Source organism: Paraburkholderia acidicola, from assembly GCF_002362315.1.
Lineage (GTDB): Bacteria > Pseudomonadota > Gammaproteobacteria > Burkholderiales > Burkholderiaceae > Paraburkholderia > Paraburkholderia acidicola.
This window is the reverse complement of sequence record NZ_MTZV01000004.1, coordinates 631,175-687,684: the sequence shown is the minus strand read 5'-3', so window position 1 is coordinate 687,684 and position 56,510 is coordinate 631,175. Positions and strand designations below refer to the sequence as shown.

General features: G+C 62.3%; 55 protein-coding genes (2 of these 55 running past the window's edge). 22 read left to right on the top strand and 33 right to left on the bottom strand.

The window, feature by feature from the left end:
- Positions 1-1,085, top strand: partial view of an HAL/PAL/TAL family ammonia-lyase gene (locus BWP39_RS13315; protein ID WP_096720841.1) — the 3' portion only. The gene continues 577 nt to the left of window position 1, outside the view; only the last 1,085 of its 1,662 coding nucleotides appear in the window; the start codon falls outside the window, past its left edge; its stop codon occupies positions 1,083-1,085.
- Positions 1,086-1,106: 21 nt separating this feature from the next.
- Here the strand turns inward: BWP39_RS13315 and BWP39_RS13310 are convergent, their stop codons facing one another.
- The 5 genes from BWP39_RS13310 to BWP39_RS13295 all read right to left on the bottom strand — a co-directional run bounded on the left by BWP39_RS13310 (position 1,107) and on the right by BWP39_RS13295 (position 4,602).
- Complete coding sequence (locus tag BWP39_RS13310; protein WP_096720839.1) at positions 1,107-1,886, bottom strand: response regulator; 780 nt, start codon at positions 1,884-1,886, stop codon at positions 1,107-1,109.
- Between the two features lie 38 nt (positions 1,887-1,924).
- Complete coding sequence (locus tag BWP39_RS13305) at positions 1,925-2,431, bottom strand: hypothetical protein (RefSeq protein ID WP_133116869.1); 507 nt, start codon at positions 2,429-2,431, stop codon at positions 1,925-1,927.
- 8 nt (positions 2,432-2,439) lie between these two features.
- Positions 2,440-2,595, bottom strand: a complete 156-nt coding sequence (locus BWP39_RS31965; protein ID WP_170043855.1) for a hypothetical protein — start codon at positions 2,593-2,595, stop codon at positions 2,440-2,442.
- 164 nt (positions 2,596-2,759) lie between these two features.
- Complete coding sequence (locus BWP39_RS13300; protein ID WP_207556796.1) at positions 2,760-3,113, bottom strand: hypothetical protein; 354 nt, start codon at positions 3,111-3,113, stop codon at positions 2,760-2,762.
- Positions 3,114-3,465: 352 nt separating this feature from the next.
- Positions 3,466-4,602, bottom strand: coding sequence for an NHL repeat-containing protein (locus BWP39_RS13295; RefSeq protein WP_096720835.1), 1,137 nt, complete (start codon positions 4,600-4,602; stop codon positions 3,466-3,468).
- A 463-nt stretch (positions 4,603-5,065) separates the two neighbouring features.
- On the opposite strand from BWP39_RS13295, the gene BWP39_RS13290 reads away from it, so the two are divergent.
- Together BWP39_RS13290 and BWP39_RS13285 are read left to right on the top strand one after the other, a co-directional pair.
- Positions 5,066-5,578: a DUF2844 domain-containing protein gene (locus BWP39_RS13290; RefSeq protein WP_096720833.1), complete on the top strand. Its 513-nt coding sequence runs from the start codon at positions 5,066-5,068 to the stop codon at positions 5,576-5,578.
- 11 nt (positions 5,579-5,589) lie between these two features.
- Positions 5,590-6,816, top strand: a complete 1,227-nt coding sequence (locus tag BWP39_RS13285) for a DUF3443 family protein (RefSeq protein WP_207556795.1) — start codon at positions 5,590-5,592, stop codon at positions 6,814-6,816.
- Between the two features lie 153 nt (positions 6,817-6,969).
- On the opposite strand, the gene BWP39_RS13280 is transcribed toward BWP39_RS13285, so the two are convergent.
- Complete coding sequence (locus BWP39_RS13280; RefSeq protein WP_235851445.1) at positions 6,970-7,506, bottom strand: YbhB/YbcL family Raf kinase inhibitor-like protein; 537 nt, start codon at positions 7,504-7,506, stop codon at positions 6,970-6,972.
- Positions 7,507-7,747: 241 nt separating this feature from the next.
- On the opposite strand from BWP39_RS13280, the gene BWP39_RS13275 reads away from it, so the two are divergent.
- Positions 7,748-8,530 carry a class I SAM-dependent methyltransferase gene (locus BWP39_RS13275; protein WP_096720829.1) on the top strand — a complete coding sequence of 261 codons (783 nt, stop codon included), beginning with the start codon at positions 7,748-7,750 and terminating at the stop codon, positions 8,528-8,530.
- A gap of 43 nt (positions 8,531-8,573) precedes the next feature.
- On the opposite strand, the gene BWP39_RS13270 is transcribed toward BWP39_RS13275, so the two are convergent.
- Together BWP39_RS13270 and BWP39_RS13265 are read right to left on the bottom strand one after the other, a co-directional pair.
- Complete coding sequence (locus tag BWP39_RS13270) at positions 8,574-9,212, bottom strand: LysE family translocator (protein ID WP_096720827.1); 639 nt, start codon at positions 9,210-9,212, stop codon at positions 8,574-8,576.
- A 105-nt stretch (positions 9,213-9,317) separates the two neighbouring features.
- Positions 9,318-11,222 (bottom strand): AI-2E family transporter, encoded by a 1,905-nt coding sequence (locus BWP39_RS13265; protein WP_096720825.1) that lies wholly within the window; start codon positions 11,220-11,222, stop codon positions 9,318-9,320.
- A 293-nt stretch (positions 11,223-11,515) separates the two neighbouring features.
- On the opposite strand from BWP39_RS13265, the gene BWP39_RS13260 reads away from it, so the two are divergent.
- From BWP39_RS13260 to BWP39_RS13210, 11 genes are all read left to right on the top strand, one after another.
- Entirely contained in the window at positions 11,516-12,556 is a 1,041-nt protein-coding gene (locus BWP39_RS13260; RefSeq protein WP_096720823.1) for a methyl-accepting chemotaxis protein, read from the top strand.
- A 237-nt stretch (positions 12,557-12,793) separates the two neighbouring features.
- Positions 12,794-14,209 carry a GH1 family beta-glucosidase gene (locus BWP39_RS13255; RefSeq protein ID WP_407944792.1) on the top strand — a complete coding sequence of 472 codons (1,416 nt, stop codon included), beginning with the start codon at positions 12,794-12,796 and terminating at the stop codon, positions 14,207-14,209.
- Positions 14,210-14,271: 62 nt separating this feature from the next.
- Positions 14,272-15,528 carry an ABC transporter substrate-binding protein gene (locus BWP39_RS13250; RefSeq protein WP_096720821.1) on the top strand — a complete coding sequence of 419 codons (1,257 nt, stop codon included), beginning with the start codon at positions 14,272-14,274 and terminating at the stop codon, positions 15,526-15,528.
- A 7-nt stretch (positions 15,529-15,535) separates the two neighbouring features.
- Positions 15,536-16,450, top strand: a complete 915-nt coding sequence (locus BWP39_RS13245) for a carbohydrate ABC transporter permease (RefSeq protein ID WP_096720819.1) — start codon at positions 15,536-15,538, stop codon at positions 16,448-16,450.
- The gene (locus BWP39_RS13240; protein WP_096720817.1) at positions 16,450-17,355 is read left to right on the top strand and encodes a carbohydrate ABC transporter permease; all 906 of its coding nucleotides are present in this window, start codon (positions 16,450-16,452) and stop codon (positions 17,353-17,355) included. Before BWP39_RS13245 ends, BWP39_RS13240 begins: the two co-directional genes overlap by 1 nt.
- Before the next feature lie 3 nt (positions 17,356-17,358).
- Positions 17,359-18,462, top strand: a complete 1,104-nt coding sequence (locus tag BWP39_RS13235) for an ABC transporter ATP-binding protein (protein WP_096720815.1) — start codon at positions 17,359-17,361, stop codon at positions 18,460-18,462.
- A gap of 62 nt (positions 18,463-18,524) precedes the next feature.
- The gene (locus BWP39_RS13230) at positions 18,525-19,565 is read left to right on the top strand and encodes a LacI family DNA-binding transcriptional regulator (protein WP_096720813.1); all 1,041 of its coding nucleotides are present in this window, start codon (positions 18,525-18,527) and stop codon (positions 19,563-19,565) included.
- A gap of 160 nt (positions 19,566-19,725) precedes the next feature.
- Positions 19,726-20,739: an ABC transporter substrate-binding protein gene (locus BWP39_RS13225; protein WP_096720811.1), complete on the top strand. Its 1,014-nt coding sequence runs from the start codon at positions 19,726-19,728 to the stop codon at positions 20,737-20,739.
- Between the two features lie 16 nt (positions 20,740-20,755).
- Positions 20,756-21,838, top strand: coding sequence for an ABC transporter permease (locus BWP39_RS13220; RefSeq protein ID WP_096720809.1), 1,083 nt, complete (start codon positions 20,756-20,758; stop codon positions 21,836-21,838).
- Complete coding sequence (locus BWP39_RS13215; RefSeq protein WP_096720807.1) at positions 21,832-22,677, top strand: ABC transporter ATP-binding protein; 846 nt, start codon at positions 21,832-21,834, stop codon at positions 22,675-22,677. Before BWP39_RS13220 ends, BWP39_RS13215 begins: the two co-directional genes overlap by 7 nt.
- 99 nt (positions 22,678-22,776) lie before the next feature.
- Positions 22,777-23,811 (top strand): ABC transporter substrate-binding protein, encoded by a 1,035-nt coding sequence (locus BWP39_RS13210; protein ID WP_096720805.1) that lies wholly within the window; start codon positions 22,777-22,779, stop codon positions 23,809-23,811.
- Positions 23,812-23,823: 12 nt separating this feature from the next.
- Here BWP39_RS13210 and BWP39_RS13205 read toward each other — a convergent pair whose 3' ends face one another.
- The 4 genes from BWP39_RS13205 to BWP39_RS13190 all read right to left on the bottom strand — a co-directional run bounded on the left by BWP39_RS13205 (position 23,824) and on the right by BWP39_RS13190 (position 28,384).
- The gene (locus BWP39_RS13205) at positions 23,824-24,876 is read right to left on the bottom strand and encodes a hybrid sensor histidine kinase/response regulator (protein ID WP_235851422.1); all 1,053 of its coding nucleotides are present in this window, start codon (positions 24,874-24,876) and stop codon (positions 23,824-23,826) included.
- Positions 24,877-25,017: 141 nt separating this feature from the next.
- The gene (locus tag BWP39_RS13200; protein WP_096720801.1) at positions 25,018-26,139 is read right to left on the bottom strand and encodes an LLM class flavin-dependent oxidoreductase; all 1,122 of its coding nucleotides are present in this window, start codon (positions 26,137-26,139) and stop codon (positions 25,018-25,020) included.
- Positions 26,140-26,182: 43 nt separating this feature from the next.
- The gene (locus BWP39_RS13195) at positions 26,183-27,388 is read right to left on the bottom strand and encodes an acyl-CoA dehydrogenase family protein (RefSeq protein ID WP_096720799.1); all 1,206 of its coding nucleotides are present in this window, start codon (positions 27,386-27,388) and stop codon (positions 26,183-26,185) included.
- Positions 27,389-27,442: 54 nt separating this feature from the next.
- Positions 27,443-28,384: an ABC transporter substrate-binding protein gene (locus BWP39_RS13190; protein ID WP_096720797.1), complete on the bottom strand. Its 942-nt coding sequence runs from the start codon at positions 28,382-28,384 to the stop codon at positions 27,443-27,445.
- 211 nt (positions 28,385-28,595) lie between these two features.
- Here BWP39_RS13190 and BWP39_RS13185 point away from each other — a divergent pair, with 211 nt between their 5' ends.
- Positions 28,596-29,507, top strand: a complete 912-nt coding sequence (locus BWP39_RS13185) for a LysR family transcriptional regulator (protein ID WP_096720794.1) — start codon at positions 28,596-28,598, stop codon at positions 29,505-29,507.
- 21 nt (positions 29,508-29,528) lie between these two features.
- Here the strand turns inward: BWP39_RS13185 and BWP39_RS13180 are convergent, their stop codons facing one another.
- The 7 genes from BWP39_RS13180 to BWP39_RS31480 form a co-directional block, all read right to left on the bottom strand.
- Positions 29,529-31,136: a rhodanese-related sulfurtransferase gene (locus BWP39_RS13180; protein ID WP_096720792.1), complete on the bottom strand. Its 1,608-nt coding sequence runs from the start codon at positions 31,134-31,136 to the stop codon at positions 29,529-29,531.
- Positions 31,133-31,732 (bottom strand): cysteine dioxygenase family protein, encoded by a 600-nt coding sequence (locus BWP39_RS13175; protein ID WP_096720790.1) that lies wholly within the window; start codon positions 31,730-31,732, stop codon positions 31,133-31,135. Before BWP39_RS13175 ends, BWP39_RS13180 begins: the two co-directional genes overlap by 4 nt.
- Positions 31,732-32,556, bottom strand: coding sequence for a class II aldolase/adducin family protein (locus BWP39_RS13170; RefSeq protein WP_096720788.1), 825 nt, complete (start codon positions 32,554-32,556; stop codon positions 31,732-31,734). The genes BWP39_RS13175 and BWP39_RS13170 overlap by 1 nt, the downstream gene beginning before the upstream one ends.
- Positions 32,557-32,574: 18 nt before the next feature.
- Positions 32,575-33,651: an LLM class flavin-dependent oxidoreductase gene (locus tag BWP39_RS13165; RefSeq protein WP_096722536.1), complete on the bottom strand. Its 1,077-nt coding sequence runs from the start codon at positions 33,649-33,651 to the stop codon at positions 32,575-32,577.
- Positions 33,652-33,855: 204 nt separating this feature from the next.
- Positions 33,856-35,271 carry an MFS transporter gene (locus tag BWP39_RS13160; protein ID WP_096720786.1) on the bottom strand — a complete coding sequence of 472 codons (1,416 nt, stop codon included), beginning with the start codon at positions 35,269-35,271 and terminating at the stop codon, positions 33,856-33,858.
- Positions 35,272-35,346: 75 nt separating this feature from the next.
- Positions 35,347-36,837, bottom strand: coding sequence for an FAD-dependent monooxygenase (locus BWP39_RS13155; protein WP_235851421.1), 1,491 nt, complete (start codon positions 36,835-36,837; stop codon positions 35,347-35,349).
- A 10-nt stretch (positions 36,838-36,847) separates the two neighbouring features.
- A complete protein-coding gene (locus BWP39_RS31480) occupies positions 36,848-37,798 on the bottom strand; it encodes a LysR family transcriptional regulator (RefSeq protein ID WP_133116868.1) in 951 nt (316 codons plus the stop codon).
- A 100-nt stretch (positions 37,799-37,898) separates the two neighbouring features.
- Between BWP39_RS31480 and BWP39_RS13140 the strand changes: the two genes are divergently transcribed.
- Positions 37,899-38,558, top strand: a complete 660-nt coding sequence (locus BWP39_RS13140) for an NAD(P)-dependent oxidoreductase (RefSeq protein WP_096720780.1) — start codon at positions 37,899-37,901, stop codon at positions 38,556-38,558.
- Between the two features lie 508 nt (positions 38,559-39,066).
- On the opposite strand, the gene BWP39_RS13135 is transcribed toward BWP39_RS13140, so the two are convergent.
- Positions 39,067-40,230 carry a hypothetical protein gene (locus tag BWP39_RS13135; RefSeq protein ID WP_096720778.1) on the bottom strand — a complete coding sequence of 388 codons (1,164 nt, stop codon included), beginning with the start codon at positions 40,228-40,230 and terminating at the stop codon, positions 39,067-39,069.
- A 345-nt stretch (positions 40,231-40,575) separates the two neighbouring features.
- On the opposite strand from BWP39_RS13135, the gene BWP39_RS13130 reads away from it, so the two are divergent.
- Positions 40,576-41,304 (top strand): class II aldolase/adducin family protein, encoded by a 729-nt coding sequence (locus BWP39_RS13130; RefSeq protein ID WP_096720776.1) that lies wholly within the window; start codon positions 40,576-40,578, stop codon positions 41,302-41,304.
- A gap of 14 nt (positions 41,305-41,318) precedes the next feature.
- Here the strand turns inward: BWP39_RS13130 and BWP39_RS13125 are convergent, their stop codons facing one another.
- The 6 genes from BWP39_RS13125 to BWP39_RS13095 all read right to left on the bottom strand — a co-directional run bounded on the left by BWP39_RS13125 (position 41,319) and on the right by BWP39_RS13095 (position 47,250).
- Positions 41,319-42,671, bottom strand: a complete 1,353-nt coding sequence (locus tag BWP39_RS13125; RefSeq protein ID WP_096720774.1) for a purine-cytosine permease family protein — start codon at positions 42,669-42,671, stop codon at positions 41,319-41,321.
- Between the two features lie 220 nt (positions 42,672-42,891).
- A complete protein-coding gene (locus tag BWP39_RS13115) occupies positions 42,892-43,887 on the bottom strand; it encodes a 5-oxoprolinase subunit C family protein (protein WP_096720770.1) in 996 nt (331 codons plus the stop codon).
- Positions 43,877-44,755: a 5-oxoprolinase subunit B family protein gene (locus BWP39_RS13110; protein WP_096720768.1), complete on the bottom strand. Its 879-nt coding sequence runs from the start codon at positions 44,753-44,755 to the stop codon at positions 43,877-43,879. Before BWP39_RS13110 ends, BWP39_RS13115 begins: the two co-directional genes overlap by 11 nt.
- On the bottom strand, positions 44,752-46,188 hold the full coding sequence (locus BWP39_RS13105) for an acetyl-CoA carboxylase biotin carboxylase subunit (RefSeq protein WP_096722534.1): 1,437 nt from the start codon (positions 46,186-46,188) through the stop codon (positions 44,752-44,754). The genes BWP39_RS13110 and BWP39_RS13105 overlap by 4 nt, the downstream gene beginning before the upstream one ends.
- Positions 46,189-46,193: 5 nt before the next feature.
- Entirely contained in the window at positions 46,194-46,436 is a 243-nt protein-coding gene (locus tag BWP39_RS13100) for an acetyl-CoA carboxylase (protein ID WP_096720766.1), read from the bottom strand.
- Between the two features lie 34 nt (positions 46,437-46,470).
- Positions 46,471-47,250, bottom strand: a complete 780-nt coding sequence (locus BWP39_RS13095; protein WP_096720764.1) for a 5-oxoprolinase subunit PxpA — start codon at positions 47,248-47,250, stop codon at positions 46,471-46,473.
- 271 nt (positions 47,251-47,521) lie between these two features.
- Between BWP39_RS13095 and BWP39_RS13090 the strand changes: the two genes are divergently transcribed.
- A complete protein-coding gene (locus tag BWP39_RS13090; RefSeq protein WP_096720762.1) occupies positions 47,522-48,439 on the top strand; it encodes a LysR family transcriptional regulator in 918 nt (305 codons plus the stop codon).
- Positions 48,440-48,487: 48 nt separating this feature from the next.
- Here BWP39_RS13090 and BWP39_RS13085 read toward each other — a convergent pair whose 3' ends face one another.
- Complete coding sequence (locus BWP39_RS13085) at positions 48,488-49,141, bottom strand: TetR/AcrR family transcriptional regulator (protein ID WP_207556793.1); 654 nt, start codon at positions 49,139-49,141, stop codon at positions 48,488-48,490.
- Between the two features lie 92 nt (positions 49,142-49,233).
- On the opposite strand from BWP39_RS13085, the gene BWP39_RS13080 reads away from it, so the two are divergent.
- Together BWP39_RS13080 and BWP39_RS13075 are read left to right on the top strand one after the other, a co-directional pair.
- Entirely contained in the window at positions 49,234-50,157 is a 924-nt protein-coding gene (locus BWP39_RS13080; protein WP_096722532.1) for an NAD-dependent epimerase/dehydratase family protein, read from the top strand.
- Between the two features lie 2 nt (positions 50,158-50,159).
- Entirely contained in the window at positions 50,160-50,504 is a 345-nt protein-coding gene (locus BWP39_RS13075; RefSeq protein WP_096720758.1) for a DoxX family protein, read from the top strand.
- A gap of 30 nt (positions 50,505-50,534) precedes the next feature.
- Here the strand turns inward: BWP39_RS13075 and BWP39_RS13070 are convergent, their stop codons facing one another.
- From BWP39_RS13070 to BWP39_RS13060, 3 genes are all read right to left on the bottom strand, one after another.
- Complete coding sequence (locus BWP39_RS13070) at positions 50,535-51,131, bottom strand: flavin reductase family protein (RefSeq protein WP_157915144.1); 597 nt, start codon at positions 51,129-51,131, stop codon at positions 50,535-50,537.
- Positions 51,132-51,255: 124 nt separating this feature from the next.
- Complete coding sequence (locus tag BWP39_RS13065) at positions 51,256-52,236, bottom strand: alpha/beta hydrolase family protein (protein WP_096720754.1); 981 nt, start codon at positions 52,234-52,236, stop codon at positions 51,256-51,258.
- A 34-nt stretch (positions 52,237-52,270) separates the two neighbouring features.
- Positions 52,271-53,056 (bottom strand): TetR/AcrR family transcriptional regulator, encoded by a 786-nt coding sequence (locus BWP39_RS13060; protein WP_207556792.1) that lies wholly within the window; start codon positions 53,054-53,056, stop codon positions 52,271-52,273.
- Positions 53,057-53,076: 20 nt separating this feature from the next.
- Here BWP39_RS13060 and BWP39_RS13055 point away from each other — a divergent pair, with 20 nt between their 5' ends.
- On the top strand, positions 53,077-54,075 hold the full coding sequence (locus BWP39_RS13055) for an NAD-dependent epimerase/dehydratase family protein (protein ID WP_096720750.1): 999 nt from the start codon (positions 53,077-53,079) through the stop codon (positions 54,073-54,075).
- Positions 54,076-54,131: 56 nt separating this feature from the next.
- Here BWP39_RS13055 and BWP39_RS13050 read toward each other — a convergent pair whose 3' ends face one another.
- The 3 genes from BWP39_RS13050 to BWP39_RS13040 all read right to left on the bottom strand — a co-directional run.
- Complete coding sequence (locus BWP39_RS13050; RefSeq protein ID WP_096722530.1) at positions 54,132-54,713, bottom strand: flagellar basal body-associated protein FliL; 582 nt, start codon at positions 54,711-54,713, stop codon at positions 54,132-54,134.
- A 203-nt stretch (positions 54,714-54,916) separates the two neighbouring features.
- Positions 54,917-56,077 (bottom strand): lysozyme inhibitor LprI family protein, encoded by a 1,161-nt coding sequence (locus tag BWP39_RS13045; protein ID WP_133116867.1) that lies wholly within the window; start codon positions 56,075-56,077, stop codon positions 54,917-54,919.
- Between the two features lie 14 nt (positions 56,078-56,091).
- Positions 56,092-56,510: the 3' portion of a nucleoside hydrolase gene (locus tag BWP39_RS13040; RefSeq protein WP_096720746.1), read on the bottom strand. Its footprint extends 694 nt past the window's final position; 419 of the gene's 1,113 nt are visible here — the last part of the coding sequence; its start codon lies off the right edge, out of view — the gene reads right to left on this strand; its stop codon occupies positions 56,092-56,094.

Genomic DNA, 56,510 nt, shown 5'->3' with positions numbered 1-56,510 from the left:
CCTTCGATGTGCTCGCCAAAGATGCGTCCGCGCTGATCAACGGGTCGACTGCTTCGCTGGCTTACGCGGTACTCGCCGCACACGATGCGCGTGCGCTGCTCGACGACGCGACGGTTTCGCTGGCGTTGTCACTTGAAGCATTGCGCGGCGAACTGTCGTGCTTCGACGAGCGCGTGATGCTGGCGCGTCCGCACAAGGGCCAGCTCCGCGTTGCGCTGGCGCTGCGTCGCGTAGTAGACGGTAGCCTGCGCTGCACCGAATCGTCTCGCCAGGTGCAGTTGTGGGGCACCCCGGGCCTCGACCCCGCCGACGCGGGCACACCGCACATGCCACCGCTCGCACCGCGCATCCAGGACGTGTACTCGCTGCGTTGCGCGCCGCAAGTGCATGGCCCGGTGCTCGATGCGCTCGATTACGTCGATGGCATTCTGCAAACGGAGATCAACAGCGCTACCGATAACCCGCTGATTTTCTCCGAATCCGACAGCAGCTATCACGTCATCTCAGGCGGCCACTTTCATGGCCAATACGTTGCGCAAGCGATGGATCTGCTCGCGCTGGCGGTGACCGATCTCGGCGCGATCTGCGACCGGCGCAGTGCGCGGCTCGTCGACCCCGCATGCAACTTCGGCATTCCGGCGGGGTTGATCGCGACGCAGCCCGGTGTGAACTCCGGCTACTCGGTTGTGCAAAGCATGGGCACGGGGCTGGTGCTCGAGAACATGGGACTCTGTTCTCCTTCGAGTGCGACGAGCCTGCCAGCCAAAGGCAACACCGAAGATCACATCAGCAACTCGTGTTACGCAGCGCGACGTACGCGCACGGTCGTCGAGAACACGCAGACCATCGTCGCCGCGGAGATGATGCTTGCCTGCCAGGCACTCGATCTCATCGAGCGCGATCTCACGGGTTATCCGGTGGGGCAGGGCACACGGGCCGCGTGGGATGCCGTGCGCGCGCATGTGCCTGCGGCGCTCGAAAGCGACCGCTGGGTGCATGGCGATATCGATACGCTGCGTGGGGCGGTGGTGCGCGGCGAGATCTCGCGTGCGGTTGTGCGGGTGTGCGGTTCGCTGCTCGGTTGATCGATTGATACTGTGCGTGCGTTATGGTGCGCGTTGCTCTTCGACCACCCCAGCGATCACTCCAGCGACGACCTCACGCGGCCTCGGGGCAAACTGCTCGCCGCCCGGCACGAAGATGTACCCGTGGCCGCGAACCGTCTGGATCAGCTTGGGCGTGGAAGGGCGCACTTCGATCATCTGACGCAGCCGCCACACCAGAACATCCAGCCCTCTCGCCATGCGCTCGTCGTTCGGCCCGAACAGCAACGCGGCGAGCTGTTCACGTTTGAACAGACGCATCGGCTGGTTGACGAAAATTCTCAGCAACTCGAACTCCCGGTCGGACAGCATGATCGGCTGTTCGTCGTGATGAACCATACGTGAACGGATATCGAGCGTGAAGGGGCCGAACGCCACGCGCCACGATTCGTGCAAGGCACTCACGGGCCGCGCCGCACTCGCTCGCCGTAGCACGGCCCGGATGCGCGCGAGCAGTTCGCGCAGATTGAGCGGCTTGCCGATGTAGTCGTCGGCGCCCATCTCGAGACCGATGATGCGATCGACATCGTCGGCCGATGCGGCCAGCATGATCACAGGAATCTCGTTGCCCGACGCTCTCAGATTGCCCAGTGCCGTCAGTCCGTCGCCACCGGGTTGCATGTGATCGAGCAGCACGAGATCGGGCGTGCTGTGTTCCAGGCAGCGCTCGAGCAAGCCCGCACTCGGTAGCGTGCTGACCTCGATGTCGTGGCGTTCCAGAAAATCGCCCAGCGATTTGCATAGTTCGACATCTCTATCGACAACAAGTATCCGGGTTGCCATTTTAGAAGCGCTCTCTCTCACAGGGAGTGGGCTACGGGTTAAGGCTGCACTTCGTTTCCATCCGGCGTGGTCCAGTAACCAGGATGCCAGTAGCCGTCATCGTCGATGTAAGCGGGCGACCAGAGGGCGTTGGGTGCCTTCGGTGCGGTCCGCTTCACGGTCGGACCGACAGTCCGGACCGCGGGCTTTCGATGGTGACTGACAACGTGTTGAGCGTGCCGTTGTACGGGCGTCCGGCTCACGGGTTTGGTACGCACAGGCGGAGACGAAGATGAACTCAAGGTCGCAGTCGAAGTGACGGATGCAGGCACCGATGCGGATGCAGGCAGCGGTGGCATGTTCGTCAGATCGGGTGCCGCACCGGACATCGTTGCCGATGCGGGCGCAGGCGCCTGCGACGAAGCGGAGTGCGTAAGCATCCCAGGTAGAACCAGCAACGTGTACGTACCGGCCAGACACAGCACGATCACCGACGCCGCTGCGGCCCCGATCAACCAGACAAGGGCGCGCGGCAGACGATTCGTCACGTTCGATTCAGGGGGCATGATGTTGTTTACCAGTGTCCGGGATGGTAGTAACCGTACACGTCATAGTGCGCCGGGTGCCAGTAGGGCGCATATCCAGGCTGCGCGGGAACGACCACGCAGCCGCTCAGGCTCGCGATCGCAACCGCAGCGGTCAGCGCGGCAAGCAGGGTTCTTGTTTTCATTTCAATACTTCCACGGGTAATCGTCGACATTGCATGTGACAGCCCATTAAACAATCGGTAATCAAAAATCCGTCGCTGTCACATGCTTTGCATCGTCGGAAAATCTGCAGGCTCGCACCTGCGAGAACAGATGGCGTCCACTGGCGGAGCGCATACGCGCCGGCTTACCAGCGATGCCAGCCAGTGCGTCTCCAGCCAGCGTGCCAGCCCGGGCCCCAACCGCCGCCCCAGCCCGGATGAGCGGCATACCAGCCGCCACGATCCCAGTAGCGATGTCCGTCCCAGTAGCGACCGCCATACCATCCGACCGCGATCACGGGTCCGCCTACGACGACCGGCGGCGCGATGACGACAGGGGGCGGCGGAGGCGGCACGGCGATGACGGCGGGCGCGACCACCACCGGTGCAACGGGGACGCCAACCGCGACGCCTACGCGGACCCACGCAAAAGAACTGGTCGATGCACACAGCGCAACCGCGCCGGCGCAGGAAAGCAGTAACAGGTGTTTCGGTTTCAAGATCGTTTCTCCTAACGGACGTTGGATGCGGACGACGCTGATCAAGGTGTCCACATGATCTTCAACGTCCTGCAACCAGCGATCCGTCGTGAGAAAAAACTTTGTTACGAATGTTCGGGCTGGGTAAGAGAAGGTCGCTCGGTACGCTTGCGCTTGCGCAGGGGCTGCAACAAGGCCTTCAGCAAATCTAGTCTGCGAAACAGCGATGTCCATAAGGACCCGGATGCGTACCCGGCGGACAAACGAGTCCCGTCACAGGGCTCACCGTGCATCCGCTTACCATCGCGAAAGCACTACCGATCACGCTAACCAGCAACAACGTTCTTAGCACTCGCATGTCAGTTCCTCAAACTTAAGGCAGCGGCGCAATCTGCAGCACCACGCTGTGATTCGGTGCGGTCGTATAGAGCGTCTGCCCCACGATTGCGAGAGCGTCGATCGTCGGTAACGGCCGCGGCAGCTGTCCCAGGTTCAGGCCAAACTGCCCGGCGATACCTGCAACCGTAGTGACGATCCCCGCCGGAGAAATCTCGCGAATCGTGCCGTTGTTCACGTCGTTCGCGTAGACGTTCCCTGAGGAATCGGTGGTGAGATTACCGAGCCCGTTGAACGTCGCGGCCGTGCCCGGACCGTCCGTCGCGCCCGATGTCGCGGTCGACCCGGCGAGCGCCGTCACCACACCGGTCGTGCCATTCAGCGCGACCTGATAGAGCACGCCAGCGTTCGCATTGATATCGTCGTCGGCAATGTAAAGATGGTTGCTGCTGTCGACCGTCATGTCCTGAGGATCGATGAGACCAACCGGCGTGCCCGACGAGTTGACCAGTTGAATGACGTTGATCGCTCCCGACGGCGTGATCTGCGTGAGCACATTTGCACCGGTACTGGTGTCCGTCGTGAACACATAGGCATTGGACTGCTGGTCGACGGCGATGCCTGCACTACCGTCTGTCAACAGCGCCTGTCCGGTTGCCGGGTTGGTCACGGTCGTGACCTGACCCGACGCTGTGATCTTGCGTACGGCCAGAAAATCGGAACCGGCGACATCGTCGGTGACGTAGACGTTGTCGGTTGCATCGACGGCCAGTTCTTCCGGGCCGCCGAACTGTGCAGCCGCGCCGAGGCCATCCGCGGAACCGTTCGCACCGGCTGTGCCCGCAAGTGTCGTGACGACGCCATTGGTAATCTCGCTCACCGTGAAGTTGCCGTTGTCGGCCACAAACAATTTGCCGGTGTTGTCCACGATGAGACCCGTCGGTGTGTCGAACAGGGCAGAGGCGATCGCACCGGTGGTCGAGCCAGGGTTATCCGGTTGCCCTGCATAGACACTGATCGATGGGGCGTTGGGGTTGACCGGCGGAGGCGATGAGTCGTCGTCACCATCGCCGCCGCTGCCGCATGCTGCGAGACTGCACGTTGCAACGAGGATGGCGAGGAGCGCAGAGATCCGGACACGCGTTTGCTGCGACTGCTGAGGGCGTATTTTCATAGCTTGGTACTTGGTATGGGCCGATTGCATGGTCGAGGTACCCAGGCGCGTCGATATGCGATGTATGCGGAATCGGATATCGACCTGCCGGGTTGGGGGCTGTGCTTCGTTTATACGCAGCGCTATCCGCAATCCGTCGCTTTCCAAAGAAATCTTTTCTCGACTTACATTTGGTAACTGAAGGAAATGAATTCCCTCTTTGGGGTTCCTAAGCTCCGTCGTAAACTCAATGGCATTCGATTGGCATGGAATCGACAGCTTGAATGCGCGCGTAGCGTCGCTCGTGTCGTCTTTTCGACGTCGCGTAATGATTTCGTAATAAAAATATCGGATACACGGTTTGAAGTCGGCGTTCGGCGCACTGATAATTGCGCGTACCGATGTGCGCGTAATCGCGGGCAGGACAGCTCTACCGGTTAGTCGGGATTCAATCGGCATTCAATTGAGAACGTCTGGAGAAGACATGAACCTTCGCATCGTTTGCAGTGCGATGGCATTCGCGGCCGCGATTGCTGCGCTGCCTGCCCATGCCGAACTTGGCGGCGCGCCCACGTGGCCAGCCGGCACTGCGACCTCGAGCGCAGCGGCTTCAACGTCGGGTACGTCGAGCACCTCCGGCACACTTGCCGTGCGTCGCCTGAGCGCGAACGCAACGACGGCCTACACGGTCAATACGACCACGCTGACAGGCGGTACCGTCGTGCGCGAATACGTCGGCTCGAACGGCAGTGTGTTCGCGATCGCCTGGCAAGGGCCGCAGATTCCGGGACTCGCCACGTTGCTCGGTACCTACTTCCCCGGTTACGTGCAATCCCTGAACGAAACGCGGGCCACGCGAGGCACCGGTTTCGGTGCGGCGAGCGTGCAGCGCTCGGACCTCGTGGTCCAGAGCGGCGGACACATGGGCGCGTTCGCCGGGCGCGCCTGGCTGCCGCCGGCGCTGCCGGCCGGCGTGAGCGCTAACGACATCCAGTGATCGGGGGAAACATGATGCGCAAGATTGTCTGGCTGGCCGCGGTAGCGGGACTGTGTGCAGGACTCGCGGCGTGCGGCGGTGGCGGCGGGAGTAATAACAACTCGTCTTCTGGCAATTCGAACACGGGCTCGGGCTCGTCCAATGCGGCGAATTCAGTATCGGTCGCGGTCTCATCGGCGGGCGGCAATGTGCGGAATTATCCGATGGTGAGCGTGACGATCTGTGCGGCGGGCAGCAATGCATCGTCGAACTGTTCGACGGTTCCTAACGTGCTGCTCGACACGGGGTCCTACGGGCTGCGACTCTTCGCTTCGGCGATTCCGAGCAGCACGCCGCTTTCGAGTCTGCCGAACGTCAATGGCACTTCGCAGCCGATGGCCGAATGCACAAGCTTCGGTTCGGGCGACACCTGGGGTACGGTGCTTGCCGCCGACATCAAGATGTCCGGAGAAATCGCTTCGAACCTGCCGATCCAGGTGATTCAGGATCCGACGCTCGCCGCGTCGATGCCGCGTAGTTGCGCGAACGGCACCTCTATCAACACACCTACCGTTCTCGGGGCCAACGGCATTCTCGGCGTCGGCGCTGCGCAGAGCGATGCCGGCGTGGCCACGTACTTCGCGTGTTCCGGGACGAGCTGTACTCAGGTGACGCCCACGAACACACAGATCATCATGAACCCTGTTGTGCAGTTTCCGAACGACAACAACGGTGTGATCATCCAGTTCGCCCAGGTGCCCGATACGGGTGCGGGTAGCGCGACGGGTACGCTCGTTTTCGGCATCGATACGCAGTCGAACAATGCGCTGGCCGGCACGGGGGCGACGATCCTGCCCACGGACGGGAACGGCAACATGGCTGTCTCCTTCAACGGCACGTCCTATCCGGCAGGTCCATCGGGTGCGTTCTTCGATTCGGGTTCGAACGGTATCTTCTTCAACAGTTCGCTGCAGCAGAACAGTGCCGGCACGTTCTACAGTCCGCCGAGTACGGTAGCCATGAGCGCGGTACTGACTGCTGCGAATTCGACGTCGGCGACCGTGCAATTCAACGTCGCGAACTCGGACTCGTTGTTTAACACGGGTAACTACGCGTTCAACAATCTTGCGGGGACCGCGTCGACCGGTCTCGATCTGGGCATGTCGTTCTTCTATGGCCGGAACGTCTATCAGGGGATCGCGGGGAAGACATCGACGGGCGGTGGTTCGGGCCCGTATGTCGCGTACGTGTCTAACTAGGCGCGGGTGTATAACCACCTTGCGTTGCGTATCGGCAGGCTGCGATGCGCAACGCCGGAAGGTGGCCTCAGTTATGCGAGTCGCTGCGTGCGACTCGTGCGACACGCGGGCGATTGATCGCCTGCGCGTTTCGTGTCTTACTGCGCGTCGCAGTTACCGCCCGTAGCGCAACACGATACTCGTCGCCGCAAGGACATGGTCTTTCAGCGCCGCCTGCAATCCGTCGCGCGTGAGTCCGGCAGGCAATGCATCGGGCGCGAGATCGAGTGCATACGCCTGCACGACGTAGTGATGCGCAATCTCCCCAACCGGCGGGCACGGACCGTAGTAGCCCGAATGCCCCGTGCGATTCGTACCACCGACGCTACCTTCCGGCGCGGGGTGTCCCTCATCGAGCGAATTCACTGCAGCCGGAATCCCGTACTGCACCCAATGAATGACACCGAGCCCCTTCGCTCCGTCCGGGTCGTAGATCGTGATCGCAAAACTGCGCGTGCCTGCGGGGATGTGCTGCCATTGCAGCGCGGGCGAAACATTCTCGCCGCCGCACTGGTTGGCGCTCGACGCATGACGCGAATCGAGCGTTGCGCCATCGGGGAGACCCGGTGACGATAGCGTGAACGCATCGGCTGCGGGCGCGGGTGCAGCCACTGCGTGCAGCGCCGCGATCGTGAACACACCGGCGAACATCGGACGTACGAGCGCGCGAAGAGAAGATCGGCGAATCATGAGGTGGCTTCCTTTAGCGTTGTCAGGCGGATAGCCTACGGTCGATATACCGTCAGGGCATCGGGGCGGTCCGAAGCACGCATGGTAAAACAGGTCACGCATGGTTATGCTGGTGGCCGTTTCCGCTGTACGGACACGTCGCCGTGTCCAGCATCCCTCAGGCATTCCTCAGGTATCTATCAGGCAGGAACAGGAACACCTCATGACATCATCGAACCACGACGTTCATCACGCCGCCCAGGGCTACACCACGACCGCCGACAACTATGTGCGCGGTCGTCCCGACTATCCGCCGGCCGTCGCCGGCTGGCTGCGCGAAACGCTCGGTCTCGCAGCGGGCCGCACCGTCGTCGATCTCGGCGCGGGCACTGGCAAGTTCACGCCGCGCCTGCTGGAAACCGGCGCAAACGTGATCGCCGTCGAGCCCGTCGAGCAGATGCGCGACAAGTTATCGGCGGCATTGCCGCAGGTCCAGGCGCTGGCCGGTACCGCTGCGGCGATTCCGCTCGACGACGCATCGGTGGATGCCGTGGTGTGCGCACAGTCGTTCCACTGGTTCGCGACCCGTGAGGCGCTCGCCGAGATTCATCGCGTGTTGAAACCGGGTGGGCGCCTGGGGCTGGTGTGGAATCTGCGCGATGCGCGCGTGGGTTGGGTGGCGCAGCTCGATCGCATCGTCAATCGTGCCGAAGGCGACACGCCGCGCTATTACACCGGTGCGTGGCGCAGCGTGTTTCCGTTTGCGGGTTTCAGCCCGCTGCAGGAAGCGCATTTCTCGATCGGTCACACCGGGTCGCCCGAGGATGTGATCGTGGCACGCGTGCGCTCGACCAGCTTTATCGCCGCGCTTCCTGAAGCAGCACGCGCGCAGATCGATGCCGAAGTGCGTGCGCTGATCGCGGCGGAGCCGGAACTTGCCGGTAAGGATGTGGTTACGCTGCCTTATGAAACCGCAGCGTTCTGCACAATCAAGGAAGGCGCGTGAACAGGCACCGAACACCACGCAGGCCACGCGCAACACGATTGCATTAAATGCCGCGCCTAAAAGCGGTGAACACCAAACGCAGACCGAGTGCGGCGATCGCCGTCGCTGCGATCCGGTCCACCCACGCTTTCGAGTTCAGATACAGCTCGCGTGGACGCCGGCTCGAGAAGCCCAGCGCGACGATCGTGTACCAGCCCGCCTCGATACAGAAGACCGCGGGCGGCAACACGAAGTAACACCACATCGGCGGATGTTGCGGCAGCAGCGCTGCGAAGATGCTGCCGTAGTAGATCGATGTCTTCGGGTTGCTCAGTTGCGTGCTCAAGCCGAGCCACAGCGACTTGCGCAGATTGCCGCGTGCGCCGGCCTCGGTGCGGTCGAAGACGAACGGCGCTGCTGCCCCGCGCCAGATCTTCAGCGCGATATACACGAGATACAACCCGCCCGCGATTTTCAGCCCCGCATACAGCCAGCCGACCGCTTCCAGCAGCGTGTACAGCCCGACCAGCGCGACCCCGGCGAAACACACGCCGCCGAGGCCCATGCCGATAGCACTCGCCAGCCCGTCGCGCCGCGACACACCGATTGCGTTACGGGCAACGACGATGAAACTGGGACCCGGGCTCATCGCGCCGAGCATCAGCGCGGCGAGAATGGCGGCAATGGCGGTTGAGGCGTTCACGGGAGGTCTCCTGAGAAGAGGGTGCGGTGGGAGCCATATCGTGCCTTGTTGCGTGATTCGCGACAAGGTAAGCGCATCGATTGCGGCTCGCTTGTGGAGCCCCACTTACGGCTGCGCCGCCACCCCACCCGCGAGCAGACACAGTCCCACCAGATCGCGGAACGTCGCGGCACTGCGCGCGTCGCTATCGGCACTCGCGCCCGCCACACTCTCTCCCGGCCCACCTACCCCGACGATCAACGTCGCCGCAGGCGCGCGTTCCTGCACACGGCGCAGCAGGTTCTGCAGATAGAGCGGCGCTTCCGCCGCATCGAGTGTGAGCACGCAGACGATCGTCGCATCGCCGGTGGCATTCGTATCGGCGTGGTGCTTGCGGAACTGCTCGTAGGTGGCGGCGGCCGGCGCGAGCCCGAAGCGGGTGAGCAACTGCATGGCGATCGCGACGGCGGCATCGTCGAATGCGCCGCGACCCGCGATGCAGAGCACCCGCGTGCCGCGAGCCGGCGCGATCAGTGCCGCCAGATCGGGCTCGCGCTCGTGTGAACTATCGGCATGGGCGTCAGGCGCCGGTCCAGCCGATTCCACCGCGCCCGCAATCTCGTGCTTCAGACGTTCGTCCGGTGCTCCATCGATATCCTCGAGGCTCTCGACGATATCGAGCAGCGATTCGTTCATCCGCACGAGCTGCTCGGGCGAAAACACGCCACGCAGCGTATCGGTGCGCGCGAGCCTCAGACCTTCGCGCGCGACATTGTCGTAGTAGTCGATCAGCGGCAGGTCGCGCAGCAGACGGACGGCCTGATCGATGGCTTCCTGGGGATCGTCGGCGAGCAACCGCTGATAAAAAGTCTGCGCAGGCGTGAGCGCGGGCTGGTCGCCGAGCAGCACCGCGATGAACTTGAGACGGTCCGCATAGCGCCCAAGCGTGACGAGACACAGTGTGAGCGGCGTCGACAGCACGAGGCCGATGGGCCCCCACAGCCAGCTCCAGAAAATCGCCGCGACGACCACGGCGAGCGGCGACAGCCCCGAGCTATGGCCATACAGCAGCGGCTCGACGATCTGCCCCGCGACGATGTCGACCACCACGAACAGCACGAGCGTCAGCACGCCCATCGTCCATTGCGGCTGGATCGCGGCGGCGAGCACCGTCGCGAGGATCGCCGCGATCCATGTGCCGATATACGGCACGAAGCGCAGCAGCGCGGTGAGCACGCCGAACAGCAACGCACCCGGCACACCGATGATCGCGAGGCCGGTCGAGATCACCGCACCGGTGCCGAGATTCACGCCGAGCTGCGCGACGAAATAGCGGCTCAACCGTTTGGCCGCGTCGTTGAGCGCGGTCGTCGTGCGGTGCAGGTCACTCGAACCGAACAGCCGGATCAGCCGGTCGCGCAGATCCTCGCGCTGAAACAGGATGAAGATGGTCACCACGATCACGATGAACATCGTTTCGAGCGGCCCGACCACCGGCGAGAACACGCGACGCGTCAATTCGAGCGGCGACGGTACCGGTTCGTGCACCTCGACGGGCATCGGCGCAGCGGCGGTCGGGCGTTGTGCGCGGCCACCGTGTTGCGGACGTGCCTTCGGCATCACCCCTTGCAGCGCGGTGGACGCGCGGCTCAGCAGTGCGTCGGCGCGCCCGATGGTCTTCTCCTGCACGGTCTCGATCTTGGCCTCGATCGCGACCTGGTACTGCGGCAGATCGGTTGCGAGCTGCGCAAACTGCGCGGCGATCAGTGTGCTGACGGCGAGCAGCGTGACGAGTGCGATGACGACGGCGACGACGATCGATGGAACCTGCCCGATGCGCAGCCGCCGCAACCCGCCGACGAGCGGCGCGAGCAGAAAGCTCAGCAACACCGCGAGCGTGATCGGCACCAGCACGGCGCGGCCGAAATACAGCCCGCACACGACGACAACGCTGATGATCACCGTCGTCAGGGTCTGGATGCCTGGGGCGCCCGTAGGAAAGACGCGGTTAGGCGGTCTGGGTTGCGACATGGGAACGACCTGAACAAAGGCAAGGATTGACGAACGGTATCAAAAAACGGAGTGGTGGCGCAGATTCGGTCATCCAGGCGCGCGGCGGCGGCATCACCTTTATCGCGCAGACCTGCACAGCGGTGGTGCTACAGCGCGCCATCCATCGCGGCTCGCGCGGTTGAGAGAACCCGCGCAACACACAGGCAAAACGTTTGCGTCACGTGCGATGCATCACGCGATGCCGGCGCGCGCTCGGCCTGATACTTGCTGCGTCCCTGGAAAACAACCAGTTATCCACTCGGGGCCGCGCCATGTCGAATCCGCAAGAAATCGTCGAACTCACTCATCAGGTCAAGAAGCTGGCCACCGGAAAAATCTCCGACATCAACGACATCAATCGCGAGACCACCTTTCTCGCGCTCAACGCGCTGATCGAAGCGGCCCGCGCCGGCGATGCAGGTAAGGGCTTCGCGGTTGTCGCCAATCAGGTCAAGCATGTCTCGGCGCGCATCTCCGATATCACCACGGTGCTCAACAAGGAACTGGCCGGCTCGCTATCGAAGCTGACCGACCTCGGCGACAGCATGATCGAGCGGCTGCGTTCGCACGAAGGGCAGCGCTGCGCCGATCTCGCGCTGAACATGATCGATATCGTCGATCGCAACCTGTACGAGCGCTCGTGCGACGTGCGCTGGTGGGCCACCGATTCCGCCGTGGTCGACTGTCTCGCCGTAGGCGGTGGGCCGGAGCGCGAGCACGCGTCACAGCGGCTGTCAGTGATACTCGACAGCTACACCGTGTATCTGGACCTGTGGATTGTCGATGCCTCGGGCACCGTGGTCGCGAACGGCCGGCCGCAAACCTACTCGGTGGCCGGCCACAATATTGCCGATGCGCGCTGGTTCAAGGAGGCGATGAAAACGCCGTCGGGCGCGGACTTCGTCGCTGGCGACATCGAAGCGTTGCCGCTGCTGAAGCACGCGCACGTCGCGACCTATGCCACCGCGATCCGCGAACACGGCGCCGTCAACGGACAACCGCTCGGCGCACTGGTGATCTTCTTCGACTGGGCGACGCAGGCTTCCGCGGTGGTCAAGGGCGTGCGGCTCACCGACGAGGAATGGCAGCGTACGCGCTGCATGATCGTCGATTCCGCGTTTCGCATCATCGCAAGTTCGGATCAGGCGGATGGGCTCAACGAACAGTTCCGCCTCGTCACCGAGGGCCATCGCACCGGCTTCTATCGCGCGGCCGATGGGCGCACCACGGTCTCGTTCGCGGCGACGCCCGGTTACGAGAGCTACCGCGGGCTCGGCTGGTACGGCGTGGTCGTACAGAGACCGCCCGCTTGAGCAGCGTTTCGTCCGCCATCTGACGGTGCTCTGACGCTCGTCTGACAGATCCTTTCAGTCCCTGCAGCGCGTGCTTCCGCACGCGTCATCCCCTATCCAGACAAACCCCGATAGCAGCGGCGAATTCGCCACTGCTATCGTACGCTGTTCATGTGGAAGCGCTTCCACAGCCATCTTTCGTCACCCGTATCCTGTTCTGTGCGGTGACCCGTTCAACGATTTCGCGCAGGAGAGCCCGTGATACAGGACGCAACCGCAACCCCCACCGATCCGCAGACCAGCAGCAAGGCAACGTCCCAACCCGACGCCTTCACCCCGCCCGCCGATTCGTCGCTGTGGCGCAAGGACTTCCTGCTCGGCGCGGCAACGGCCTCGTATCAGATCGAAGGCGCGATTCACGAGGACGGCCGCCTGCCGTCGATCTGGGACACGTTCTCCGCGACGCCGGGCAAGGTAGTCGGCGGCCAGACTGGCGAATTCGCCTGCGATCACTACCATCGTTGGGAAAGCGATCTCGACCTGCTGACACAACTGAACTTCGAGGCGTACCGTCTCTCGATCGCGTGGCCGCGCGTGATGGACGAAGCAGGGCGGCCGAACGCGAAGGGGCTCGACTTCTACAAGCGGTTGCTCGGCAGGCTGAAGGAGAAGGGACTCAAGACCTTTGTCACGCTGTACCACTGGGACCTGCCGCAGCATCTCGAAGATCGCGGCGGCTGGCTCAATCGCGACACCGCATACCGCCTCGCCGATTACGCCGACCTGATGAGCCGCGAACTGGCGGGTCAGGTTGATTCATGGGCCACGCTCAACGAGCCGTGGTGCTCCGCCTATCTCGGCTATGCCGAAGGACGTCATGCGCCGGGCCGCACGAACGGTCGTTATGCGACGCAGGCGATGCATCATCTGTTGCTGGGTCACGGGCTGTCGATGCAGGCGCTACGTGCCAACGATCCGCGCTCGCAGAAGGGGCTCGTCGCGAACTTCGGCCGGGGCACCGCGAACTCGGCGCAACCCGCCGACCAGCGCGCCGCACATCTGTTCGAGGTGCAGCACAACGCGTGGATTCTCGATCCGCTGCTCAAGGGCAGCTACCCCGAAGACCTGTTCGAGTTGTGGCCGGGCACCGAACCGCTCGTGCTGGAAGGTGACATGGAGACGATCTCGGTGCCGATGGATTTTCTCGGCGCAAACTATTACTTCCGTTCCAACGTCAAGAGCGATGGTGCGCACGGCTTCACCGAGGTGCCGCTGGAAGGTGTGGAGCGCACGCAGCTCGGTTGGGAAGTGAATCCGGACGGCTTGCGCGATCTGCTGATCGGCTTCAATCGTACGTATGCCAATCTGCCGCCGGTCTATATTACGGAAAACGGCATGGCGTCAGACGATGCGGTGGTCGACGGCCGTGTCGACGACACGCAGCGCATCACGTTCCTGAAGCGCCACCTCGCCGCGGTCGATGAGGCGATCAAGGCGGGTGTCGATATTCGCGGTTACTTCGTGTGGTCGCTGCTGGACAACTTCGAGTGGGCGTACGGTTACGCGCCGCGTTTCGGTGTCGTCCATGTCGACTACGATACGCAGCAGCGCACGATCAAACACAGCGGCGAGCTGATCGCGAAGTTTCTTGCCGAGCGCCGTGCGCGCGGCTGAGTTCGTTGGAGCTGGTTGGCATCTCGACTGAACATTCGGGCACAAAGCCTGGAGGAGACGGAATGAACAGCAGAAGAAAATTCGCTGGCGCGGTGACGGCTATCGTCGCTGCACTCATGATGCACGGCGTCGTCGCACAGGCCGATGCACCGCTGAAGGCCAACGTGATTCACTGGTGGACCTCGGGTGGAGAGTCGGCGGCGATCCGCCAGTTCGCCGATGCCTACAACAAGGCCGGTGGTCAGTGGGTCGACAACGCGGTGGCCGGCGCCGATCAGGCGCGCGCGACGGCGATCAACCGCATCGTCGGTGGCGATGCGCCGACCGCGGCCCAGTTCAACACGTCGAAGCAGTTTCACGACCTGATCGACCAGGGCCTGCTGAATAACCTCGATTCGGTTGCGGCAAAGGAAAACTGGAACGCGATCTTCCCGCAGTCGATACTCGACAGCATCAAGGCGAACGGCCATTTCTACGCGGCGCCGGTCGACATCCACATGCAGAGCTGGTTCTTCTACTCGAAGGCGGCGGTCCAGAAGGCCGGCATCGCGCGCGAACCGCAAACCTACGACGAGTTTCTCGCCGATCTCGACAAGCTGAAGGCGGCCGGACTGATTCCGCTCGCGCTCGGCGGTCAGGCCTGGCAAGAGAAGATCACCTTCGATGCGGTGTTTGCCGACGTCGGCGGTACCGATCTGTATCTGAAGGTCTATCGCGACCGCGATGTGAACGCGGTGAAGTCGGCGGCGTTCAAGAACGTGCTGACCGCCTTCAAGCGACTGCACGCGTACGTCGATCCGGGCTCACCGGGGCGCAACTGGAACGACGCCACCGCGCTCGTCATCTCGGGCAAGGCCGGCGTGCAGATCATGGGCGACTGGGCGAAGGGCGAGTTCTCGGCGGCGCACCAGGTGGCGGGCAAGGACTTCGGCTGCTTCCCGGGCTTCGGTCCGCATTCGCCGTACATGGTGGCGGGCGACGTGTTCGTATTCCCGAAGTCCGACAACCCGAACACGATCAAGGCGCAACAGTTGCTCGCGACGGTGATGACGTCGCCGACCGCACAGGTGGCCTTTAGCGCGAAGAAAGGCTCAATCCCGATCCGCCCGGACGTCGATGCGAGCAGCCTCGATATCTGCGCGAAGGAAGGCATCGCGATCATGAAGGACAAGTCGCGTCAGTTGCCGAATCCGGAGATGTTGATTCCGCCTGACCTGCAAGGCGCGCTGACGGACGTGATCACGAACTTCTGGAACAAGGACGAATCCGTCGACGACGCGCAGAAGGCATTCGCCAGCGCGCTGAAGAGCGGAGGCTGAGCGCGCCATGAGCAGCGTGACGATCCAGCGAGGCCCGAAGCCGCTCGGCCGGCGCCTGCCGTGGGCCGCGTGGGTCGCACTGCTGCCGATGGCGTTGACCGTGCTGTTCGCGTATCTCGGCACGATGCTGTGGACGGCGCGCGTCTCGCTCAGTTTCTCGCGCACGTTTCCGTCGGGTGGCTTCGCGGGGGTGACGCAGTACGTGCGCCTGTTCGAGAACGATCGCTGGATCGTCTCGCTGCAGAACATCGTCGTGTACGGCGCGTGCTTTATCGTCGCGTGCATGGTGATCGGGTTGCTGCTCGCGATCTTCATCGATCAGCGCGTCGTCGCCGAAGGCGCATTGCGCACCGTGTTCCTCTATCCGTATGCGATGTCGTTTGTCGCGACCGGGCTCGTCTGGCAATGGATCCTCAATCCCGAACTCGGCGTGCAGCAGGTGCTGCACCGGCTCGGCTTCGTGCACGCGAGCTTCGACTGGATCGTCGATCAGGACTTCGTGATCTACACGCTCGTCATCGCGACGGTCTGGCAGGCGTCCGGCCTCGTGATGGCGCTGCTGCTCGCGGGACTGCGCGGCATCGACGACGAGTTGTGGAAGGCTGCGCGCATCGACGGTATTCCGCGCTGGCGCGTCTACGCGAGCATCGTGATACCGATGCTCGGACCGTCGATGTCCACCGCATTCGTGCTGCTGTTCGTGATGGTCGTGAAGCTGTATGACGCGGTCGTCGCGATGACACAAGGCGGCCCAGGCACCGCAAGCGAAGTCCCCGCGAAGTTCATCATGGATTATCTGTTCGGCCGAGCGAACATCGGGCTCGCGTCGGCGGCATCGATCGTGTTGCTGGCTACCGTGCTCGCGATCCTCGCGCCGATCTTCTACGCGCGCAGCCGTGTCGCGCTGCGCAAGGACGTCTGATGAGCACCACGCTTTCCACACCCAGCGTGCCGCGCACCGCGGCGCGGCGGCGTTCGCGTTTCACGCCGGCACGCGTCGGCGTGTACGCGTTTCTGCTCACGGCGGCGCTGTTCTTCCTGCTGCCGCTGTACGTGATGCTGGTGACGTCGGTGAAGCCGATGGAGGAGATCCGGCTCGGCAATCTGCTCGCACTGCCGACGCATTTCACGCTGCAACCGTGGAGCGTCGCATGGCAATCGGCCTGCACCGGGCTCGATTGCAACGGGATTCGCGTCGGCTTCTGGAACTCGGTGCGCATCGTCGTGCCGAGTACGATCGTGTCGATCTTCATCGGCGCGGTGAACGGTTATGCGCTGTCGTTCTGGCGGCCACGCGGCGCCGGTGTGCTGTTCGCGGTGCTGTTGATGGGCGCGTTCATTCCTGTGCAAGTGATGATCTATCCGCTCGTACGGGTGCTCGCGAGCGTGCATCTGTTCAGCTCGCTGCCGGGCATCATCGTGATCCATACGATCTTCGGCATGCCGGTGATGACGCTGCTGTTCCGCAATTACTACGCCGCGATTCCGCTCGAACTGTTCAAGGCCGCGCGCATCGACGGCGGCGGTTTCTGGCGCATCTTCATCCAGCTGATGCTACCGATGTCGACGCCGATCATCGTCGTCGCACTGATCATGCAGGTGACGGGCATCTGGAACGACTTCATCCTCGGCCTCGTGTTTGCCGGTACGAAGAACCTGCCGATGACGGTCCAGCTCAACAACATCATCAACACGACGACCGGTGAGCGTCTCTACAACGTCAACATGGCCGCGACGATACTCACGTCGATGGTGCCGCTCGCCATTTACTTTATTTCAGGCCGCTGGTTTGTCCGCGGCATTGCTTCAGGCGCAGTCAAGGGATAGGGCATGGCCAACGTAGCGAATGTGTCGATCCGCAACCTGAAAATCCAGCTCGGCGCGAACGCCGTGATCGACGCGCTCGATCTCGACGTGCGCGCCGGTGAGTTCGTCGTGCTGCTCGGGCCGTCGGGCTGCGGGAAGTCGACGCTGCTGCACAGTATTGCCGGGTTGATCGATGTGGCGGGCGGCACCATCGAGATCGGCGGCGAGGATATGACGTGGGCCGATCCGAAGGACCGGCGCATTGCGCTCGTGTTTCAGTCTTACGCGCTCTATCCGACGATGAGCGTCGAGCGCAACCTCTCGTTTGCGTTGCGGATCAACGGTACGCCGAAGGCGGAGATCGCGCGGCGCGTTAATCGTGCATCCGAGATGCTGCAACTGGGACCGCTGCTGCGTCGTAAGCCGGCTCAGTTGTCGGGCGGCCAGCGGCAGCGCGTGGCGATCGGTCGCGCGATCGTGCGCGAAGCCGATGTCTTTTTGTTCGACGAGCCGCTGTCGAATCTCGATGCGAAACTGCGCACCGAACTGCGCCGCGAACTGAAGCAACTGCATCAGCGGCTCGGCGCGACGATGATTTACGTCACGCACGACCAGGTGGAAGCGATGACGCTTGCCACGCGGATGGCCGTGATGCGCGGCGGTGTGATCCAGCAGATCGGCACGCCCGCCGAAGTTTACGCGCGGCCCGATAACCTGTTTGTCGCGACCTTCCTCGGCTCGCCTGCGATGAACCTGCTGAACGGCCGGTTACAGCGAAACGGCGACAGCGTGCGCTTTCGTACGGCGCAGCTCGATCTCGATGTATCGGCTTACCGTTTCGAGCGTCCGCCTGCGGAAGATCTGCCCTGCGTGCTCGGCGTGCGTGCCGAAGACGTGCGGATTAACGGGGCGCTCAACGGGGTGGACGGGCACGACACGCAACGCGGCGCCGTGACCCTGGTCGAACCGATGGGCAACCATCGGGTTATCTGGCTCGACTATCATGGCGTACAGATCGCGTCGATCGATCAGGACAAGACACCCGTCGCTTCCGGCGACGCGTTCGGATTCTCGTTCGACGGCGCGCATATTTCGCTGTTCGACGAAGCCAGTGGCGCGCGGCTGTAGCGTAGCCATGACGCATCGATAGACGGCGCTTCCTGTTGCGTTTCCGACTCGATGGAGTGTGAGTGGCAACCTTGAAAGACGTGGCAGAGCGTGCGGGCGTCGGCCTGTCGACCGCCTCGCGCGCGCTTTCCGGCAAAGGGCCTGTATCGGCCGATGCCGTGGCGCGCGTGCAGGCCGCTATCGCGGAGCTGAACTTCCGGCCTTCGTCGATCGGTCGCGCGATGGCGACGCGCTCGCTCGGCGTGATCGGCATCTTCGTGCCGACTTTTTTCGGCCCGTATTACGGCACGATCCTCAAGCAGACCGATACGGAACTACGCAACGTGCATCGTCACGTGGTGGTCGCGACCGGTTGCGGCGAGGTGTCGGCCCGCGAGCAGGCAATCGAGGCGGTGCGTTTTCTGATCGCCCGCGATTGCGACGGCGTCGTGGTTATCAGCCACGATCTGCATGACGAAGACCTGATCATGCTGCACGCCTTGCATCCGCGGATGGTGTTCCTCAACCGTGGCTTCGAACAGTTGCCCGATGCATCGTTTTGCCCGGACCACCGGCGCGGCGGCGAACTGGCGGCGCGCACGCTGCTCGATCACGGGCATCGCGAGATTGCGGTGATTGCGGGGCCGTCGAGTGCATCGGACAACCTGATCCGGCTCGGTGGTTTTTTTGCGGAGCTGGCGCGCGCCGGTATCGAGCGTGACGATGTCGTGCTGATCGAATCGGACTTCTCGGCCGAAGGCGGTTATGCGGCCGCACAGACGCTACTCGATACCGGGCGGCCGTTTACCGGGTTGTTCTGCGCCAACGACTCGATGGCGGTCAGCGCGCTGGCCCGTTTGCAGCAAGCGGGGCTGTCGATACCCGGGGATGTTTCGGTGATCGGCTACGACGACGATTACTCGGCGCCGTATGCGTCGCCGGCGCTGACCTCGGTGCATATCCCAACTGCCGATCTCACGCAGAATGCGGTGCGCTGGCTGCTGAATCAATGCTACGGAACCACCAACGACATCGTGCGCGAGTTCCCGATCACGGTGACGATGCGCGCCTCGGTTGGGGCGCCGCCTGCGCAGTCGAAGAAGGGTCGTGAGAAGAAACGGTGACGTGCTGCCGGCTGCGTCAACGACGATCCCGACGCTGATGCAGCATTTCAAAAGATGCAAAGCATAAATATTAAAGCGGCATAAACATATCGGAATTGGATAATTCTCAACGGCGCAATGGCTCGCTACTCTGTGCGATGACATTGCCCCGCGAGGATTTATGGCCGCCTTTCCCCCCGTTCCTGATCACGACTTTCTGCTGACCCGCCGACGCGCGTTGCGCCTGCTCGGTGCGGCACCCGCAGCGGCTGCCTTCGGTGCATTCTCCAGCGTCGACGCACGCGCGGCGACCACCGACCTTTCTTCCGTCACGCTCGTGCTCGGCGATCAGGCCGGCGGCACACGTGCGCTTGCGGAAGCGGCAAAGGTACTGGACGGCACGCCTTACGCATTTCGCTGGGCCAACTTCCAGGGTGCGGCGCCGTTGTTCGAAGCGCAGCGCTCAGGCGCCGTCGATCTCGCGCCGGCCGGCGATCTACCAGTGCTCGCGGCCGCGGTCGGCGACCCGTCGCTGAAGATCGTCGCGGCACGCGTCGGTTCGGGTTCGCAGCTCGGCATCCTCGTGCCGGAAAATTCGAAGCTGCGCAGTGTCGCTGATCTGAACGGGCGCACGGTTTTCGTATCGTCGGCGCGCGGCAGCATTTCGCAGTATCAGCTGTACGGCGCGCTCGCCGAAGCGGGGCTGTCGCGCAACGACGTATCGGTGCGCTTCGTGCTTCCCGTCGATGCCTTCGCCGCGTTCGCGTCCGGTGCAATCGAGGTGTGGGCCACCTTCGATCCGTACTACGGCATCGCCGTGCAGCGCGGTGCGCGCGTCCTGCGCGATGGCATCGGTATTAACAGCGGGCTTGGCTTTATCACGGCGTCGGGTAGCGCGGCCGCCGACCCACACAAACGCGCCGCCATCACCGATGTTCTGCTGCGTTTTCAGCGCGCCGGCGACTGGGCGCTCGCCAATCCCGATGCGTACGCGCAGATCTACGCGTCGCTCACCCGCGCACCGCTGGCAGCGGCGAAGCAGATCACTGCGCGCGCATCGCTGAAGCAGCACTTCGTCAAAGACGCCGACATCGTGGTGCTGCAAAAGGTCGCCGACAGCGCGTATCGCGATGCGATCCTGCCGCGCCGCATCGACGTGCGATCGATCTCCGATACTCAACTCGCCGCGGCGTAAAGCCGCTCCGCCCGTCATGTCCACTCAATCCGAGTTTCTCGATTCTCCGGTCGCGTCGCGGCGTTCGATCGTCTTGCCTCGCGAAACGACACGTCGTGTGCGGATCGCCGCGCTGGCTGCGTTTGCGTGGGCCGGTAGCGCTGCGCTCACGCAATGGTGGCCGAATCTCGACGACTGGCCGTATACGCAGGAACTGCTCGTTCTGAAGCTTGCGCTGGCGGTGCTTGCTGCATCGATCGGCATCGCGGGCTGGCGTGCGGCGGTAACAGCGGCAGAACGTTCTGCTGACGTAGACGTGGGCAACAACGGCGATGCACTGCGCAAGCGCACGTACGCCGAAACATGGTTCGTCGCGGCACCCTGGTTGCTCGCGCTTGCGTTGGGCATCGGCGCGTGGGAAGTGGCGACCGCGAAGCTCGAATGGTTGCCGCGCCCGTTCTTCGCGCCGCCGCAGGCATTGATCGCGGTGTTCTTCGACGATTTTCCGCGGCTCGGATTGAGCGTCGCGCATTCGCTCGGGTTGCTCGCGTATGGCTATGCGATCGGCGCGGCGACCGGGTTCGTGACCGGTGTGAGCATCGGCTGGTCGCGCGCGGTCGGCTACTGGTTGCATCCGGTGCTGCGGCTGATCGGGCCGTTGCCGGCGACCGCCTGGTTGCCACTCGCCTTCTTCTTCTTTCCGTCGAGCTTTAGCGCGAGCGTGTTCCTAATTGCGCTGGCCACTGCGTTTCCGGTTGCCGTGCTGACATGGTCGGGTGTAGCGGGCGTCAACCCGGCGTACTACGACGTCGCTCGTACGCTCGGCGCGCGTCCCGGCTTTCTGATCCTGAAGGTGGCGATTCCCGCGGCATTGCCGTCGGTGTTTGTCGGGTTGTTCATGGGGCTCGGCGCATCGTTCTCGGTGCTGATCGTCGCCGAGATGATGGGCGTGAAAGCGGGGCTCGGCTGGTATCTGCAATGGGCGCAAGGCTGGGCCGCGTACTCGAACATGTACGCCGCGCTGCTGGTGATGGCGCTGATGTGCTCCGGTCTCATCACGTTGCTGTTCCGGTTGCGCGACCGGTTGCTCGCGTGGCAAAAGGGTTTGCTCAAATGGTGACTTCCTCTTCCGCTGCGGCTGTGGCTAACGATGTGCTCGCCACTGCTCAACGCGTCGGCGCGCGCATCGACGTGCGCCACGTCAGCCACCGGTTTGCGTTGCGCGGTGCGGCGCTCGATGTGCTCGACGACATCAACCTGTCCGTCGAACCGGGTGAATTCGTTGCGCTACTCGGTGCGAGCGGGTGCGGCAAGTCGACCTTGCTGCGACTGGTCGCGGGGCTCGACACGCCGACGCGTGGCAGCCTGCTCGCCGACGGTGCGCCGATCGACGGCCCCGATCCGTCGCGTGTCGTGGTGTTTCAGGACCCGACGCTGTACCCGTGGCGTACGGTGCGCGGCAACGTCGCTGTCGGGCCGGAGGCGCAGCGGCGCGCGCGGCGTGGCGGCAAGCGTAGTGATAGCGATGACGTGCGCAACATCGACGAGCGGATCGATGCCGCGCTTGAACTGGTCGGGCTGTCTGAGTTTGCCGACGCGTTTCCGCATCAACTCTCAGGTGGCATGGCGCAGCGTGCAGCACTCGCCCGTGCGCTCGTCAACGACCCGGCGCTGCTGGTCCTCGATGAGCCATTCGGCAAGCTCGATTCGCTGACGCGCATCCGCATGCAGGGGGAACTCGTGCGCCTGTGGCAGGCCGCGCGTTTCTCGGTGCTGTTCGTTACGCACGATGTCGAAGAAGCGCTCGTCGTGGCGAACCGTGTGATCGTGCTCAGCGAACGACCGGCACGCATCCTCACCGAGGTGCGCAACGACGCGCCGTATCCGCGGCATCGCGACGATCCGAAGCTGGTGGCGTTGCGTCGGCAGGTGTTGGCGCAGCTGGGGCTCGATGCGTGAACTGACAACATCAAACGCAATGCCGCAACGGTGTTGCATCGGATCGGAGCGACGTGTTAAAGCGCGAACGCCGATCGACCAACGGGGAGAAACAGCACGATGACTCACTTCGACGATACGACACCCATCAATCCCGAGCGCCGCGCCTGGTTGCGCAAAACCGCATGGGCTGCGGGCGCGGCAGCATTTGGCGGTGTCTCACTGGGCCTGTCGGGACCACTCGCGTATGCAGACAACGCACTCAAGCCGCTCAAACTGTCATGGAACGCCGGCGCGATCTGTACCGCGCCGGTACCGGTCGCCGTGAAGCAAGGCTTCTTCCAGCGCCACGGCTTGCAGGTCGAACTGATCAACTTCGCCGGCTCCACCGATCAGTTGCTCGAAGCGATCGCCACCGGCAAATCGGATGCGGGTGTCGGCATGGCGCTGCGCTGGATCAAACCGCTCGAACAGGGTTTCGACGTCAAGCTGACCGCGGGCATTCATGGTGGCTGCATGCGGTTACTGGCCACGCGCACGTCGGGCATCGTCGATCTGGCCGGGCTTAAAGGACGCACGGTCGGCGTCAGCGATATGGCGAGCCCCGCGAAGAATTTCTTTGCGATCACGCTGAAGAAGCTCGGCATCGATCCGGACAACGACGTGCACTGGCGCCAGTATCCGGCCAGCCTGCTCGGCATTGCGTTGAAGAAGGGTGAGGTGCACGCCATCGCCGATGGCGATCCGACCATCTGGGCGCTGCGCGAATCCGATCACCTGTACGAAGTGTCGAATAACCTGTGCGGCGAATATCAGAACCGCGTGTGCTGCGTGCTCGGCGTGCGCGGCACGCTGATACGCAAGGATCGCGCGACTGCGCAGGCACTGACGCAGGCGTTGCTCGAGGCGACTGAGTGGACGGCAAACAATCCGGCGGATGCGGCAGCGATATTCTCCGCGTATGCGCCGTCGGCGGATGTCGGGCAGCTCACCGCAATGCTGAAGAGTCACACCGACAAACATCATCCGGTCGGCGATGCGTTCAGGAAAGAGATCGCGTTGTATGCGGACGATCTGAAGACGGTTGGTGTGCTGAACAGCGGGACGGATTCAAACCGGTTTTCGACGCGGGTGTTTTCGGACGTGCTTGCGTAGCTGCGGATTTGGTTATGCAGCAGACCGCGGCAGCAGCAACGTCACCGCAAACCCCGTGTCCGCCCGCCGCATCGCCACCGACCCATGATGTTTCATCGCCGCGACGTTGACGAAGGCGAGACCGAGCCCATAACCGTCGACGTTACTCGCCACATGCGAAGGCAATCTGCCGAAGCGCTGCAACGCCTTCTCGTGTGCGCTTTCCGGAATGCCAGGCCCCTCGTCTTCCACGCTGATCGACCAACTCTCTTCAGAACTTGCAAGCGTGCAACGGACTTCCGAACCCGCCGGCCCGTACTTGAGCGCATTGTCGATGAGATTCAACACGGCACGGGTCAACATCAACCGGTCGCCCACGAAAGGATGCGCTTGCGCAGGGATGTTCACCGAGATCCGCGAGTGCCTTGCCTGTGCCTTCTCCCACAACTGATCGGCGGCCACTTCGACCAGATCGCCGAGATCGAACTCTTCGACTTGCAGCCATTCGGATTGTGCTCTTGCCAGACGAGCGAAGCCGTCCGCCAGCGCCAGCGCAGTGCTGGCATGCGACGCGATACGTTCAAGCAACGCCTGCTGCGGTTCCTGTTTGCCACGATGCGTTTCGATCAAGGCGAGGATCGAAGCCAGCGGCGAGCGCATGTCGTGCGATAGAAAATCGAGCGCTTCATTGCGCTGAAGCGCCGCGATATACGAGTTCGAGTGGTAGCGAATCCGTGCAATCAGTTCGATCGCGTCGGGAAGCTTGACGAGGTAGTCGCTTGCGCCCGCAACGAAGGCCGCGCTCTTGATGATCGGTTGTTCTCGCGACGACAGCACGATGACCGGAATGTGCGCCGTAGCCGGATCGGCGCGATAGCTGCGCACGACATCGAGCCCTTCGACGCCGGGCATGACCAGATCCTGCAGGATGACCGTGGGCTTCAGTTCACGCGCGACCGATACAGCCTCGCGACCGTCGTGGCAGAGATGAAGCGTGATATCGCTTTCGTTTGCCAGCGCTCGCGCGACCATCTCGCCGACGATCGGTTGATCGTCGACGAGCAGCACCGACGCGGAAGACGACATCAAGGTTGCGGATGGATCCATCGGCTATAGACGAAGACAGTGAGCGGGACGATGTAATTTCTGTAAGCACAATTCGTTCGCTATGTTATCGCTATTGCCAATGGTCTGTATTTTTATGACCTTCCTGCAGATTACTCCGGCTTACGCAGCAGCAGCCGTTGCCACTTCACGCGGCGCGGCCTGCGCATCGGCTTGAGCCACAGCCGCGCGCACGAGCGGCAGCAGATCGCGACCATACGCCAGCGCATCTTCGAGCGGATCGAAACCGCGGATCAGAAACGTCGACACACCGAGCTTGCGATACTCGAGCAACGCGTCCGTTACTTGCTGCGGCGTACCAACCAATGCCGTCGAATTGCCCGCTGCGCGTGTCAGTGCGGCGATGCCGGTCCACAGACGCGTATCGACGATCGTACCTTTCGCTGCTTCGGCGAGTAACCGCTGTGAGCCGACGTTCTGCGGATCCTTCGGCCGCCGCGTGAAATTCGGCGAGCGTGTGACGACTTCCTTCGCGCGTTCGAGAATCGAATCCGCGCGCGCCCATGCGTCCTCTTCGTTGGCAGCAATGATCGGGCGCAGCGACAGGCTGAAGCGGATGTGCCTGTCTCGTCCATAAACGGCGGCCGCCGCGCGTACGCGCGCGATCGTCTCGGCCACCTGCGCAAGCGATTCGCCCCACAGCGCGTACACGTCGGCGTGCTTGCCCGCTATCGCGATCGCCGCATCGGACGAGCCGCCGAAGTACACCGGCAGGTGCGGTTGCTGCAGCGGCCGCACCTGCGACCGATGACCAACGACGTGGTAGTACGTGCCGGTGTGATCGAACGGTGTGTCGCTGGTCCATGCGCGCTTGACGACATCGAGATATTCGTCGGTGCGCTGATAGCGTTCGTCGTGCGTCAGAAAATCGCCATCGCGTTGCTGCTCGACGTCGTCGCCACCCGAGATGATGTGCACGGCCGCGCGGCCCGCGCTGAAGTGGTCGAGCGTCGCGAGCTGGCGCGCGGCGAGCGTCGGTGCGACGAAGCCGGGCCGGTGCGCGAGCAGAATGCCGAGGCGCTTCGTTTGCTGTGCGACGAACGACGCGATCTGAAAACCGTCCGGCGATGCGCTCGAATGCGCGATGAGCACACGATCGAAGCCACCGTATTCATGTGCCTGCGCAACGGCCGCGATATACGGCGGATTCACGGCCGGCCCTTGCGGCAGACGGATCTCGCTAGACTCCTGGTGGCTCACGTAGCCTATGAATTCGACGCTCATCGTCTCGACTCCTGTTTCGAATGCGCCGGATTCCGGCAGCGTGTTAGCGTGCCGCGAAACCCGCGCGGCCCAGATTGCCGAGCACGGTGTCGTTCTGCGGTGTGTGGATGCGTGCGCACAGTACGTCGCGATAGTGGCGCTCAAGCGCATTGTTGCGACTGAGGCCTGGATTGCTGCTGGCTTCCAGCGCGAGTTCGACGGCCTCGATTGCCTGGCGGCTGACCAGATACTTGATGATCGGCGCATCCGCCGTGGCGATGTCGCCGCGCGCGCCTGCATTGAGCAGCACGCGGTTGTTGAAGAGCAACGCATCGATGCGCCCGAGCGTCTGCTGAAAACTGTCGAGGCTCGACAGCGGTGCGGCGAGTCCGGACGGTACGCGGGTGGCCGCCCACTGCGCGAACCAGTCGCGCCCGGCGCGTGCCACGCCATCGTAGACAGCAGGCAGCAGCACGTTCATCCAGACTGCGGTGAGCGGATCGAGACTGCCTACGCCGGGTGCGGGCAACTGCAGATCGACGGCCTGATCGAATGGGACGCGTACGTTCTCGAAGATCACTTCGTGGCTGCCGGTGGCGCGCATGCCGAGGTGATTCCATGGTTCGCCGAAGTGGATGCCTGGTGAATCGCGATGTACAAGCCACGTTCCAACGCGCGGTGTGGCTTCGTCAGTGCGGCCCCACACGGCAAACCAGGTGAGGCCGGGGCTGCCGGTCGAATAGATCTTGTGACCGTTGAGTAGCCAATGGTCGTCATCCAGCGTGCCGACGGTGGCCGGTAAACCACCACGCGATGGCGAGCCCAGTTCCGGTTCGACGCGTAACGAGTTGATCAGTGCGCCATGCTCGACAGCATCGCGTGCTACACGCTCTTTCAGCGCTACCGGCCAGTTTGGATTGGCCTGCAGACGCAAGTGATACAGGTACTGCATCACGAGAATCAACGCCGTGGATGGCTCACCGCGTGCCACCGCGCGGATCACCTTGAGCGTTTGCGCGAGCGTTGCGCCGCGACCACCGAGCGCACGTGGCACCGTCAATGCAAGAAGACCGGCGCCATGCAGGCGCGCAAGATTGTCGTGCGGAAATAGGGCGCCGCGATCGAGTTCTGCGGCCCCCGCGGCGAATGTATCGCTGAGCGCGGCAAGCCATGTGTCGGCGGCGGCGCTGTCGAGGTCCGCGAGCGCGGCGTGCGCCTCGGCGTCGGGTCGCACATCGGAGCGCGCAGTATCGGGGTGGCGGATGGTCATCGATGGTTCCGGGGCGTGCTACGGCCGTGAAGCGTCAGCACGCATTCGTGCTTGCTAGTGATCACTAAAACCAAATTGCCGGTCGAAGCTCGGCGTCACGTTCAACGGCGCCTTGATGACATCGGCGCGGTGGTACAGGTCGGCCGTTTTTTGCTGCTCGGCGATCAGGCTGTCGTCGATGGCGACCGGATGCAGCTGTGCCCGTTGATAGACAGTTTTCAGCACGTCGGCGGGGAGGCCCGTGACCTGCGACTGCATCGCCGCGACTTCGTCGGGATGCGCGAGCGCCCAGCGCTGCCCGATCGCGACGCGGTGCAGGAAGTCTTCGATCTGCGCGCGCTTGGCCTTGATCGATTCGTCGGTGGCGGCCTGGAAGCTCAGACCCGACGATACACCCACGCCGTTTGCGATGCTGCGATCGTGGTCGCGCAGTTCGGCGAGCGCGACGTACGGGTCCCACGTCGACCATGCATCGACGTTACCGGTGGCGAGCGCGGCCTTCGCGTCCGCGGGCTGCATGAAGCGCAGTGAGACATCGGACAGTTTGATGCCCGCGCGTTCGAGCGTGGCGATGGCGAGGTAGTGGCCAATCGAGCCACGGGTCGTGGCGATGCGCTTGCCCTTTAGATCGGCGGCGCTTTTGATCGGTGAATGCTCGGGCACGACGATGGCTAAATCGACCGGCTGAGAACGCGTCGCGGCCACCGCACGTACGCGCGCGCCGGCGGCATACGCGAAGATCAGTGGTGCGTCGCCCAGACCGCCGACATCGATCGCACCCGCGTTCAGCGCTTCGCCAAGCGGCTGCGCAGCAGGAAAGTTGTACCACTCGATCTTGTACGGCAGGTCCTTCAACTGGCCAGACGCTTCGAGCACGCCGCGCGTCTGGAGTTGCTGGTCACCGACCTTGAGCACGGTTTCGGTCGCGGCATGACTGGCCGCGGGCAGCACGGAAGGCAGCAAGGCGAGCAACAGGGAGGCGAGCAGAACGCGCATAGAGAACCAATGAAGAGGCAGGGGCGGACAGTCAGGCAGTCCACGATACGTACGCGTCCGTTATAAGGCAAACGCATTGTTCTGCTTTGCAAATATGCAAAGGCGAAATGCCGGGAATGCGTGCGCTCATGTAGACGAACGCGCTACGCGTACGGTACGCTCATTCGCATTGCCGCGAATCGACCGGCCTTTTCACCAGAGAACCGATTCAATGAAGCTCGATGACATTGAGGCGTTTGTCGCCGTCGTGCGTTGCCAGTCGCTCAACCAGGCAGCCAGTTCGCTTGAATTGACGCAACCTGCCGTGACGCGGCGTCTGCAGAATTTCGAGGAAGCGCTGGGCGTCGAACTGCTCGACAGGAATACGAAGCCATTGAAGCCGACGCCGATGGGGCTTGTCGTCTACGAACAGTGCCGCGCGATCGTGCGCGAGATGGATGTGCTGCGCGAACTCGTTGCGGTCGATGCACCGCTCGCCGGTGTGTTGCGACTCGGTGTCGCGCAGACGGTTGCCGACGTCGCGTTGCTCGACGCATTGCGTGAACTGAAGCTCGCACATCCGGAGTTGCAGGCGCGCATCTCGACAGGGTGGGGCGCACAGTTGCTGCAAAAACTCGATGAAGGTGCGCTCGACGCGGCCGTCATGCTGCTGCCCGCCAATCGCAGCTTCCCGGACACGTTGCAGGCCGACGCGCTCGGCGCATTGAAGCTCGCTGTGGTGGCGAGCAAGGGCAGCATGAAGCGGCGCGTGTATTCGCTGGCGGAATGTCACGGTTTTGGATGGGTGCTGAACCCGGATGGTTGCGGGTTTCGCGCGGGGCTGCAGCACGCGCTCGCGAGCCAGGGGCTGACGCTGAAACTGAACCTCGAAACGTTCGGTACCGAGTTGCAACTGGGGCTGGTTGCCGAAGGGGTGGGACTCGGTCTCGTGCCGCTGCCGTTGCTACACGCGAGTCCGCACGCGGCGCAACTCGATGTGATCCAGTTGAGCGACTTCAAGCCGGAAATTGCCGTGTGGATGGTGCGTTCGCGTGCGCTCGGCAAACTGCAGGCGGCGCTTGCAGTGCTGTCGGTAAGTATCGAGCGGCGCTTCAAGGCGGCGCGGGTGGCGCGCGCCGCTTGAGCGCTTTTGGGCGACGCGCGGTCAGATCACGAAAAACCCATGCGTGCCGTCGCGTTCGAGTTGCGCGACGAGACCGTATTCCCACTCCAGATACGCATTCATCGCTTCATGCGCGCTGTCGGTGCCTTCATACGGCCGTCGATAGCGATCGATGCGCGGCGACGCGAGTTGCGTATCGCCGGATTCGACCGGCAGGCCCGCCTGAATCCACGCGGCCGTACCGCCTGCCAGCAGATGCACCGGCTTTCCCGTGAGCGCGGCGATTTCAGGTGCGGCGAACGGCGCGAGCGCGCTGGTCGCGCACGTCACGACATAGCGTTTCGCATCGGGTAGCTCGCGCAGGTCCGATGCGTCGCCGACGAGTCGTGAACGCAGCGCCCACCATGCGCCTGGAATATGCGCCTTCACGTGGTTTGCGCTCGACGTGAAATCGAGCACGACGGTGCCGCTTGCCGGATCGGCGAGCCAGGTCGCGAGCGCTTCGGGTGTGACCAGCGGCGTCGCGACCGGTTGCGACTTCGGACCTCGCCATGGGCCATGTTCGGTCAACGCCTCACGGCTCGCCTCGTCGACGACGTACACATCGATGTTCATCTGCGCGAGCCACGACGCCGTCATGTTCGCGCGCACGCCATCGTCGTCGAACAGCACGACGCGTGCGCCGCGTACCGGCGCGAACATCTCCGTTTCCTGCACGAGCTGGCCGCCCGGCGCGCCCTGAAAACCGGGCGCGTGTGCGGTTTCATATTCGGTGGGCGTGCGGACGTCGAAGCGATACGTGGTGCGTGACGTATCCGCGCTCCATGTTGCTGCTTCGTCGAGTGTCGTGCGGTGTACGCCTGCGCGATCGGCGAGCGCACGTGAAGCGCGGCGTGATGGCGCGAGATCGTCGGTGGCGAGGCCAGCCTGTGGATCGAATTGCCGCGCGCTGCCGTGTTCGAGCGTCTGGCCTGCCAGCGTCCAGCCGATCGTGCCGTTACGCAGCGCCGCAACCGGATTCGGCAACCCGGCATTCACGAGCGACTGCGTACCGATGATGCTGCGCGTCCGCCCCGCGCAATTGACGATCACGCGCGTTGCCGGGTTCGGTGCCAGCGCGCGGGCACGCAGCACGAGTTCGGCACCCGGCACGCTGATGCTGCCGGGGATGTTCATCGTTTGATATTCATCGTAGCGGCGTGCATCGAGCACGACGACGTCATCGCCGCTTTTCAGCAACGCGTCGACCGCTTGCGCGGATAGCGACGGCGTATGCCGTTGCGCTTCGACGAATTCGCCGAACGCCTTGCTCGGCACGTTGACGTCGCGAAACGTTTCGCCACCCGCGCGAATCCAGCCGTCGAGACCTCCGTCGAGCAACGCAACGTCGGTGTAGCCGAGTTCGCCCAGACGCTGTGCAGCACGTTCGGCATAGCCTTCGCCCGCATCGAGCAGGACGATCGGCACCGTGCGGCGCGGCAGACGTGTCCACGCTTCGAGTTCGAGCTTCGACAGCGACAGGTTGGCCGCGAACAGCGGATGACTCTGCGCATGCGGATCTTCTTCGCGCACGTCGAGCAGGGCGATCTCGCGTCGGGCGAGCAGGGTTTCGCGCACGTCCTGAACGGTGCGCAGCGGAAATGAACTCATGTGGCGAGGGCTTCCTTGCTGAGATTCCAGAGATTGGGCAGGGTGTCGTTCGAATAGCCGGAGATGAAGGGCTTCGGCGGCCCCCCGTCGGGCGGATACACCGAACGTCGTACCGCGCCGATGTTCGCGCCGTACACGTGAATGCTGATCGACACGCGATCATCGTAAGCGTTACTGACGCGGTGGATGTCGCCGAGATCGGGCGAGACGGCATCGACGGTACCGCGTTCGAGCAGGACGTCGTCGCCAGTGGCGTGCAGTACGCCGTGCACATCGCGCCGGTACGACGCTGCGCGCTCGGCGCCGCGCAATACGCCGATCAAGCCCCACACCGTGTGATCGTGAACCGGCGTGCGTTGGCCCGGTCCCCAGACGAAGCTGACGACCGAAAAGCGCTGCCGTGCATCGGCATACAGCAGGAACTGTTGATAGCGATCCGGCGAAGGCTCTGCATACGCATCGGGCAACCAGTCATCGACGGCGACGAGCTGACGTAGCGCGGCCGAACCTCGTTCGATCAGCTCGGCTTCAGCGTGCGCTGTGTCAACGATTGCCGCGATTTCACCGACGAAGTGCCGCAGTTTGCCGATCGTCATCAGTCGAGCAGGTCCGGTTCGGTCTCGACGAGCCCTTCGTACAGGCTCTCGAATGAAAAGTACGCGCCGCCCGGACGGCCGACGCGCTCATGCGTGAGTGCGGCGACATCGTGCGGGATCAGTTGCGGTTTGCCGGCCGCTTCGGCAAGCAGTTGTGTATGGCATGCGTTGTCGAGCGCGATGTACCACCAGGCCGCGGCACCGACGCTCGGGCCTGCGGTGAGGATGCCGTGGTTCTTCAGGATCACGGCCTTGTTCGAGCCAAGCGCTTCGGCGATGCGTGCGCCTTCGCTGGTGTCGAGCACGACGCCCTGGAAGTCGTCGAACAGCGCATGGTCTTCGTAGAACGAGCACGCGTCCTGCGTGAGCGGATCGATCGTGCGGCCGAGCGTCGACCATGCCTTGCCGTACAGCGAATGCGTGTGTGCGGCGGCGACGATGTCGGGCCGCGCTTCGTGAATCGCCGAATGGATGGCAAATGCAGCCTGATTGAGCGGCCCTTCGCCGACCACGATTTCTCCGTGGCTGTTCACGAGCAGCAGGTCCGATACGCGGATTCGCGCGAAGTGCCGGCCGAGCGGATTGACCCAGAAGTGATCGGGCCATTCCGGATCGCGCGCGGTGATATGACCGGCGAGCCCTTGATCGAATCCGTAACGCGCGAACAGCCGGAAAGCACCGGCGAGTCGCTCCTGGCGGTGGCGGCGTTCGGCGGCGAGTGTTGGCGCGGCTGGTACTTCGTCGAACCAGAATTTGCGGATGGGTGTGTCGCGCAGTGCGACTGCCGGAGTGAAAGCGGGCGCAGCGGAAAGCGTGGTGCTCATCGCGGGATGTCCTTGAGTTCAGGCAGCGTGACGCACGCGCGACGTCAGTTCGCGGGTCGCGGGAATCAGTTCGCGGCCATAGTCGACAGCGTCTTCGAGTGGATCGAAACCGCGGATCAGAAACGTCGTCACGCCGAGTTCGTGATACTCGGCGAGCGTTTGCGCGACCTGCGCCGGTGTGCCGACCAGCGCCGTCGAATTCGAGCGTCCGCCGATTTCTTTGGCGACCGCGGTCCACAGCCGTTCATCCGCACGCACACCCGAGCCCGATGCAGCCAGCAAGCGGCGCGCCCCTTCGCTTTCGAGCGGTGCGCCCGTCCCGAGCCCCTGAGCTTCGCGCAGGCGCCGCGTCTCGGCGAGGATGTGTTCGGCGCGCTCCCAGGCGGCGGCCTCGGTGGCGGCGAGGATCGGCCGGAACGATACCGAGAAGCGCACGGTGCGGCCATGCTTCGCGGCTTCGGCGCGCACGCGCGTGACCTGCTCCAGCACCTGTTGCTTCGATTCGCCCCACAACGCGTAGACGTCCGCGTGCTTGCCGGCCACTTCGAGCGCGGGCGCGGACGCGCCGCCGAAATAGATCGGCACGTAAGGCGTCTGCTTCGGCTTGATTTCGGAGAACGCTTTCTCGAAGCGATAGAAACGGCCTTCGTGATCGAACGGCGCTGTTTCGGTCCAGACGCGCCGCAGGATCTGCAGATACTCGTCGGTACGCGCATAGCGCTCATCGTGCGCGAGGAAGTCGCCGTCGCGCCGTTGCTCGGTGTCGCTACCACCGGAGATGAAGTGCACCGCGAGCCGCCCGCCGGACAGCTGATCGAGCGTCGCGAGCTGCCGCGCAGCCAGTGTCGGCGAAACGAAGCCGGGCCGGTGCGCGAGCATGAAATGAACCCGCGAGGTGACGCTCGCCGCATATGCGACAGTCAGCATCGCGTCCGGGCTCGTCGAATGGTAGGGCACGAGAATGCGGTTGAAGCCGGCCGCTTCGTGGGCCTGGGCGAACTGGCGCAGATAATCGATGTCGAGGGCGGGGCCCTGCGCCAGATGGGTTTCCGACACTTTCTGCGGCTGGATCATGCCGATGAATTCGACGCTCACGCTGGCTCCTTGTCTGCGCGCCGACGCCATGAGGCGCCGTGCGGATAGCGACGGGCAGCGTGCTGCGAACGAAGTGCCGAGCACCTGCCGACTGTCTCGCAGGTTAACACCGGGCCATGCAAAGCTTAAATATTAAATGCCGATAAACATATCGGTTGCGCATGTTTGTGGCGGAGCCTCAGGTGAGGCGATGCGCGATGCAGGCTAGGTCTTTGCCGGGGCCGGGCCCCGGCTGCCGCGCGCGATTTCGTCGCCGGCATCGTGTGCGAGCCGGCGCGTGACCGGGATCGAGGCGAACGAACACAACCCGACGACGAGGAACGCCGGCCAGAAGTCCGACCACGTGATGGCCGGATGCCCGTGCAGCGAGCGTGTGATCTGCAGCACGATCCCGCCGATCGTCACACCGAGGCCGAGCGAAATCTGCTGCACGACGCTGCCGAGGCTGGTGGCGCGGCCGACGTCGCGGCTCTCGATCTGCGCGTAGGTCATCGAGTTCAGGCTGGTGAACTGCAGCGCCGGGAAGAAGCCGCCCAGCAGCACGACGACCCAGATGATCCACGTGGGCGTGCCCGGCACGAACGCGCCGCATGCGGCAATCGCGATGCCGGAGAACGCGGCGTTATACATCAGCACGGTGCGAAAGCCGAAGCGGCGCAGCGTGGTCGTGGCGAGCGTACGCATGAACATGCCGCCGAACGCCGATGCGCACGTGATGAGCCCCGACTTGAACGCGCTCATACCGAGCCCTTCCTGCAGGATGAGCGGCAGCAGAAACGGCACCGCACCGAGGCCGATACGAAACAGCGATCCGCCGAGCACGCTCGCCTGAAAGGTCGGCACGCGGAAAAAGCGCAGATCGAGCAGTGGCAGCGTCGCGCGGCGGGCGTGCAGAACGTACAGACCGAGCATCACCGCGCCGAGCACGGTCATCTCCGTGGCGGTCGTGCCGGACGCGAGTTCGCTGCCCACCAGCGAAAGCCCGAGCAGGAACAGCGACGCGCCGCCGGCCGACAGCACGAAGCCGGTCCAGTCGAGCGGCCCAGGATGCGGCTCGCGTGTGTTCTTGATGTGCTTGTTGGTGAGGTAGATGCCGAGAATGCCGATCGGGATGTTGATGAAGAAGATCAGCCGCCAGTGCAGGTAAGTCGTAATGAAACCGCCTAGCAGCGGGCCGGCTGCGGGCCCGAGCATCGCGGGCAGGCTCAGGTAATTCATCGCGCGGACGAACTCCGAGCGATCGACGACACGAAAGATAATGATCCGCCCGACCGGCACCATCATGGCACCGCCCACGCCTTGCACGAAGCGCGCAAGCGTGAAGGTGAAGAGCGAAGTAGAGGCCGCGCACAGCAGCGAACCGGCAACGAAGATGCCGATGGCCGTGCGGAACACCGTGCGGGCACCGAAGCGGTCGGCGAGCCAGCCGCAGACCGGAATGAACACGCCAAGCCCCAGCACATAACTGGTCACGGCGATTTTCAGGGTGACTGGGTCGCGTCCGAATGCGCGTGCCATCTCGGGCAACGCAGTGACGATCACGTTGGCGTCCACGCTCTCCATGAACATTGCACACGCAACGATCATGGGGGCAATGAAAGCCTTCGGAACAAGCGACATGGACAGCGTGGGGTGGTGAGACAGGGGTGAGCGCGAGTCGTGATTATTGCATCGATGTGCGGGTTTGCGCAGATGTTATTCGCGCGGTTCGCCGAATAATCGCAATGCGATCTGTGCCGCTTCGTCATGATCGGGAGACACATCCTCATTGCTGGCCCAGGCGACGAAGCCGTCGGGTCGCACGAGTAGCGCGCTTAAACCCAGCCGATTCTTGACTTCACTTCCAACGTACGTGATCCGGTCGCTCCAGCAGTTTGCTAGCTGTTCAAGTGCCGGGCGAGCGTCGAAGTCGAGGAGCAAGCCTTTTCCGTTCGCGAGAAGCTCGCCGAGCTTCGTTCCGTCGATCAACTCGAAGTCAGGCGCGCTGCGGCCCACCAGCGCATGATTGCCGCCCAGATCGTAGCGAAGCGAAACGCCCCAGACGCGCTCGGCGAAATAGGTCGCGCCGTCGCGTGTGTCGATGAGATCGCGGACGATCGCTTCGAGCGCGCGCGAACTCCGGCTGGGCCGCATCAGCGCGACCTGGGCACGCGACCAGTCGAGCACCTGCGCCCCCACCGGATGCCGCTCGCTCGCATAGCTGTCGAGCAAGCCGTCGGGCGCGTCGCCACGAACGGTAGCAGCGAGCTTCCAGCCAAGGTTCATCGCGTCGCCGAGCCCGAGGTTGAGCCCCTGGCCACCTAACGGGGAATGGATGTGCGCGGCATCGCCGGCGAGCAGCACCCGCCCTTTGCGGTAAGCCGTCGCCTGATACGTGCGATCGGTCCAGGTCGTGGCAAGGCGAAGGGCAGTCAACGTGACATCGGCGCCGGAGATATGACGCAACACCGCCTGCACGTGCTCGAGCGTGATGAGCTCGGTTCGATGAAATGCGCCGCCATCGAAAGCAACCATCGCGATGATCCCGGGCTGCGACTGAAAATACATACCGGTCGGCGTGTAGTGGCGGCCGAGACTCAGCGTGTCCGGATCGGCAAGCTCGACTTGAACCGAATAGCCGGTGAACTCCGGATCGGTACCGGCGAATTCGAAGCCCCCCACCTTGCGCACGACGCTGCGTCCACCATCGCAACCGACCAGCCAGCGCGCGTGAAAAGTTTCGCCACCCGCACGAATGGTCACTTCTTCGTCCGTCTGGTCGAAGTCTTCGACACCGAGACCCCGTTTGATCTCGACGCCGGTCGAGTCCGCGCGAGCGGCGAGAGCCGATTCGATGCGCGCCATATCGGCGGCCATGTTGGTATCGGCGGGACTGGGCAGGCGATACGCCCACTTCGACGTATCGATGTTGTCGAAGTCGAACGGAATGCCGGCGAAGTGCCCCGCCTGGCGACGGGCCGGTTGCGCGCGTTGCGGCATCGCGATGTCGTTCAGCAAGCCGCGACGGTAGAAGGCTTCGATCGTGGGCACCGACAGACCGCGCATACCGAACGGAAGGCGCTTCAAGGGCGAATCAGGACTAGCGGCCTGTTCCAGCACCAGCACCGAGAGTCCAGCGAGGCGCAGTTCACACGCGAGAAACAGGCCGACCGGGCCGGCGCCGGCGATTACAACGTCATAGATCAAGTTAGTTTCCTCAGTCGCTAGATGAACGCATTGTAGGCAGATCCCGAAAGTACGACCGCAACGCCTCGACGGCTGCCCGAACCTTTGCTGGCTGGCCATCCTTGCGCGGTGTCACCAGTGTCACGGGGTGAGTCGGAAACGTCCACTTCGGCAGAACATGAACCAGATTGCGGTGCTGGAGCGCGCTCAATACCTCGATATACGACAGGCGCGCTATCCCCAGTCCCGCCTCGCACATCTGATGAATCGCAGGTTGCGTCGTACTGATGACGCGCACGCTAACCTGCACCGTCTGTTTCATCCGTCTCTCACCGAAGAGCGTCACGGGTATGACCGGTGCCGCACCATCCGAAGAATCGACGGAGCGAGCGGCCTCGACCTGCTTCTCGAGCGTGATCCACTGATGCTCACTTAACTCCTGCGGACTGTTCGGCGTGCCGTTGCGCGCCAGATAGGCGGGAGAAGCACACAGGATCGTTTCGAGTTCGCAGAGCTTCTGGGTAGTCCAGCCGGAGTCGGCCATATTGCCTATGCGGATGGCGAGGTCGGCGCGCGCGTCGATCAGATCGATCATCTCGTCGCTTGCCAGCAGGCGCAGACGCAACTGTGGCCAGGTCGACAGGACCGAGGCCAGCGCCGGCGCGATGTAAGGCCCAAGGCCCAGTGGCGCGGCAATCCGCAACTCGCCGGTGGGCGCGTCCCGCGCCTCGCTCAATGAATCGCTTGCCGCTTTCCATGAGGCCATCAGTTGCAGGCAGTGCGCATAACACTGCTTGCCGTCTTCGGTGAGCGTCAGCTTGCGCGTCGAACGATGCAGCAGCGTGACGCCGGCATGCCGTTCGAGTGCCTTGATGGTCTGGCTGACCGCCGACGGCGTCATCCCCAGTCGTATCGCCGCCGCGCTCATCGAACCGTGCGAGACCGTTTCCGCGAAAACCACCAGTTGACGTAGATCGTTCATCTTGAAGTCAGGCTTAAAAGAGATCGTAGTTTGCGCTGTATTTTAAAGTCGAAGATGGGTCGGTAGCATGGTGTTTTCATCTTTACTTGTGAGAAAGACCATGAAAGTTGCGTTGATTGGCTCGTCGGGCTTTGTCGGCAAGCATGTGCAGAAGGAGTTGCTCCAGCGGGGGCATCAGGTCACGGTGATGGTTCGAAAGAGCGGCAGCATTGAGCCGCGAGAAGGCCTCAATGTCGTAACCGGCGACGCCTATTCGCCGGAATCGGTCGCAAGCGCCGTGCGCGGCCACGATGCCGTCGTGTCGGCGTTCAACCCCGGCTGGAACGACCCGGAATTGTTCGATAACTTCCTGCGTGGGCACGACGCTATTGTTCGCGGCGTCGAAGCGAGCGGGGTGCGGCGTCTGGTGGTGATCGGCGGTGCGGGTAGTCTCTTTGTCGCGCCGGGTGTCCAGCTTGTCGACACCGAGGACTTCATTGCGCACGTCCCGCCGAACATTCAGCCTGGCGCGAGAGCGGCACGGGACGCGTTGAATACGATGCGCAGCAACACCACACTCGACTGGACGTTTGTGAGCCCGCCGGCGTTTCTCGTGGAAGGCGAGCGCACGGGGACCTACCGTCTTGGCGCAGAGGACCTGCTGATGGATGGCGACAAGCCCGCCGGTATTTCAGTAGCGGACCTCGCTGTGGCGATCGTCGACGAGCTTGAGACGCCTCGCTATATCAAGGGGCGATTTACGGCTGCGCGCGAGGCGTGAGCTGAGTGACGCGCTCGCTGGGGACTGGAAATCTGCAAAGCACGGTGAGGGTAGACAACACAGGGGGTGTGCTGGCTATCCCGCCCGCCTGTGTACATATGTTCCGCACCTGGGACCACATTGCGAGGGCGGGGTGGCTCGCAACGGCGGCGTCACCCTGGAGGCGCCAGAACCACTGCGATGGGGATTGCTGGCAATAGCCACCGACGCCCCCCAGCAGAGTGCCGGGAGGGAATATCAGCGCTGCCACGCTGGCGGACGAAGTAGTACACGCAGCGGGTCCCTTGGGATCCCACTGTGCCCATGCTGGGTGTCCCGACGTCAATCCCAGCACCAGTACCAGTACCGGTACCAGGGCGGGGACTGGAATCCCAGACACGGATAGCGCGCGTCTGAACGCGTCGGGCCGGCTGATGTGCGTGTTCATGTTTTAACTCCTCGCTCTGTGCTCATGGAGTAATCGGGGTGTTTTAAAGGGCAACGTGCAGGTCGATGGGCAGACGCCAGTTCAGTACTGGGTAATCGCCATAGGGGCCCGGCATGGCGCGAGGCGGGCGACGGAGCATCTGCTGTAAATCGAGCGCTGCCCGCCTGGCGTCACCAGAAATATTTGCGCCTGGCTCGGAAGCTGGTCACCGAAATCATCTGTCACAAGGACGTTCCCACTCCCGTCGATGGTCGGCGCAATTCCGCTCGGCGTGATCCCCTGGGGTCCCTGCGAACTAACGCCGAAATCGGTGATCAGCGTGCGGACACCACTGCTGGAGATACCCCACAACGCGCCCTGACTATTGGTGCCACCGAGATTGTCCGTCACCACGATCGAGGCGCCCCGCAGGGTGGGGACCACGGCGATAGCCTGCGGTCCAGGGATAGTGAGTCCCTCTGTGCTGATACTAAAGTCGCTGAGATAGGTGCGATAGCCCTGGAAGTCCACGGTAAAGACCGACCCCTCACTGTGAAGGCCCTCAACGTCATCCAGTACGACCAGGCCCCCACTCGCGCCAAACACGCTCAATACCCCGGCGGGTACGGCAGCGATGGCAATGGGATTTACGCCTCCCGGGCCTTCCGAGCCGTTGCCGAAATCGCTCAGAAAGATGCGATTCCCACTAACCGGATCGACCGCGAAGACGGCACCGTTGTGGCCCGTGCCGGAGTTTTTATCGACGACATAGAGTGTGCCGCCCTGCCCGGAGGGTCCACTGACGTATGCAACGCCTACCGGGTTTTCTCCGAGACCCTGCCAGCCGTTACCGAAGTCGCTCAGGAGCGTGCGCTGCCCGTTGCTGGGGTTGACCAGAAACAGGGCTCCCGCTCCGTTGCTGCCCGCAAATGCATCCGTGACTGCCACGCTGCCGCCACCTTCACCCGGCGGCCCAGATGGCACCCAGGCCGTGCCTCCGAGATTGCCACTGCCAATCGGGCCCTGGGCGGGGTTGCCGAAATCGCTGAACGCGGTGAGTGTTCCATTGGCGCTGATCATCAGGAGCTCGCCGCCAAGGATGGGCACGTTCACGTTATCCGGCTGACCTGGGTCGGTCTGGAGGCTGGAGACCTGGGTTCCCAGCCCATTGTCGACCACCACGGTGGTCTGGGCCTGCACAGTGGCGGCACCTAGTAGTCCGGCTGCGACGAGAACCATCCAGAGTAATGTGCGTTGCGCTTGCATACGATGTCTCCTGTACGAATGAAAGGAGCCGTTGAGAAAAGATCGTGGTTATCGGGAGCGACGGCCTCGTTGAGGCGCTGACTGATGCGGGTGAATTGATACGGGTGGGTGCCGTGTATCGCTACGCAAAACGAAGTCGTCCGCCTGGCACGCTCGCGTGAAAGCGGTAAAAGAAACGGTGGACTGATTCGGGGTTTGAGATGGTCGGCTAGGAATAAGTCTAGGATAGGTCTGATGATTTACAAGAGACAAAGTCGGTGATTGGGAAGATTGCTTTCACTTAGCGAAACGATTCATGTCATTAAATCCGCGCGAGATATCGTGTGTCATTCAGGAGAATCGAACATGCAAACCGAAGCCGAATTACGAGTTGATCTGGCGGCCTGTTTCCGCCTGATTCACCTGTACGGATGGGACGACATCGTCTTCACGCATATCTCGGTGCGCGTGCCAGGGCCGGGGCATCAATTCCTCATCAACCGCTTCGATCTCACCTTCGAGGAAATCACGGCATCGAATCTGGTGAAGGTCGATTTTTCCGGCGACGAGACGGTAGCCCGAGAACTGCGTGTCAATCCTGCCGGACTGGTCATTCATAGTGCGATTCAGGAGAGTCGACCCGATGCCGAGTGCGTGGTGCATTGCCATACCCAGGCGGGCATCGCGGTATCGTCGCAGCGCGATGGACTTCTGCCAGTTTCCCAACAGGCTATGCTCGTGCTCAGCTCGCTCGGTTACCACGATTACGAAGGACTGGTTCTCCACGACGACGAAAAGCCGCGCCTCGTGAAGAGTCTCGGCCAGAACGAATACTTGATGCTGCGTCACCATGGTCTGCTCACTGTCGGTCGTACAGTGGCCGACGCGTTCAAGCGCATGTACACGCTGCAGCGCGCGTGCGAGACGCAGATCATGGCGCAATCCGGTGGGGCTGTTCTCGCCGAGGTGGCGCCCGCGGCGCGCGAGCGGCTGCGGGAAGATGTGCGCCGGGTGACTAAAGGTAATGACGGGGCGCTGATCTGGCCTGCGTTGCTGCGCAGGCTGGATCGGCTGGATCCGGGCTATAAGGACTGAAACGGGTCGCGCGGCTAACCGCGCACAAACCACGTTCGCTTAGCCGAATTGAGCATGCCCCGATACACGAGCCACGACACGACAAAACTCGCGGGTGCGGAAAACGACTGCACGGCACCTGGCACATTCATCAACACCAGACCGGCGAACGCACCTGCAAACCAGGCCGTCAAGCCACCAGGGTTAAACGCAGGCACATGCGAATCGCGACATTCGATTTCTCCGCCGATCAGCTCGTCGTAGCGTGTCGAAAGGATGTGTGCGAGCGCCACACCGACCCACGCGACCACAAAAATTCCCTGATACGCGAGCGCCTGCAGGATCTTCGAAAACACATCGGCCATCATCAACGCATAAACAACCGCACCGACGACAAGTGCCCACACGAACTTCGGCGCACGCAGCCCCGCGAGTTTCTGAAAGAAAGCCTGCATGTTAATGGCCGCAAGATAGTAGTTCGCGGTGTTGATGCGCGATTGCGTGACCCATACGAACAGCAGACCCCAGATCCCCATCAGCTTGAGCAGCGCAAGCACGACGGATACCTCCGAGAGCGCGCCGAGACCGGGAATCGTACTGACCAGATAGATGCCAGCTGCGCCATTCAACAGAAACGTGACCAGATAGAACGGCATGCCGAAGTTGAAGCGGCCGTGATAGACCGCATCCTTCTGGCGACCGAAGCGGGCGTAGTCGAAGGTGAACATCATCAGTACCCAGACGCCCATGTAGTACACGAAGCAACTCCACCAGCCGTTGGCAGGCACGCTGCCTTTCGGACCGAAGTCGAGCCACGCTGCGTTGTAGCCGTATTCATGCGTAGCCAGCGCGACGGCAGCGATCAGTCCGAGCAGATAGAACGGCAGCAGAACGCCGTTGAACTTGTCGAGCCAGTGCTGCACGCTGCCGAACACGAGCGGCACGCTGTAACAAACGACGATCAGCGCAGCCCACCGGTAGTCGAGCACGGGAAACAGGCTGTGTGCTGCAACGGCGATCACCGATCCTTCAAATACCGCGTAATAGATCGCAGTCGCGAAGAAGATCAACGTGGCGAGCGCGGCGCCCGCGCTGCCGAACAGCACGCGCGAAAACAACGCAACAGACAGGCCGGTGCGCACCGCGTAGCGGCTAATGACGGAATTGACGAGACCGTACGACACGACCGATAACGCCATCCCGATCAATGCATTGCGCGCGCCGTAATTGAGCGCGAGCGTTGCACCGACGACGATGTAAAACACCGCGCTGCACACGGCCCACCAGGCCATGGTGAGCGAGAACGCGGGCATGCGCGCATGCTCCGGTATGGCGACCGTCGATAGATCGAGATCGCTTGCGGCGGGTTCCTGCGCCGGATTGACCATGATCGTGCTCCTCAGTGCATCTACAGGTTTTGGGAACGGCACCGTCATGGCAACCGTGTCCGGTGCCATGACGACGTACGAGAGAAAGACCGACAGACAGACGGGCGTAAAACGACGAACGCAAGTGCTCCGTGCGGCGCATGGCGCTGCACGACTGGATCACGACATTGCATCGAAAGATCGCGGGAGCGGCGCGTAATTCAACCGCTCCACGAATGCGCTAGCGCAGCAACACCTCGCGCAACCGTGCGAGTCTCAGTTGAGCATCGCGACGGGCCGCAAGCGCCTGCGTCATGGTGACCGGCAGGAAGCGCGCCTGATGGTTCGGCTGCATTTGCCCGATCAGATCCATATCGGCGCTGATGACCGTGCCGATCGTGGCGTAGCCGCCACCGGACACCGCATCGAGATGCAGGATGATCGGTTCGAGCCCGGCTGGGACCTGAATCGAGCCAATCGGATAGCAGGCGTCGACGATGTTCGAGGGATCGGAACCGGCGCCGAACGGCTGTTCACGCTCGCGAAACTTGAGCGGTCGACCCTGTTTGTAGCGGTAACCGATGCGATCCGCTTCAGGGGCAACCGTCCACGTATCTTCGTAAAAGGTGATCGACGACTCGTCGGTCAACCGATGAAAGTAGAGACCGGGCAGCACGCGCAGTTCGACTTCGCGAGCGAGCGGCGTACGCAGTTTTTCGGGCAATTCGGTGCCTTCACGAGCGGGTCCTCGCGTTTGCCCGATCCGCAACTGGTCACCCTTCTGCAGGCGACGACCCTCGTGTCCGCCAAACGCGCCGAGTGTGTAAGTGGATCGGCTTCCGAGCATCACAGGTACGTCGATGCCACCCGCTACCGCGAGACAGGCTCGCGCGCCGCCCTTCACATACTCGAATGTCAGCGTGCTGCCTGCCTTGATGCGCAACGCGACGTTGCAGGCGTGGGCAACGCCGTCGATTTTGGGCTGCATCTCGGCACCCGTCACGGCGATCAGTGTGTCCACATGAAACAGAAGTTGCGGGCCAAGCAGCGTGCATTCGAGTGCAGCCGCGCCTTCGGGATTGCCGACCAGAAGATTGGCGGCGCGCAATGCGTACTGATCCAGCGCGCCGGACGGTGGAATGCCGACGTGGTAATACCCGTGCCGGCCCGTATCCTGCACCGATGTAGCCAGTCCGGGTTTGACCACCTCGATGGCGTAGAGCGGGTTAGTCGGCATGGAGCACCTCGATCAACGAGCGGTTGTAGGCCTCGGGGTCGCGCATGAACGACGCGAGCGAGAAATTCACCTCGCGCACGCGCAATGAAAAGGTCCCTGCATCGACCGCGGCCACGGCTTTGTCGTAGGTGTCGCGATCGATCGGTTTGAACTTGACGATGTCACCCGGACGAAAGAACACCATGAAGTCGCGCAGATAATCCAGGCGTTGTGCCGGATCGAAGATCGGTGCGGGCGTCACGCCGAACATCTGATATCCGCCAGCGCCGCGCACCGAGTAGATGCAGCCGAAGCAGCCGCCGTGGCCGACCGTCAGCTTTGGCGTATCGGTGCGCGGTCGCAGGTATTTCGGCACCTGCAACTGACGGGCACGTTCGACCATCTGGAACATGAATGGCAAGCCCGCTACGAAGCCGACCATTGAGACAAACCACGGGGAGCCGGAGTGCGCCGCGATGAAGTCGTCGACATCTTTTTTCCCGTTGATCCGCGCTGCGTACTCCAGGTCCGTCGAGGTCGGGTCCTGATGCCGTTCGCGAAAGCGCATGAGTGTTTCGTGCGTCCACGGATCGTTGTAAAGCACGGGCACCTCGACGATACGCGTCGCCATGTCGAGATCCGTCGCGTCGGCTACTTCGGCCTCGATTTGCTGAAGCAACGCGAGCAGCACGTCCGGTTCGATTACATCGGGATCGTATCGAACCTGGTAAGACGCATTGGCGGGACAGATTTCGGTGACGCCATCCACCTTGCGGCGCTGCAGTTCGCGCGTGATCGCGGTGCCCTTGAAGAACGCTTCGAGCGACATGTCCTCGCTGATTTCCACGAAGATAAACTCGTCGCCGCCGAATGTGTAGCGGATCGTCATTTCACCTCCTCGCTTTCAGCCGCCGTCGTTCTTGCGCGCCAGTCCGCCATCCACGCTTCCAGGTAGTTCGTGTGATAACGACCGGCGCGGATATCGTCGTCTTCGAGCAGCGCGCGGTGCAGCGTCGCGGTGGTCTTGATGCCCGCGATACGCAGTTCGCTCAACGCCCGTTTGAGCCGTGCGAGTGCGGCAGGCCGGCTTTCGTCAAACACAATCAGCTTGGCGAGCAACGAATCGTAGAACGGCGGGACGACGTAACCCTGGTAGAGCATCGAATCGATACGCACGCCAGGGCCTGTCGGCCAGACCAGCTCGTCGATGCGACCCGGGCACGGACGAAAGTCATGCTCGGGGTCTTCCGCGTTGATCCGGCATTCGAGCGCGGCACCGCGCATCGCGATGTTGTCCTGCGCGAAACGCAACGGCTCGCCATCGGCGATACGCAGCGTCTCGCGCACCAGATCGATTCCGGTGATGGCCTCGGTGACCGGATGCTCGACCTGGATGCGCGTGTTCATTTCGATGAAGTAGAACTCATCGCGTGTTTCATCGAACAGGTATTCCAGCGTTCCCGCGCTGCGATAACCCACTTGCCTGGCAAGCCGTGTCGCGGATGCACATAGCGCGTTGCGTAGTGCCGGCGTGAGCGACGGTGACGGCGCTTCTTCGAGAATTTTCTGGCGCCGCCGTTGCAGCGAACACTCGCGTTCGAACAGATGAACGACATTGTCGCCGTCGCCGAGTACCTGCACTTCGATATGCCGGGCACGCGCGATGAATCGTTCGAGATACACCCCGCCGTTGCCGAACGCTGCCTGTGCCTCGCGTTGTGCAAGCGGCAGCTCAGTGTCGAGTTGCGCCGCGTCGTGCGCCACGCGGATGCCGCGTCCGCCGCCACCGGCTGCTGCCTTGATCATCATCGGGTAGCCGATTCTTGCTGCAATCTCGCGCGCTTCGTCGAGAGACAGCACGACACCGTTGCTGCCGGGCACCGTCGGTACGCCGGCGCGCTGTGCGGTTTCTCGCGCCCTTGCCTTGTCGCCCATGGTGGCGATGACGCTCGACGATGGGCCTACAAAGATGATCCCGGCGTTCTCGACCTGTGCTGCGAACGCGGCATTTTCGGAGAGAAAACCGTACCCCGGATGAATGGCGTCCGCTCCGCACTGCTGTGCGGCGGCGAGAATTGCCGCGGGGTTCAGGTAGCTCTTCGCCGCATGCGCGGAGCCGATGTGAATGGCCTCGTCGGCCATGCGGGCGGCCAGGCTCTCGCGATCGGCATCGCTTACGACGGCGACGGCCCGCATGCCCAGTTCATGGGCTGCGCGGATCACGCGTACCGCGATCTCGCCGCGATTGGCCACCAGCACCGTGCGGATGCGCTTCGGCTGATAGAACGGGCTCGTGGCGCTGCCCATGTTCGACGGGGTCATCGTGTTCATCCTTCGAGTCGCATCAAGACTTGTCCTGCATCGACCGGCTCGCCATCGTCGACAAGAATTTCGACGACGCGCCCAGCCGCGCTCGCTTCGACATCGTTGAACTGCTTCATCACCTCGACGAGTCCGACCACCGCGCCGCTTCCGATAGATGCGCCGACTTCGACGTAGGGCGCGGCGTCCGGCGAGGCGCGTCGATAGAAGGTGCCCGGCAGCGGGCTGACGATGTCGTGTAGTGGCATGGGTAGGCTCCTCTGTTTTTTCGGGTAGCTCGAACTAGCGGGCGATGGCGTATAACGGGGCCGCCACACGAATATCGTGGCTGGTCAGCGCGGCGCGCGTGGCCTCGACGAGTTTGAATGCGCCGGGCGTGTCGCTGTGAATGCAGACCGAGTCGAAGTCGATATCGATATCGTCGCCATCGACCGTGGTTACCCGTCCTTCCACACAGGCGCGCAGTACCTTCGCCGCCACCTGCGCCGGATCGAGTCGCACGACGTGCCGCGTGAACACAATCGAGCCGCTGTGATCGTAGTCGCGGTCCGCGTAAAACTCGCGGATCACCGGCTGACCGAGTTCGCGCGCAATCCGGTAGGTCACCGACGCTTCCATGCAATACAGCAACAGTGTCGGGTCCAGCGCTTGAAGCGTTTCGATCAGCAGGCGCGAGAGCGCTTCGTCGCGCGCGGCGAGCATGTACAGCGCCCCATGCGGCTTCACGTGCTGCACGCTGACGTTATAGAGGCGCGCAAATTCGCGCAGCGCGCCAAGCTGGAAAACGATGTCGTTGACGAGCGCCTGCGGCGTCTCGGTGATGGTGCGGCGGCCGAAGCCGACCAGATCGCGAAACCCCGGATGCGCACCGATCCCGACGCCCGCCTGCTTCGCGAGCTGCACCGTACGCGCCATGATGTTGGGGTCTCCTGCATGAAACCCCGTCGCAATGTTGGCCGAACTGATGAGCGGCATGATCTCCTCATCGACGCCATCGCCGATCTTCCATGGGCCGAAACCTTCCCCCATGTCGGAATTCAGGTCGACGCTGCGCTTCTTCATACGGAATCTCCTCCTGGTCAACGGTCCCGGCGGCTTGAAAGGACGCTTGCCGGACCTGCTCGGATGAACGTTATCCGCTCGACGGTCGCCAAAATAGTTCTATTTTTATATGGCTCGTTATCTGTTTTTTAGATGACTCTGTGGACGTGTCTGATCTGAGGAAATGGGGTACACAGCAGGTGGGGCGAGGGCAGCGCGGTTGAGGGCGTGTCTGATCGATTGCGAAGGTAAGATATTGAGCGGCGCAATATCACTTTTTCAGGTGGAGCTTATGGCCTTGACTCTCCGGCAGCTGAAATACTTCGTCGCCACAGCCGAACTCGGTCAGATTTCACAGGCGGCCATTCAATTGACGATTTCACAGTCGGCCGTGACCACTGCCATCAAGGACCTCGAGGACAGCCTCGGTACGCAGCTCTTTTTGCGTACCGCTTCCGGGATGACCTTGACTACGACGGGGCAGCGTTTTCTCAACCAGGCGTACACGATCCTGTCGTCGGTGGACGAGGCCATGCGTACGCCGAACCTCGAAAGCACGCTCACGGGTACGCTCACGCTCGCCGCGAGCTATACCGTGCTGGGCTATTTTCTGCCGCATCATCTGCAGCGTCTCAATACGCTCTATCCGCGGCTTACGATCCAGTTGCACGAGTTAAATCGCGAGTCGATCGAAGAGGGGTTGATCGCCGAGCGCTACGACATGGCCGTGCTGCTGACCTCGAACGTGGCGAATCCGGAACTGGTCCTCGAGCCGGTGATTCATTCGGTGCGACGTCTGTGGTTGTGTGCGCAACATCCGTTGCTCAAACGCGAGAACGTGACGCTTGCCGACGTCGCTCCCGAGCCCTACGTGATGTTGACCGTCGACGAGGCGGCGTTTACCGCTTTGCGCTACTGGAACGAGACGCCGTACCGGCCGAATGTGAAGCTACGCACTTCATCGGTTGAGGCGGTGCGCAGCATGGTGGCGAATGGCAGCGGCGTAGCGATCCTGTCGGACATGGTGTATCGCCCGTGGTCGCTCGAGGGCAGGCGCATCGAGACCGTGCAGCTACGCGACCCGGTGCCGCCGATGAGCGTGGGTCTCGCATGGCGCAGGAGCACCGGGTTGAGTCCGGCGATGCATGCAGTGCGCGAGTACTTCAGGCATACGTTTATGGAGCCGCGGGGGTTTACCGGCGGGAGTTGAAGTGGGCCGGGTGTGGGGGGCGCATAGACCCCTCTTCTGTAGGCGTCCCTAGCGAAGTGCCGCCGCTACCGCCTCGTCAATCTGCAGCGCAAAGCGCGCGTCAACATCGGGCACCGTGAAGCCAATCGACAGTTCCAGATACGCGTCGCCCAGCACCAGCTGAACGAATGTCGCTGCCCGCAATGCCGCAGTCGATTCGTCAAATCGCTCGCGCAGAATTTTTGCGGCGAAGGCACGGACGACCTTTGCGCCACTTTCGTAAAACACGCGGCCAAGTTCCGGAAGACGCTCGGCCTCAGCCACGATGGCCCGGTAAAGCCGCAGATTGTCCGTTGTGATCAGGCTGCGTGCCAGCGACCATCCCAACTCGCGCAACGCGACTTCAGGTGTGCCTTCCGGTGCGTCTGCGGATGGTTCGCCTTGAGCGCTGGCAAGCAGCGCGCCCTCCTGAGCGCACATCGCGCTCACCAGACCCACGAAGAGCGCCTCCTTTGATTTGAAGTGGCGGTAGACCGTCTGTTTGCCCACGCCGGCGGCCGCGGCGACATCGTCCATGGTTGCCAGACCGAAACCGTCGCGTAAGAAAACGGTTTTCGCGCCGTCGAGGATTGCAGACCGCTTGCGACATTGCAGCGGGCTCAGGCCGGGGAGAGAAGAAGTGTCCATGGCGAGAGAAATAACAGATCGGCGAATGGTTGACAAGACTGGGTAGTCTCGTTTATGTTTGCGAAAACGAGACTGACAAGTCTCGTTGTATGACGATTCAACTTCGCAGGTAATCCATGGAGAACGCTTTGAAACTGTTCATCACAGGTGGTACTGGCTTCATCGGGCAAGCTGTTGTGCGCAAGGCAATCAGCCTCGGCCATCAGGTGACGGCGCTGGTGCGCGAGGACGGCTCGGCGGCCGCCGTTGCACTGGCACGTCTTGGCGCGACCCTGCATTCCGGCGATCTGCGCGAGCCACAGTCTTTCGCCGCGACTGCCGGTGCCGCCGATGGCGTGGTGCACACCGCGTCGACCAACGATGCATCCGCCGCCGCTGCCGATGAGGCCGCGGCTCTAGCGATGCTTTCGCATCTGCATCCGGGCGCGGCGTTTGTCTACACGTCGGGGATCTGGGTCTACGGCAATACGGAGGGGGAACCCGCGACTGAAGCATCGGCACTGAACCCGACACCACTCATCGCCTGGCGGCCCGCAGTGGAGCAACAGGTACTCGCGCTAGCCGCGCGCCGCTCGATTGCTGCAGTGATTCTCAGGCCGGCGATGGTGCACGGCTACGGCGGCGGCGTCTTCGGCATGCTCGCTGGCATGGCCCGTCAGACCGGCAGTGTGAGGGTGGTCGGCGATGGTCGAAACCACTGGCCTGCCGTGCACGTCGATGATCTCGCCACCGCGTACGTGAGCGCGGCGGAGCGGGCGGCGAGTGGGGACGGTCGGGTCGCGGGACAGATCTTCAACGTCGTCGCAGAAGATGCCGTCGCCGTTGCCGAAATCGGTGAAGCGATTCGGGCCTCGGTCGGCGCCGATCGTGTCGAACCCTGGCCGCTCGACGATGCCCGTCAATCGCTTGGACCGTTCGCTGACGCCCTGGCGCTCGATCAGACAGTAAGCGGCCAGCACGCCCGGCAAGTGCTTGCGTGGAAGCCGCATGGCCCAGGCCTGATTGCGGACCTCTCGGCGCAAAAGCACTTTCAGCAAACAGAAGGAGCATGACCATGGCGTGGAACAGTGCTTCTTTCGAATCGATTCTCGCGATCATCGTAGCGGTTCTGTTCGCGGTTGCTGGCGTGATCAATCTCACGGGACGCGGCGCAGTGAAGCGGGACTTTGCACGCTGGGGTTACCCGGCATGGTTTCGTTTGCTCTGTGGCACGCTTGAGCTGCTCAGTGCGGCGCTTCTTTTTGGGCAACACACCAGAGTGCTCGGCCTGGCGCTGGCCGGCGCGATCATGATTGGCGCACTCTTCACGTTGCTGCGAAACCGGGAGCCGTTCGCGCATCTCGCGCCAGCAGTGGTCTTCTCGGCGCTCGTTGTGGCTACTGTGGCGCTTCGTGGTTGAGAACGGCTGAGTACTTCGATATCGGGCCCGCTACGCCCGGAAGTTCTTGCCCAGCCAACTGCCAAGTGTGTAGTAGTGTCGAAAGACATGGTGCAACGGCTTCCATCGATCGACATCGATCCGGCCACCCGGTGTCAGCAATCGCGTGTGAACGTGGACACGCACAGCCTTCAGTTCCGCGGCAACCATCTGATCGTCGTCGCTCCCGATCTTGTGAATGCGAACGACCTTCGCCTCGATTTGAACCGGACATTCCGCAACCCGATCGGGTGCTACGCATTCGCTTGCCCTGGTGCTTAAATCCGCGCATTGAAACTTGTCGCGCTCGAATCGATAGCCCATCTGTTTCTTGTCGTCGGGCACGATCTCGGAGCCCGTCGTGGCTGCAATCGCTTCAACATTCTTCCACAGCGAGGCATCCGGCAAATTGAGCACCGCTTCCGGGCGTTGGAGCACATTGCGATAGCATCGACCCGTTGTGCTCAAGCCGATCAAGATTGTGTCCGATAGCGCCCAGTACGAAGAAATGGGACTCAGGTTCGTTTCCCCGCCGGGATTCACACTTGAAATCAACGCCACGGGAGTTCCGAAATACAGGACGGGTAGTTCGGCAATGGCGGTCTGCATGACGGTCTCGTAGAGGTTCGATGTCATGCATTCTTGACGCGATACCTAGGGATACGTTTCAGTGCGTGATGAACTGTCAGGGTCTGGAATACCGCGCTCGCAGAACCATATGATCGAATGCCGACTATCTGGATCCTGGCGCACTACCCGCATGTGTCAGGTGCTTCCGAAAAAACGCAAGCACCTCAGCGTTGAATTCCCTGTGAAAGGCGACGCGATCGAACTTTGGTCCATCGATACAGACTTCACGTGCCAACTGCATGAACTCAGCTGAACACGGCGCCATGAAGGAAAAATGCTGGGAACCGGGCACAAAGTGAACATCGGGGTGTGCCGGTAGCTCGCCGATGATGGCGGTCACGCTCTCGGGCGTTACACCGCCGCCGCCAAGCTCGGACCTCCAAAGTTGCACGGGGATCTTCACATTGGAAAAACTGTCCTGCGTGAAGAAGAGGCTAACGGGATCGGCAATCACTGCCGCCTTGATACGTGCGTCGTGGGCGAGTTCAGGAAGTTCGCCTTTGCGCACTTGATCGCAGAGCGGCGTATCGATTCCGTCACATGAACGCAGATTTTTTCCGAAGTGTGGATTGGCGCCGATGGCGACCAGCCCGGTATATCCACCGCGCGAGAAACCGAAGATGCCGATGTCGCTCGCGTCGATCCTGTCTGCGGCGTTCCACGAGCCAAGCATGAAATCGGTCAGGCGCTTGATGTCCGCGGGTCGTTCGACGAATACCGAGAAATCATTGATGCGAGTCTTGTCCATCGCGTTGTCGCCAGGATGGTTTATCGCAGCGACTACGAAACCCGCATCGGCTAGCGCTGCTGCCGTATCACTATGGTCGAGGAACGTGCCGCCTCTACCATGCGAGATGACGACGAGAGGGAGTTTCTCGCCTGTGACGGGACAGTCCCTGGTCACTGACAGTTCAACGGGGCCCACTTTCTCGTTGGCTGGCGGTTGCTTACATGGATACCAGACGGCCCCCTTGAGAGGCTGAAACGATCCGTTGCCCGGGACCTCAATGAACTGAAAACCGGCTGCATGCACCAGTGATGTCGCGAAACACAATGCAGTGAAGAGAAAGCTGAAACGGATCATTTTTCTTCCTGGTGTATTCAGCTCGCGCTAAACCTTAGCCCTTTTTGCGAACCGCCGTCTTCCGCGGGCGCTTCGCTTTCCCACTCTGCGAATCGGCCTCTGCAAACGAAACGCCAACCGTGAACGCTCGAATGAGCGTTGCGATTACCCGAAGCGCCGCAGGCTCCATCGAGATTCCGGCCCTGGCCGCTGCTTCAACATGTGCCGGATGCACGAACACCGTGACGGCATCGCGCACGACTTCGGCGGCAGCCTGAACGTCATCGATCTGAAACTCCTCTTCGCGCACACCGTCCGCGAGGATCTCGACCACCAGCCGGGTAATGGCCACCGCGTAGTCACGAACGATGTCCGGGCGCTCATCCACGACGCGTCGATAAAGCTGGTACAGCTCGGGGTCCTCGGCGAATCGCTCGCGTTTGCGACGGTGCAGCGCGAGCAGTAATCCCGTCAAGCGTTCGGAGGCAGGCTGCGGCGTGCCAGTGAACGAGCGCGCCAGTTCTTCCTCATCCCGCATTGCTGCCGTGACGATTGCGTCGAATACCTCGGCTTTAGACCGGAAGTGGCGGTAGATCGTGGTGTGCGATGTGCCAAGTACGCGCGCAATGTCCACTACGTTCGTCTTGGCCTCCCCGAAGCGCCGCACATGCGTGCGGGCTGCATCGAGGATCCGCTCTGCCGTGAGCGGGTCGTCATCGGGTGGGGTCGTATTCGTCGTTTCCATAGTGCCGTGAGGATATCGCATCTCTTGTTGAAATGAAGCAACGAACAAAATAACGATTTTGTTCGTTGTTAGTTGTTCGTGTACACTGCCGTCCATGAACTCAATGGGAGCAAGCGATGAATAACGCGAGCAGTACACACCGCACAGCCTTTGTCACCGGAGGATCCGGGTTTGTAGGGAAGCGGCTGATCCAGTCGCTGGTCGAGCGAGGCTGGGAGGTCCGTGCCCTGGCTAGAAGCGAGGCTGCGATGGCGGCGGTCAGGGCGATCGGCGCGATCCCTGTCGCAGGCGGACTCAGCGACCGAAAAGCGCTGTTACAAGGGATGACCGGCAGCGAAGCGGTCTTTCACGTTGCCGCACACTTCAAGCTTTGGGGCGAGCGCAAAGCGTTTGACGAGGTCAATGTTGGTGGTATGCAAGCCATCGTTGAAGCCGCGGCAACAGTTCGATCCATTCGGAAAGTCATCGCGGTGAGTGCCGCAGCGGTCGTAATGGGCGACCCCGAGCCGATACTGGAAGCGGACGAAAGTCTTCCTCTTCAGATGCGAAGTTTCGCACCGTACGGGTCATCCAAAGCGGAAGCGGAAAGGGTACTGCTTGCTGCGAACGGCCGACGCGAGGGGCTCGAGACAATCGCGATCCGGCCACCGATGATCTGGGGCGCAGGCATGCCGATGCTCGATCAGATGGTGGAAACCGTCAAGGCTGGGAACTGGCAATGGGTCGACGAAGGGGTACAGCCCACCTCGACCTGCCACGTCGACAATCTTGTCGAAGCCTTGATTCTCGCCGCCGATCACGGTCGTGGTGGCGAGGCGTATTTCGTCGCCGACGCTGAGACAGGTACGCTGAAAAGCATCTTGAGCGATCTGCTTGCAACCCGCAACGTGACAGCCTCGGACAAGTCAGTGTCTTTTCGTATGGCGTGGACGATCGCAGGTCTCATGGCTGGCGTGTGGCGTCTTTTCCGTCTCCGGGGTGAGCCGCCTATCACGCGTCAGATGCTCAGATTGATTGGGAAGCCTTTTACGATTCGCTACGACAAGGCGAGTCGTGATCTTGGCTATATGCCTAAAGTGAGCTGGAAACAGGGCATTGAGCAGATGTCGCGCTGACGCGTGCGATATCTACGCCGATCCAAAACGGGATCGGCGAGGCGTCGAAAGACAGATCACTGATCGCCAGGCAGAAGATGTTCCACCACCCGTTGGCTTTGGTCCAGTTTCCCGTTGTGATCGAAGTGCAGCACGATCAGCCAGTTATACACACTGCCGGGCCACTGTTTGCGACCGAGTAGTTTTTTGGAGTCGCCCCCGAAGTCGTCGATCATGTTGCCGAGTTCGCCGTGATGCCAGGCGATCAAGACGACCTTCGCACTGTTCTCTTGATGAAGCGATTGCACCAGATCGTCCGCTTCATCGTCGCTGTAGTTCTGCTGGATAGGCAATTGAAGCCGTTGCGAAAGAGGCGTCAAGGTCAGGCGAGGACGATCGCTGTGCTTGCTGTCTTCCGTTGCGATCAGCACTTGTGGAGTGAGTTGCTGGCCGTTCAGCTTGAGTGGATCGAAATAGTCCGCATAAGCCACCGCGCGTTGCTCGCCTTGTTCGCTCAAGCCCGAACCACTGTCGGGCTTCTCGGCATGGCGAACGATCAGTACCGTCGTATCGGCGAGGCCATCTTGTTGCTTGTGATCATCGGCCCATCCCAGCACAGGGAGAAAACACAGCAGGAGCAACAGCAATCGATTGCGCATATCTTGTCTCCGGAAGAAAAAAATGAGCATAGCTTGCCGAAGATCCGTGAAACTCTTTTGACGATATCGTCGACTCAAACATCGCATATGAACTATGCAACGTGAGTACTGCAATTTCGCTCAAAGCGTATAAGCAATGCTTCACTGATTTGCTACCTTGTCATTCAGCATCAAACGAATCGTGAAAGTGGCGTTACCGCCCCTCAACCCCACTCGCAAAGATCGTAGGCGCCAAAGATGATTGCACTGACTGCCTTCGCTGCCTGCTCTCTGGCGAGGGCGGAGGGGACATCGAAATGGGCCGTGTAGTACTTCGCCAGCTCATCGATCGCTTGACGAATTGACGCAGGATGTCTCGCGAAGAAATGCGATTCGTCCACGTCCTGTTTAGGGTCGTCATTGCTTTCATCCTGATCTGTGGGACTCACATCGAGATTTTTAGCCCTCCATAAATCGGTACGATGCAAGCGAACAGCGACCAGCGTTTTCTCGAAGCTACGTGCGAGACTAAACCGGATCGTACCTGGGCAGAACGGTTGGGCTGACACGGCGGCTTTCGTCAGGCGATCCACAGTTTCCAGTTTCGGAGTCATCGCCTCGCAGTCGCTCCAAAGCAGTTGATTATCGATTGCTCCGCCGTATGCCGCGTCCAGAACTTCGATCAATCCGGGACGACGCACAAGTGCCGAACAGGGCATCGTAAGTGGATGGTTGCCGATCGATGCAACGTCGAGGAATGCGGAAAAGTTTTCGTCCGATGACGCGGCTTCATGTGCGTCTGCGACATCGGACATAGGCTCTGCCCACGGTTTGTCATGAAACTCATTGAACGCGGGTTCTATCAGATTCTCCACGCTCTTTACTCGATCGACCTTGTCCTCGATGGTTGCATAGCGATAAATGGCCTCGTATAACGGTGCGGACTTCGGACTTTCTCGGGCCAGTTCTGTCAGAGCGACATCAGGCGCCTGGAAAAGCGCCGCAACCGCCAGTTCGTTGAACCGCGCATCGTATTCGGTGAGAAGGCACGAGCGCATCTCACCCTTCGAACACTCCTCACTGCGCGTCTTTAGCCACTTTCGTTGCAGGCTTTGCTGTTGAGACATGCCTCCACCAAGGGCATCTGTATGAGACGCCGCGAACAGTGTCGCCATGGTTCGGTCGCGCGCAGCAAGCTCCGGATCGCTACAGATCATCCTTTCGATGGCGGTGCCCGCAGACCCACATAAGAAACTCGGACCGGAGATTGCCTGATCCTGCGCAGAATGTGCAATGGGCATGTCGAACACCACTCCTAGCAGAGACACGGCGACCATCAGGCGTAATGCGCGAGCGGCATACGATGTACTCGGTGTCTCAGTCATGGATTTAAGCGCCTTTACTGAAGAGTCACGACGATCGGAACCGGCCTCGTCAGCAAATCGACATACAGACTAAAGAACCGGTTGTTGTCGAACTGCGTGACATACGTAATCTTCTGCGGCGAAGCCCCTGCAGCCGGTTGATCCGGATACACCGTCACGTGCCCCTGGTCCTCGCCACTCGTCGTGTCGATATCGAGGTAGGCGCTTTTCGTCTGCACGGCGTAGGTCGGATTCATGAAGTAGGCGATGGTCAAGGTATCGTAAATATTGGTGTTCTCGTCGACCGCCCCCGCATTGATCGTGCCGTACACCTTCGTCACCGCAGTCTGCTTGCTCGGGTTGTTCACGATCTCGTTGTAGATGGTTTGCGTCAGCGGCACGGTGTTCGTCACGTCGAGTGGAATGACGCTCTGAGGGATCGTCGTTTGCAGAA

What these genes read in the sequence shown, in the direction of transcription:
- BWP39_RS13310 (WP_096720839.1), bottom strand. Translation starts at nt 1,886, where the DNA reads ATGGCAACCCGGATACTTGTTGTCGATAGAGATGTCGAACTATGCAAA.
- BWP39_RS13305 (WP_133116869.1), bottom strand. Translation starts at nt 2,431, where the DNA reads ATGCCCCCTGAATCGAACGTGACGAATCGTCTGCCGCGCGCCCTTGTC.
- BWP39_RS31965 (WP_170043855.1), bottom strand. Translation starts at nt 2,595, where the DNA reads ATGAAAACAAGAACCCTGCTTGCCGCGCTGACCGCTGCGGTTGCGATC.
- BWP39_RS13295 (WP_096720835.1), bottom strand. Translation starts at nt 4,602, where the DNA reads ATGAAAATACGCCCTCAGCAGTCGCAGCAAACGCGTGTCCGGATCTCT.
- BWP39_RS13290 (WP_096720833.1), top strand. Translation starts at nt 5,066, where the DNA reads ATGAACCTTCGCATCGTTTGCAGTGCGATGGCATTCGCGGCCGCGATT.
- BWP39_RS13285 (WP_207556795.1), top strand. Translation starts at nt 5,590, where the DNA reads ATGATGCGCAAGATTGTCTGGCTGGCCGCGGTAGCGGGACTGTGTGCA.
- BWP39_RS13280 (WP_235851445.1), bottom strand. Translation starts at nt 7,506, where the DNA reads ATGTTCGCCGGTGTGTTCACGATCGCGGCGCTGCACGCAGTGGCTGCA.
- BWP39_RS13275 (WP_096720829.1), top strand. Translation starts at nt 7,748, where the DNA reads ATGACATCATCGAACCACGACGTTCATCACGCCGCCCAGGGCTACACC.
- BWP39_RS13265 (WP_096720825.1), bottom strand. Translation starts at nt 11,222, where the DNA reads ATGTCGCAACCCAGACCGCCTAACCGCGTCTTTCCTACGGGCGCCCCA.
- BWP39_RS13260 (WP_096720823.1), top strand. Translation starts at nt 11,516, where the DNA reads ATGTCGAATCCGCAAGAAATCGTCGAACTCACTCATCAGGTCAAGAAG.
- BWP39_RS13250 (WP_096720821.1), top strand. Translation starts at nt 14,272, where the DNA reads ATGAACAGCAGAAGAAAATTCGCTGGCGCGGTGACGGCTATCGTCGCT.
- BWP39_RS13245 (WP_096720819.1), top strand. Translation starts at nt 15,536, where the DNA reads ATGAGCAGCGTGACGATCCAGCGAGGCCCGAAGCCGCTCGGCCGGCGC.
- BWP39_RS13240 (WP_096720817.1), top strand. Translation starts at nt 16,450, where the DNA reads ATGAGCACCACGCTTTCCACACCCAGCGTGCCGCGCACCGCGGCGCGG.
- BWP39_RS13235 (WP_096720815.1), top strand. Translation starts at nt 17,359, where the DNA reads ATGGCCAACGTAGCGAATGTGTCGATCCGCAACCTGAAAATCCAGCTC.
- BWP39_RS13225 (WP_096720811.1), top strand. Translation starts at nt 19,726, where the DNA reads ATGGCCGCCTTTCCCCCCGTTCCTGATCACGACTTTCTGCTGACCCGC.
- BWP39_RS13220 (WP_096720809.1), top strand. Translation starts at nt 20,756, where the DNA reads ATGTCCACTCAATCCGAGTTTCTCGATTCTCCGGTCGCGTCGCGGCGT.
- BWP39_RS13215 (WP_096720807.1), top strand. Translation starts at nt 21,832, where the DNA reads ATGGTGACTTCCTCTTCCGCTGCGGCTGTGGCTAACGATGTGCTCGCC.
- BWP39_RS13210 (WP_096720805.1), top strand. Translation starts at nt 22,777, where the DNA reads ATGACTCACTTCGACGATACGACACCCATCAATCCCGAGCGCCGCGCC.
- BWP39_RS13205 (WP_235851422.1), bottom strand. Translation starts at nt 24,876, where the DNA reads ATGTCGTCTTCCGCGTCGGTGCTGCTCGTCGACGATCAACCGATCGTC.
- BWP39_RS13200 (WP_096720801.1), bottom strand. Translation starts at nt 26,139, where the DNA reads ATGAGCGTCGAATTCATAGGCTACGTGAGCCACCAGGAGTCTAGCGAG.
- BWP39_RS13195 (WP_096720799.1), bottom strand. Translation starts at nt 27,388, where the DNA reads ATGACCATCCGCCACCCCGATACTGCGCGCTCCGATGTGCGACCCGAC.
- BWP39_RS13190 (WP_096720797.1), bottom strand. Translation starts at nt 28,384, where the DNA reads ATGCGCGTTCTGCTCGCCTCCCTGTTGCTCGCCTTGCTGCCTTCCGTG.
- BWP39_RS13185 (WP_096720794.1), top strand. Translation starts at nt 28,596, where the DNA reads ATGAAGCTCGATGACATTGAGGCGTTTGTCGCCGTCGTGCGTTGCCAG.
- BWP39_RS13180 (WP_096720792.1), bottom strand. Translation starts at nt 31,136, where the DNA reads ATGAGTTCATTTCCGCTGCGCACCGTTCAGGACGTGCGCGAAACCCTG.
- BWP39_RS13175 (WP_096720790.1), bottom strand. Translation starts at nt 31,732, where the DNA reads ATGACGATCGGCAAACTGCGGCACTTCGTCGGTGAAATCGCGGCAATC.
- BWP39_RS13170 (WP_096720788.1), bottom strand. Translation starts at nt 32,556, where the DNA reads ATGAGCACCACGCTTTCCGCTGCGCCCGCTTTCACTCCGGCAGTCGCA.
- BWP39_RS13160 (WP_096720786.1), bottom strand. Translation starts at nt 35,271, where the DNA reads ATGTCGCTTGTTCCGAAGGCTTTCATTGCCCCCATGATCGTTGCGTGT.
- BWP39_RS31480 (WP_133116868.1), bottom strand. Translation starts at nt 37,798, where the DNA reads ATGAACGATCTACGTCAACTGGTGGTTTTCGCGGAAACGGTCTCGCAC.
- BWP39_RS13140 (WP_096720780.1), top strand. Translation starts at nt 37,899, where the DNA reads ATGAAAGTTGCGTTGATTGGCTCGTCGGGCTTTGTCGGCAAGCATGTG.
- BWP39_RS13135 (WP_096720778.1), bottom strand. Translation starts at nt 40,230, where the DNA reads ATGCAAGCGCAACGCACATTACTCTGGATGGTTCTCGTCGCAGCCGGA.
- BWP39_RS13130 (WP_096720776.1), top strand. Translation starts at nt 40,576, where the DNA reads ATGCAAACCGAAGCCGAATTACGAGTTGATCTGGCGGCCTGTTTCCGC.
- BWP39_RS13125 (WP_096720774.1), bottom strand. Translation starts at nt 42,671, where the DNA reads ATGGTCAATCCGGCGCAGGAACCCGCCGCAAGCGATCTCGATCTATCG.
- BWP39_RS13115 (WP_096720770.1), bottom strand. Translation starts at nt 43,887, where the DNA reads ATGCCGACTAACCCGCTCTACGCCATCGAGGTGGTCAAACCCGGACTG.
- BWP39_RS13110 (WP_096720768.1), bottom strand. Translation starts at nt 44,755, where the DNA reads ATGACGATCCGCTACACATTCGGCGGCGACGAGTTTATCTTCGTGGAA.
- BWP39_RS13105 (WP_096722534.1), bottom strand. Translation starts at nt 46,188, where the DNA reads ATGACCCCGTCGAACATGGGCAGCGCCACGAGCCCGTTCTATCAGCCG.
- BWP39_RS13100 (WP_096720766.1), bottom strand. Translation starts at nt 46,436, where the DNA reads ATGCCACTACACGACATCGTCAGCCCGCTGCCGGGCACCTTCTATCGA.
- BWP39_RS13095 (WP_096720764.1), bottom strand. Translation starts at nt 47,250, where the DNA reads ATGAAGAAGCGCAGCGTCGACCTGAATTCCGACATGGGGGAAGGTTTC.
- BWP39_RS13090 (WP_096720762.1), top strand. Translation starts at nt 47,522, where the DNA reads ATGGCCTTGACTCTCCGGCAGCTGAAATACTTCGTCGCCACAGCCGAA.
- BWP39_RS13075 (WP_096720758.1), top strand. Translation starts at nt 50,160, where the DNA reads ATGGCGTGGAACAGTGCTTCTTTCGAATCGATTCTCGCGATCATCGTA.
- BWP39_RS13070 (WP_157915144.1), bottom strand. Translation starts at nt 51,131, where the DNA reads ATGCAGACCGCCATTGCCGAACTACCCGTCCTGTATTTCGGAACTCCC.
- BWP39_RS13065 (WP_096720754.1), bottom strand. Translation starts at nt 52,236, where the DNA reads ATGATCCGTTTCAGCTTTCTCTTCACTGCATTGTGTTTCGCGACATCA.
- BWP39_RS13060 (WP_207556792.1), bottom strand. Translation starts at nt 53,056, where the DNA reads ATGGACGGCAGTGTACACGAACAACTAACAACGAACAAAATCGTTATT.
- BWP39_RS13055 (WP_096720750.1), top strand. Translation starts at nt 53,077, where the DNA reads ATGAATAACGCGAGCAGTACACACCGCACAGCCTTTGTCACCGGAGGA.
- BWP39_RS13050 (WP_096722530.1), bottom strand. Translation starts at nt 54,713, where the DNA reads ATGCGCAATCGATTGCTGTTGCTCCTGCTGTGTTTTCTCCCTGTGCTG.
- BWP39_RS13045 (WP_133116867.1), bottom strand. Translation starts at nt 56,077, where the DNA reads ATGACTGAGACACCGAGTACATCGTATGCCGCTCGCGCATTACGCCTG.